Source organism: Desulforapulum autotrophicum HRM2 (genome assembly GCF_000020365.1).
Lineage (GTDB): Bacteria > Desulfobacterota > Desulfobacteria > Desulfobacterales > Desulfobacteraceae > Desulforapulum > Desulforapulum autotrophicum.
This window is the reverse complement of the sequence record NC_012108.1, coordinates 2,306,013-2,363,683: the sequence shown is the minus strand read 5'-3', so window position 1 is coordinate 2,363,683 and position 57,671 is coordinate 2,306,013. Positions and strand designations below refer to the sequence as shown.

The 57,671-nt window shown below is 44.4% G+C and carries 46 protein-coding genes and 1 tRNA gene (2 of these 47 cut by a window edge); 20 read left to right on the top strand and 27 right to left on the bottom strand.

Translation table 11 applies throughout. From position 1 onward, the window contains the following. From ilvD to HRM2_RS10375, 5 genes are all read left to right on the top strand, one after another. Nucleotides 1-514, top strand: the final stretch of a protein-coding gene (ilvD, locus tag HRM2_RS10395) for a dihydroxy-acid dehydratase (protein WP_015903969.1). Its footprint begins 1,157 nt before the window's first position; 514 of the gene's 1,671 nt are visible here — the last part of the coding sequence; the start codon falls outside the window, past its left edge; the stop codon is at nt 512-514. A gap of 25 nt (nt 515-539) precedes the next feature. Beyond that, entirely contained in the window at nt 540-2,231 is a 1,692-nt protein-coding gene (gene ilvB / locus HRM2_RS10390; protein ID WP_041273197.1) for a biosynthetic-type acetolactate synthase large subunit, read from the top strand. Between the two features lie 23 nt (nt 2,232-2,254). Beyond that, nucleotides 2,255-2,755, top strand: a complete 501-nt coding sequence (gene ilvN / locus HRM2_RS10385; protein ID WP_015903967.1) for an acetolactate synthase small subunit — start codon at nt 2,255-2,257, stop codon at nt 2,753-2,755. Between the two features lie 202 nt (nt 2,756-2,957). Continuing rightward, on the top strand, nt 2,958-4,550 hold the full coding sequence (gene cimA / locus HRM2_RS10380; RefSeq protein ID WP_015903966.1) for a citramalate synthase: 1,593 nt from the start codon (nt 2,958-2,960) through the stop codon (nt 4,548-4,550). A gap of 87 nt (nt 4,551-4,637) precedes the next feature. Next, complete coding sequence (locus HRM2_RS10375; protein ID WP_015903965.1) at nt 4,638-6,182, top strand: 2-isopropylmalate synthase; 1,545 nt, start codon at nt 4,638-4,640, stop codon at nt 6,180-6,182. Nucleotides 6,183-6,229: 47 nt separating this feature from the next. Here HRM2_RS10375 and HRM2_RS10370 read toward each other — a convergent pair whose 3' ends face one another. From HRM2_RS10370 to lepA, 4 genes are all read right to left on the bottom strand, one after another. Further along, nucleotides 6,230-6,724: a universal stress protein gene (locus HRM2_RS10370; protein WP_015903964.1), complete on the bottom strand. Its 495-nt coding sequence runs from the start codon at nt 6,722-6,724 to the stop codon at nt 6,230-6,232. After that, the gene (locus HRM2_RS10365) at nt 6,721-8,817 is read right to left on the bottom strand and encodes a TRAP transporter permease (RefSeq protein WP_015903963.1); all 2,097 of its coding nucleotides are present in this window, start codon (nt 8,815-8,817) and stop codon (nt 6,721-6,723) included. The genes HRM2_RS10370 and HRM2_RS10365 overlap by 4 nt, the downstream gene beginning before the upstream one ends. Nucleotides 8,818-8,829: 12 nt before the next feature. After that, a complete protein-coding gene (locus HRM2_RS10360) occupies nt 8,830-9,822 on the bottom strand; it encodes a TAXI family TRAP transporter solute-binding subunit (RefSeq protein WP_015903962.1) in 993 nt (330 codons plus the stop codon). Between the two features lie 237 nt (nt 9,823-10,059). Next, nucleotides 10,060-11,865, bottom strand: a complete 1,806-nt coding sequence (gene lepA / locus HRM2_RS10355) for a translation elongation factor 4 (RefSeq protein ID WP_015903961.1) — start codon at nt 11,863-11,865, stop codon at nt 10,060-10,062. Between the two features lie 148 nt (nt 11,866-12,013). Between lepA and HRM2_RS10350 the strand changes: the two genes are divergently transcribed. Beyond that, nucleotides 12,014-12,931 (top strand): GGDEF domain-containing response regulator, encoded by a 918-nt coding sequence (locus tag HRM2_RS10350; protein ID WP_015903960.1) that lies wholly within the window; start codon nt 12,014-12,016, stop codon nt 12,929-12,931. Nucleotides 12,932-12,964: 33 nt separating this feature from the next. On the opposite strand, the gene HRM2_RS10345 is transcribed toward HRM2_RS10350, so the two are convergent. Together HRM2_RS10345 and HRM2_RS10340 are read right to left on the bottom strand one after the other, a co-directional pair. After that, nucleotides 12,965-15,625, bottom strand: coding sequence for a valine--tRNA ligase (locus HRM2_RS10345; protein ID WP_015903959.1), 2,661 nt, complete (start codon nt 15,623-15,625; stop codon nt 12,965-12,967). A 153-nt stretch (nt 15,626-15,778) separates the two neighbouring features. Then, nucleotides 15,779-16,096 (bottom strand): hypothetical protein, encoded by a 318-nt coding sequence (locus HRM2_RS10340; RefSeq protein WP_015903958.1) that lies wholly within the window; start codon nt 16,094-16,096, stop codon nt 15,779-15,781. Between the two features lie 173 nt (nt 16,097-16,269). Between HRM2_RS10340 and HRM2_RS10335 the strand changes: the two genes are divergently transcribed. Both HRM2_RS10335 and HRM2_RS10330 read left to right on the top strand, forming a co-directional pair. After that, nucleotides 16,270-17,022 carry a 16S rRNA (uracil(1498)-N(3))-methyltransferase gene (locus HRM2_RS10335; protein ID WP_015903957.1) on the top strand — a complete coding sequence of 251 codons (753 nt, stop codon included), beginning with the start codon at nt 16,270-16,272 and terminating at the stop codon, nt 17,020-17,022. Nucleotides 17,023-17,066: 44 nt separating this feature from the next. After that, nucleotides 17,067-17,142 (top strand) — tRNA-Phe (locus tag HRM2_RS10330). A 15-nt stretch (nt 17,143-17,157) separates the two neighbouring features. Here HRM2_RS10330 and HRM2_RS10325 read toward each other — a convergent pair. The 7 genes from HRM2_RS10325 to HRM2_RS10290 all read right to left on the bottom strand — a co-directional run bounded on the left by HRM2_RS10325 (nt 17,158) and on the right by HRM2_RS10290 (nt 26,270). Beyond that, the gene (locus tag HRM2_RS10325; protein WP_015903956.1) at nt 17,158-18,240 is read right to left on the bottom strand and encodes a tyrosine-type recombinase/integrase; all 1,083 of its coding nucleotides are present in this window, start codon (nt 18,238-18,240) and stop codon (nt 17,158-17,160) included. A 170-nt stretch (nt 18,241-18,410) separates the two neighbouring features. Beyond that, nucleotides 18,411-18,731 carry a hypothetical protein gene (locus tag HRM2_RS10320; RefSeq protein ID WP_015903955.1) on the bottom strand — a complete coding sequence of 107 codons (321 nt, stop codon included), beginning with the start codon at nt 18,729-18,731 and terminating at the stop codon, nt 18,411-18,413. Nucleotides 18,732-18,747: 16 nt separating this feature from the next. Beyond that, a complete protein-coding gene (locus HRM2_RS10315; RefSeq protein ID WP_041273196.1) occupies nt 18,748-18,954 on the bottom strand; it encodes a MerR family transcriptional regulator in 207 nt (68 codons plus the stop codon). A gap of 61 nt (nt 18,955-19,015) precedes the next feature. Then, nucleotides 19,016-20,608, bottom strand: coding sequence for a DNA methyltransferase (locus HRM2_RS10310; RefSeq protein ID WP_015903954.1), 1,593 nt, complete (start codon nt 20,606-20,608; stop codon nt 19,016-19,018). 259 nt (nt 20,609-20,867) lie between these two features. Beyond that, on the bottom strand, nt 20,868-23,096 hold the full coding sequence (locus tag HRM2_RS25170) for a sigma 54-interacting transcriptional regulator (protein ID WP_015903953.1): 2,229 nt from the start codon (nt 23,094-23,096) through the stop codon (nt 20,868-20,870). Between the two features lie 790 nt (nt 23,097-23,886). Further along, on the bottom strand, nt 23,887-25,698 hold the full coding sequence (locus HRM2_RS10300) for a hypothetical protein (protein WP_015903952.1): 1,812 nt from the start codon (nt 25,696-25,698) through the stop codon (nt 23,887-23,889). Nucleotides 25,699-26,015: 317 nt separating this feature from the next. Next, nucleotides 26,016-26,270: a MerR family transcriptional regulator gene (locus tag HRM2_RS10290; protein ID WP_015903951.1), complete on the bottom strand. Its 255-nt coding sequence runs from the start codon at nt 26,268-26,270 to the stop codon at nt 26,016-26,018. A 490-nt stretch (nt 26,271-26,760) separates the two neighbouring features. Between HRM2_RS10290 and HRM2_RS10285 the strand changes: the two genes are divergently transcribed. From HRM2_RS10285 to HRM2_RS10270, 3 genes are all read left to right on the top strand, one after another. After that, nucleotides 26,761-28,140, top strand: a complete 1,380-nt coding sequence (locus tag HRM2_RS10285; RefSeq protein ID WP_015903621.1) for an IS4 family transposase — start codon at nt 26,761-26,763, stop codon at nt 28,138-28,140. A 958-nt stretch (nt 28,141-29,098) separates the two neighbouring features. Continuing rightward, entirely contained in the window at nt 29,099-29,935 is an 837-nt protein-coding gene (locus HRM2_RS10275) for a PEP-CTERM sorting domain-containing protein (RefSeq protein ID WP_015903950.1), read from the top strand. Nucleotides 29,936-30,084: 149 nt separating this feature from the next. Beyond that, nucleotides 30,085-32,367, top strand: coding sequence for a tetratricopeptide repeat protein (locus HRM2_RS10270; protein ID WP_015903949.1), 2,283 nt, complete (start codon nt 30,085-30,087; stop codon nt 32,365-32,367). A gap of 1,277 nt (nt 32,368-33,644) precedes the next feature. Here HRM2_RS10270 and HRM2_RS27070 read toward each other — a convergent pair. The 12 genes from HRM2_RS27070 to HRM2_RS25165 all read right to left on the bottom strand — a co-directional run bounded on the left by HRM2_RS27070 (nt 33,645) and on the right by HRM2_RS25165 (nt 42,177). Continuing rightward, entirely contained in the window at nt 33,645-33,788 is a 144-nt protein-coding gene (locus tag HRM2_RS27070; RefSeq protein WP_187149358.1) for a hypothetical protein, read from the bottom strand. A gap of 15 nt (nt 33,789-33,803) precedes the next feature. Beyond that, nucleotides 33,804-34,250 carry a hypothetical protein gene (locus tag HRM2_RS10265; protein ID WP_015903946.1) on the bottom strand — a complete coding sequence of 149 codons (447 nt, stop codon included), beginning with the start codon at nt 34,248-34,250 and terminating at the stop codon, nt 33,804-33,806. A 618-nt stretch (nt 34,251-34,868) separates the two neighbouring features. Further along, nucleotides 34,869-35,537 (bottom strand): ATP-binding protein, encoded by a 669-nt coding sequence (locus tag HRM2_RS10260; RefSeq protein ID WP_041273016.1) that lies wholly within the window; start codon nt 35,535-35,537, stop codon nt 34,869-34,871. Between the two features lies 1 nt (nt 35,538). Continuing rightward, a complete protein-coding gene (locus tag HRM2_RS10255) occupies nt 35,539-37,227 on the bottom strand; it encodes an integrase (RefSeq protein ID WP_012663098.1) in 1,689 nt (562 codons plus the stop codon). After that, complete coding sequence (locus HRM2_RS10250) at nt 37,214-37,795, bottom strand: hypothetical protein (protein ID WP_012663155.1); 582 nt, start codon at nt 37,793-37,795, stop codon at nt 37,214-37,216. The genes HRM2_RS10255 and HRM2_RS10250 overlap by 14 nt, the downstream gene beginning before the upstream one ends. After that, nucleotides 37,795-38,166, bottom strand: a complete 372-nt coding sequence (locus tag HRM2_RS10245; protein ID WP_012663013.1) for a CHC2 zinc finger domain-containing protein — start codon at nt 38,164-38,166, stop codon at nt 37,795-37,797. The genes HRM2_RS10250 and HRM2_RS10245 overlap by 1 nt, the downstream gene beginning before the upstream one ends. A 300-nt stretch (nt 38,167-38,466) precedes the next feature. Beyond that, on the bottom strand, nt 38,467-38,865 hold the full coding sequence (locus HRM2_RS10240; RefSeq protein WP_012663014.1) for a hypothetical protein: 399 nt from the start codon (nt 38,863-38,865) through the stop codon (nt 38,467-38,469). A 328-nt stretch (nt 38,866-39,193) separates the two neighbouring features. After that, entirely contained in the window at nt 39,194-39,547 is a 354-nt protein-coding gene (locus HRM2_RS10235) for a hypothetical protein (RefSeq protein WP_015903822.1), read from the bottom strand. An 84-nt stretch (nt 39,548-39,631) separates the two neighbouring features. Beyond that, complete coding sequence (locus tag HRM2_RS10230; protein ID WP_015903945.1) at nt 39,632-40,195, bottom strand: JAB domain-containing protein; 564 nt, start codon at nt 40,193-40,195, stop codon at nt 39,632-39,634. 137 nt (nt 40,196-40,332) lie between these two features. Beyond that, complete coding sequence (locus HRM2_RS10225) at nt 40,333-40,677, bottom strand: hypothetical protein (RefSeq protein WP_015903944.1); 345 nt, start codon at nt 40,675-40,677, stop codon at nt 40,333-40,335. 179 nt (nt 40,678-40,856) lie between these two features. Further along, nucleotides 40,857-41,243, bottom strand: a complete 387-nt coding sequence (locus HRM2_RS10220) for a DUF2958 domain-containing protein (RefSeq protein WP_015903943.1) — start codon at nt 41,241-41,243, stop codon at nt 40,857-40,859. Nucleotides 41,244-41,283: 40 nt separating this feature from the next. Continuing rightward, nucleotides 41,284-42,177, bottom strand: a complete 894-nt coding sequence (locus HRM2_RS25165) for a hypothetical protein (protein WP_015903942.1) — start codon at nt 42,175-42,177, stop codon at nt 41,284-41,286. A 33-nt stretch (nt 42,178-42,210) separates the two neighbouring features. Between HRM2_RS25165 and HRM2_RS27065 the strand changes: the two genes are divergently transcribed. The 9 genes from HRM2_RS27065 (at nt 42,211) to HRM2_RS10175 (ending at nt 54,700) form a co-directional block, all read left to right on the top strand. After that, a complete protein-coding gene (locus HRM2_RS27065; RefSeq protein ID WP_187149357.1) occupies nt 42,211-42,351 on the top strand; it encodes a hypothetical protein in 141 nt (46 codons plus the stop codon). Nucleotides 42,352-42,981: 630 nt separating this feature from the next. Continuing rightward, the gene (locus HRM2_RS10210; RefSeq protein WP_232364247.1) at nt 42,982-45,678 is read left to right on the top strand and encodes a class I SAM-dependent DNA methyltransferase; all 2,697 of its coding nucleotides are present in this window, start codon (nt 42,982-42,984) and stop codon (nt 45,676-45,678) included. A gap of 11 nt (nt 45,679-45,689) precedes the next feature. Continuing rightward, complete coding sequence (locus HRM2_RS10205; protein WP_015903939.1) at nt 45,690-47,627, top strand: DEAD/DEAH box helicase; 1,938 nt, start codon at nt 45,690-45,692, stop codon at nt 47,625-47,627. Further along, nucleotides 47,627-48,832, top strand: a complete 1,206-nt coding sequence (locus HRM2_RS10200; RefSeq protein ID WP_015903938.1) for a GIY-YIG nuclease family protein — start codon at nt 47,627-47,629, stop codon at nt 48,830-48,832. Before HRM2_RS10205 ends, HRM2_RS10200 begins: the two co-directional genes overlap by 1 nt. 332 nt (nt 48,833-49,164) lie before the next feature. Next, nucleotides 49,165-49,338: a hypothetical protein gene (locus HRM2_RS27060; protein WP_187149375.1), complete on the top strand. Its 174-nt coding sequence runs from the start codon at nt 49,165-49,167 to the stop codon at nt 49,336-49,338. Between the two features lie 624 nt (nt 49,339-49,962). After that, complete coding sequence (locus tag HRM2_RS10190) at nt 49,963-51,420, top strand: HAMP domain-containing sensor histidine kinase (protein WP_015903934.1); 1,458 nt, start codon at nt 49,963-49,965, stop codon at nt 51,418-51,420. Nucleotides 51,421-51,479: 59 nt separating this feature from the next. Continuing rightward, nucleotides 51,480-51,902, top strand: coding sequence for a hypothetical protein (locus tag HRM2_RS10185; protein ID WP_232364246.1), 423 nt, complete (start codon nt 51,480-51,482; stop codon nt 51,900-51,902). A 42-nt stretch (nt 51,903-51,944) separates the two neighbouring features. Then, nucleotides 51,945-53,303 carry a sigma-54-dependent transcriptional regulator gene (locus tag HRM2_RS10180; RefSeq protein WP_015903932.1) on the top strand — a complete coding sequence of 453 codons (1,359 nt, stop codon included), beginning with the start codon at nt 51,945-51,947 and terminating at the stop codon, nt 53,301-53,303. 503 nt (nt 53,304-53,806) lie between these two features. Further along, nucleotides 53,807-54,700, top strand: a complete 894-nt coding sequence (locus HRM2_RS10175) for an N-acyl amino acid synthase FeeM domain-containing protein (protein WP_187149356.1) — start codon at nt 53,807-53,809, stop codon at nt 54,698-54,700. A gap of 12 nt (nt 54,701-54,712) precedes the next feature. Here HRM2_RS10175 and HRM2_RS10170 read toward each other — a convergent pair whose 3' ends face one another. After that, nucleotides 54,713-56,206, bottom strand: coding sequence for an HDOD domain-containing protein (locus HRM2_RS10170; RefSeq protein WP_015903929.1), 1,494 nt, complete (start codon nt 56,204-56,206; stop codon nt 54,713-54,715). Between the two features lie 83 nt (nt 56,207-56,289). After that, nucleotides 56,290-57,671, bottom strand: the 3' portion of a protein-coding gene (locus HRM2_RS10165) for a DEAD/DEAH box helicase (protein WP_015903928.1). It continues 19 nt past the right edge of the window; the window shows 1,382 of its 1,401 coding nt (coding positions 20-1,401); the start codon falls outside the window, past its right edge — the gene reads right to left on this strand; the stop codon is at nt 56,290-56,292.

Genomic DNA, 57,671 nt, shown 5'->3' with positions numbered 1-57,671 from the left:
AGGATGCGTGGTCAAGCAGTCGGCTGTGAAGCCTGAAATGCTCCAGCACCAGGGTCCTGCAAGGGTTTTTCATTCAGAAGAGGCAGCAACGGAAGCCATCATGTCGAACTCCATACAAAAGGGTGATGTCATCGTCATCCTTTACGAGGGACCTGCCGGCGGACCGGGCATGCGGGAAATGCTCACCCCCACCTCTGCCATTGCAGGCATGGGCCTTGATGCACAAGTAGCCCTGATCACAGACGGACGGTTCTCGGGCGGAACCAAAGGCGCATCCATTGGCCACCTCTCACCCGAAGCCATGGAGGGTGGCACCCTTGCCGCCGTCACAGAAGGAGATATAATCAAGATCGATATCCCTGCAAAACAAATCGACCTTATGGTGGATCAAGCAACCATCGACCAGAGGCTGAGCGCTTGGAAACGCCCTGAACCCAAAATAAAAACAGGCTATCTGGCCCGGTATGCAAGACAGGTCACCTCCGCAGGAAACGGCGCTGTTTTTAAAGATTAAAGACCCCAATGCAAGGAGAAAGATGATGAAATTGACAGGCGCTCAAATCCTGATCAAAATGATAAAATCCCAGGGGGTTGATACCATTTTCGGCTATCCCGGAGGGGCGGTCATAGACATCTATGACGAGCTTGCCAGCAACCCGGATTTGCGACATATCCTTGTTCGCCATGAGCAGGGAGCCATCCATGCGGCAGACGCCTATTCCAGGGCAAAGGGCGACATCGGTGTGGCACTTGTCACCTCGGGACCCGGTGCTACAAATGCCGTCACCGGCATTGCATCAGCCTACATGGATTCCATTCCCATTGTGGTGTTCACAGGCCAGGTCAACTCGTCCCTGATCGGCAACGACGCCTTTCAGGAGGTTGACATCGTGGGGATCACCCGGCCCTGCACCAAGCACAACTACCTTGTGAAAAAAATCGAAAACCTTGCCAGGATCATCAAAGAGGCCTTTTTCATTGCCAGGTCAGGACGCCCCGGACCCGTGCTTGTGGATCTGCCCAAGGATGTGATGACCGCTACCATAGAATTTGAAGAACCACCCGAGGTTCATATCAAATCCTACCGACCGACCTACTCGCCCAACAAAAAACAGCTGGCCAAGGTGGTTCAGCTCATCAACAAAGCAAAGCGACCCATCATATTTTCAGGCGGCGGGGTGGTTCTTTCAAAGGCATCCGAAGAGATAACAGACCTTGCAAAAATGGCGAACATCCCGGTAACCGCATCCCTCATGGGACTGGGGACTTTTCCGGCTTCCCATCCGTTGTGGCTTGGGATGCCCGGCATGCACGGAACCTTCCGGGCCAACATGAGCATAGGCGAATGCGATCTTATGATCGCAGCCGGTGTAAGATTTGACGACCGGGTCACAGGTCGCCTGGAAAAATTTGCACCCAAGGCAAAAATCGTTCAGATCGACATAGATCCCACCTCCATCCACAAGAATGTCAGTGTGGACTGTCCCATTGTGGGCGATTGCAAAAAAAGCCTGGCCCTGCTCAACCAGATGATGAAACGACAAATTGATCAAGCCTCGGTTGACGCACGCAGCGAGTGGATTGAAACCATCGAAAACTGGAAATCGACCATGCCCCTGGGGTACAACCAGAACGAAGAAATCATCAAACCCCAGTTTGTCATTGAAACCCTCCACGAACTCACCCAGGGCAAGGCCATCATCACCACTGAGGTAGGCCAGAATCAGATGTGGACGGCCCAGTATTACGGCTTTGACCGACCCAATCATTTCATCACCTCAGGCGGTCTCGGTGTAATGGGGTTCGGGTTGCCTGCCGCCATTGGTGCCAAGGCTGCCTGTCCTGACAAGACGGTCATCGATATTGCAGGCGACGGCAGCATCCAGATGAACATCCAGGAGATGACCACCTCCCTTGAGGCCAGACTGCCGGTAAAGGTGGTGATCCTCAACAACCGCTACCTTGGCATGGTTCGCCAGTGGCAGGATCTTTTCTATGACAAACGTTACGCTTCCACCAACATGGAGTGTGCCCCGGATTTTGTCAAACTTGCCGAAGCCTACGGTGCAACGGGCCTCAGGGCCTCAAAGCCTTCCGAGGTACGAGAGACCCTGAAACAGGGGCTTGCCACGGAGGGTACGGTGGTCATGGATTTTATCGTTGAGCGTGAAGAGATGGTCTACCCCATGGTTCCGGCGGGTAAATCCCTCTCTGAAATGCTGCTGGTCTAAAAAACAAACAAAAGGGACTCACCATGACCATTAAAAAACATATTTTATCCATTCTCGTTGATAACGAGCCCGGTGTCCTTTCAAGGATTGCAGGGCTGTTCAGCGGCAGAGGTTACAACATCGACACCCTTTCCGTTGCCCAGACCATGGAGTCAACGGCATCCAGGGTCACCATGGAGACCAGTGGGGATGAACACATCGTCGAGCAGATCATCAAGCAACTCCACAAACTGATCAATGTCATCACCGTGGTGGATCTTACGGAAAAACGACATGTCAAGAGAGAACTTGCCCTGATCAAGGTCCATGCGAAATCCGAACACAGGGCCGAAATCCTGAGAATTGTGGATATCTTCAGGTGCAGGGTGGTGGATGTTGCCCAGGATTATTACACCATTGAAATCTCAGGCAACGAGGAAAAACTCATGGCCATCATGGATCTTTTGACCCCCATGGGCATCATTGAAACAGCAAGAACAGGATCCATCGCCCTATCAAGGGAGAAGACCACAAAGCGAACCTGAGGGGGACAGCTATCACCCTCAAAACCCACTCTGCCCCTGACTACCAGGAGCGACTGGAAGAGGAACTAAAAGAGATCCACGAATCAGAGATGTTAAGTGCAGGCCGTGCCATTTGATGGCTGCAGTCGCCCAAAATCTGATCGGGATATAGAATGGGATCAGGCGAGCCTTATTGCCTGATCCCGATTAACTGGAGAAAAAGATGAAACAGGTGCTAATTTATGACACCACCTTGAGGGACGGAATGCAGGGGGAAAATATCTGCTTTTCCCCGGAAGAAAAGGTGAAAATAGCCCAGAAACTCGATGATATGGGTATCCACTATATTGAAGGCGGATGGCCCGGTTCCAACCCCAGTGCCGTGCGTTTTTTCGACCTGATCAAGGATGTCAAGTTTAAATGCGCAAAAATTGCAGCCTTTGGTTCAACGCGCAGGGCAAACACCCGGGCCCGGGAGGACCGCAATCTCCAGGCCCTGGTCAAATGCGGTGCACCGGTTGTCACCATATTTGGAAAAAGTTGGAATCTCCATGTGGAAAAGATCATGAACAACACCGCCGAAGAAAACCTTGCCATGATCGAAGAGAGCATTGTTTTCCTCATTGGGGAAAAACGTGAAGTGATCTACGATGCAGAACATTTTTTTGACGGGTTCATTGCTGATCCCGACTATGCGATTGCCACATTAAAGGCTGCGATAAAAGGTGGATGCAAGACATTGGTACTCTGCGACACCAACGGGGGCACCCTGCCCCATGAATTAGAAAAAATCACCCGAACCGTGACTGCCACCATGGAACAGACCTATGATTTTCCCGTTCAGATAGGCATCCACACCCACAACGACATCGGAATGGCCGTTGCCAACGCCATAACCGCCGTCAGGGCCGGGGCCGGCATGGTCCAGGGCACAATCAACGGTTATGGAGAACGATGCGGCAATGCAGATCTCACTTCCATCATCCCAATCCTTGCCCTTAAAATGGATAGTCCCTGTGTTAGTCCGGAAAACCTGAAAAAATTACTGCCCCTGTCCAGGTTTGTCAGTGAAACCGCCAACATGACCCCTTTAAATTCAAGACCCTTTGTGGGAAAGAGCGCATTTACCCACAAGGGGGGAATCCATGTAAGCGCCGTGATGAAACAATCCTGCGCCTACGAGCACATGGACCCCTCCCTTGTGGGCAACAAGCGCAGGGTTCTTGTGTCGGAACAGTCGGGAAAGAGCAACGTCCTGTACAAGGCAAAGGAGATGGGACTTGATCTTGGCCCTGATGACGCCTTCAGCCAGAACATCATCTCAGCCATCAAGGAGCTTGAAGAAGACGGGTATCAGTTTGACGTGGCCGAAGGGTCCCTCAAAATCATCATGGAAAAACTGTCTGAACAGTATGAGTCACACTTTGAACTTGAATCCTTCCGGGTTTCCATTGAAAAAAACAGAGACCAACCCTGCTATGCCCATGCCACCATCAAAATACGTGTGGGTGACACCTTTGAAATCACAGCAGCAGAAGGAGATGGTCCAGTCAGTGCCCTTGACAACGCCCTTCGTAAAGCGCTGACCAAGATTTACCCGACCATCAGCGACATGCACCTCATCGACTTCAAGGTCCGGGTGATCGAGGGCAGCGGGTCCACTGACTCCAAGGTTCGGGTTCTTATTGAGTCAAGGGATGAAAATAATATTTTCAGCACAATTGGCGTAAGCGAGGATATCATCGAGGCAAGCTGGCAGGCCCTGGCCGACAGTTTCCAGTATAAACTTGCCCTTGACAAGGAAAATTCAGTTTAACGACCCTGCCCCAATGGGGGGCAACCAAAATAAAAACGCAATAATAGCGTCTGACAAAAGTTTCATATAATTAAAAAAGAGGATGCCATGGAACAGAAGAACAAAGTAGTCATTTTCGACACCACCCTCCGGGATGGTGAGCAATCACCCGGAGCAAGCATGAACACAGCGGAAAAACTTCGCATTGCCACTCAGCTTGAACTTCTAGGGGTGGATGTGATCGAGGCAGGCTTTCCGGCAGCCTCCAAGGGAGATTTCGTTGCCGTTGAGGCCATTGCACGAAAACTCAAAAAATGCCAGGTGGCAGGCCTCTGCCGGGCCTCAGAGGATGACATTACCCTGGCCTGGGATGCCATCAAGGATGCGGCCTTCCCGAGAATTCACACCTTTATTGCAACCTCTGATATTCATCTTAAGTATAAGCTCAAGATGACTCGGGAGGAGGTGCTGGAAAATGCCGTCAATGCCGTACGCTATGCGGCATCGTTGACGCCCAACGTGGAATTTTCCGCAGAAGACGGCTCCAGGAGCGATCCTGATTTTCTCTGCAAGGTATTTGAGGCAGTCATTGATGCAGGCGCAACAACGGTCAACCTGCCTGATACCGTTGGGTATGCCGTTCCCGAAGAGTTTGCCGCCCTTGTAACCCATGTGTTGAAAAACACACCCAACATTGACCGGGCTGTTTTAAGTGTCCACTGCCACAACGACCTTGGGCTTGCCACGGCAAATACCCTTGCCGCCATAAGGGCAGGTGCCCGCCAGGCAGAGGTGACTGTCAACGGCATTGGTGAAAGGGCTGGCAACACCTCCCTTGAAGAGGTGGTCATGTCCCTGGGCACCCGGCCTAACTTCTTTAACGAGATGACCTCCATTGACACCACAAGGATCTACCCCACAAGCCGGCTTGTGAGCATGATCACCGGCATCATGATTCAACCCAACCGGGCCATTGTGGGGGCCAACGCCTTTGCCCACGAGGCAGGCATCCACCAGGACGGAATGCTCAAAAACCCCATGACCTACGAGATCATGAAGCCTGAAACCGTTGGGGTCAATAAAAACAGCCTGGTCCTTGGCAAACATTCAGGCCGTCACGCCCTTTACGCCCATATTTCAGAAAAGGGGTATAACCTGTCCGAGGAAGAACTCAACATTGTGTTTGAAAAATTCAAGCATTTGGCTGACAGGAAAAAGAGCATCCTTGATGAGGATATTGACGCACTTGTGAACGAAGGGGTTTTAAGGGGATCAGAGGTATTCTGTCTCAAATATCTCCATGTTTCAAGCGGCACCACCGTCTGCCCCCATGCCAGCGTTCATCTAACCATCAACGACCGCCTGGTTAAGGGTGCCACAGAAGGCAACGGACCCATTGACTCTGTGTTCAATACCATCTCCCGACTGACCGGTACCAAATCCGAACTGCTCCGTTTTACCGTGAGCGCACTTACCGAGGGAACAGATTCCCAGGGCGAAGTAACGGTACGCCTTTCAGAGGGTGGTATCGTTGCCCTTGGAAAGGGATCGGACCCTGACATCATCACCGCAAGTGCCCTTGCCTACATCAACGGACTCAACCGGCTGGAGTATCTCAAATCCAATCCCGTGGTGAGACTGGAGGCGCTTTAGTTTACCGGCGAAACAACCCCCGAGTCTTTAGCTCAGGGGTTGTTGACTCAATCCATGTGAATCCGCTTTAGGAGTCTTTTTCTGCACGCTTCTCCCCTGTAGGAGAAAATAGGCACAGGCGAATGCTGAAAAACCTGCTTGGCAACATCCCCGACAATTGTGCTTTTAAGGCTGGATCTCCCCCGGGTACCCATGACCACCAAATCCGGGGATTCCCGAACAATGGTGTGGATGATCTCGTCTGCAGGATGGCCGATCCTGAAAAGAATTTTCACACGTTTTGAAGGAAAACCGTTATTGTCGACAATCTGGTTCATCAGGGCTTTCCGCTCTTGCTTGACCGTTTCGATATATTGATTTTCATCAACGTCATATCCCATGGCTGCAACCCCTGCAATGGATTCTATATCCCTTGAATTGATGACGCTCAGCACTAGAATATCAGAATCGTACTTCAGGGCAACGTCTGCGGCGCAGTCAAAAATCTCCCGGGAAAATTCGGTCATGGCAAGGGGGGTCAATATTTTCTTTATGATTTTCATAATTTATTCCCAAAGGCCTCCTTTGCCGTCATGCTGTTTTGTACCGGCATTCTCGGTCTCTGCATGAGAAAGAGAAGACCAAACAGGGCCATGCCCATGGGGTAGACCCAATACCGCTGATCATGGGGGATACCAAGTAATGGGGCCACGGCGTCGGGCCGCATGAGCATGAAGGTCACCCCAAGAAAAAGCGGCACCTCATAGAAGCGGTTCTTGGCGATAAACCAGCCCTGGGTGGCCGAAGCAAAGGCAAAATTGCCAAAGCAGGCCATGGAAAATATCAGAATTCCCTGGGGCCAGGAGGTGATGTTGTGCAGTATCAGGTCGGCGTTAAAAATAAACATAAAGGGAAGAATAGCGGTTCTGATGTCGTACATGAACCCCTGGATACCCGTGGCAATGGGCGGCGATTTTGCAATGGCCGCAGCGGCATAGGCCGCAAGCCCCACAGGGGGCGTATCATCGGCCAGGATACCAAAGTAGAAGCAGAACAGATGGGCCGACATCAATGGGACGATAAAATCATTGGCCCCACCGATCATAACAATGGCAGGCGCCGTTAACGATGCCATAACAATATAAGTGGCCGTGGTGGGAAGCCCCATGCCGATAATGAGGCTGGCTAAAGCCGTGATTACGAGCATGAGGAAAATATTGCCCATGGACAGCACATCGATCACCTGGGTGATCAGGCCGCCAAGCCCCAGGGCCACAACACCCACAATAATTCCTGCGGCAGCCGTTGCAAGGGCCACGGACACCATGTTCCTGCCCCCCGATGCAAGGGCTGAAAAGATATTGACAATGCTCTGCCTGAAGGCAGGGACCAGGGGTTGTTTGTTTCGCCATGCCTTGAACGGCTCCTGGATGACCATGATCAGGGCCATCACCCAGATGGCGTTAAAGGCAGATAATTCAGGGGAATGCCGCTTGACGATCAACTCATAGAGCAGCATCAACAGGGGAATCAAGAAATGAACCCCGCTTAAAAGGGTTTCCATGAACGGCGGAAGTTCCTTTCTGGGCAACCCCTGGATGCCAAGCTTTGATGCTTCGATGTGGGAAATGTAAAAAAGGGCCGCATAGGAGGCAAAGGCAGGCACTGCAGCAGCCTTGACCACCTCAATATAGGGAACGTTGACATACTCTGCAATGATGAACGCTGCAGCCCCCATAATGGGCGGGGCCAGCTGTCCGTCGGTGCTTGCAGCCACTTCCACGGCTGCGGCCTTTGTGGCGGGGTACCCCACTTTTTTCATCATGGGTATGGTGAATGTGCCGGTGGTAACGATGTTGGCAATACTTGAACCTGACACCATACCCGTAAGGCCGCTACCCATGATGGCGGCCTTTGCAGGGCCACCCTTGAAGCCCCCAAGCAGACTCAAGGACAGCCGGATAAAATATTTACCTCCCCCGGCCTTGTCGAGCATGGCACCAAAGAGCACAAAGAGAAACACAATGGTGGCGGACACGTCCAAAGGGATGCCGTAGATGCCTTCGGAAGACATGGTCATCTGACCGACAAACCGGCTAAGAGAAGTCCCCTTAAAGGCAATGAGATCCGGCATGTAGGGCCCAAGGAACGAGTAACCAATAAAACAGATGGCAATGACGGGAAGGGCCGGACCGATCACCCGTCTTGCTCCCTCAAGAAGAAGAATGGTCAATGTCATGCCAAAGACAATATCCCGTCCGATGGGAAGCCCGTAACGCTGGGTGATGCCTGTATAATCGAGCATGATATAAAGTGCTGAAACACAGGCAACGGTTGCCACCATAAAATCCAACACGGGAATACGGCGCTTGGCCGACAAAAAACCAAGACCAAAATGGCGTTCTTTAAAAAATGGAAAGTTAAGAAACACGATGGTCAGGGCAAAGGCAAGATGGATGGCCCGGATAAAAATCGTATCCAGAATCAGCCAACTGGCAATGGAGAGCTGGAACAGACTCCAGACCACGGCAATTCCGGGAATGAGAAAACGTAAAGGTCCCTTTACCCGTCGACCAATGCCTGCCTCCTCATCGGCAAGTTTCTGGGCCAGATTCTGGCCCGCTTCATCCTGGTGGTATTCCTCAACGGCATTCATGGGATTCACCTTTTACTTTAGTCCCGCCTCCTTGTAGTAGCGCATGGCTCCCGGATGGATGGGGGCAGAAAGACCTTCAAGCATGTTCTGTTTGGTCAGCACCTTGTAGGCAGGATGGAGTTTTTTGAAATCTTCAAAATTTTCAAACACCTCCTTTGTAATGGCGTAGACCACATCATCGGGAACCTTAGCTGAGGTAACCAGGGTGGCTTTAACGCCAAAAGTTTTAATGTCTGAATCATTGACTGCTGCAGGATAATTTTCAACAACCGGAACCATGGCCGTGGCATAGTAGGGAAGTCTTTTAATCAGGGCATCAATGCCCGGGCCTTCGATGGGAACAAAGGTGACTTTTCTGACACCTGCCGTGGCTTCCTTGAACGAGCCATTGGGATGACCCACGGTATAGAAGAACGCATCGATCCGCTCATCCTGGAGAAGACCTGCAGCCTCTGCGGCCTTGATCCCTTCTGCAATAATATCCTTTTCCCAGTCAATGCCCACGGCTGTCAAGGCGTCAATGGCGTTCTGCCTGTGGCCAGAACCGGGATTTCCAATATTGACCCGTTTGCCCTTGAGGTCCTGAATACTCTTGATGTTGGCATCAACGGCTGCAACCAGGGTGCACGATTCAGGATGAATGCTGAAAACGGCCCTTAGGTCGGCCTGGGGTTTCCCGTCCCACTCGGACATTTTTGTTCCATGGACGGCCTGGTATTGACGGTCCGACTGAACCACGCCGAACTCAAGATCGCCTGCCATGACGGCATTGACGTTAAACACAGACCCGCCCGTGGATTCGACGGTGCAGCGAATTCCGTACTCTTTTCTCTTCTTGTTCACGATCTTTGAAATGGCACCGCCTGTTGGGTAATAAACCCCTGTTATACCGCCGGTTCCAATGGTTACAAAGGTTGTTTTTGCCGCAACTTCAGTCACTTGCATTCCAAGAAAAAAGACCAGGGACACGACGATGGAAAGACCAGAAATTAACATTCGTTTCATTCAGAAATCTCCTTTTGAAAATAGTTAGCTGCATTAAACATCTAAAAGCAGTATTACCGTTTTTTTCAACACCTGCCCGGGAAACGGCAGTCAGGGTGGTTCTGATGGCCCCTGAACGGAAAGTTCAGGGGCAGATTGGATTAAAAACCCATAGGAATTGACACTTAATATTTGTAAATGAAAACTATTTTGTCAAGGGTTTTGATGTTTTTCACTTGATAATATAGTTTCAGAAAATCATTTACCTGATTTGAGCACGGAGAGAAAGGCAGACTGGGGGATTTCAACAGATCCAACCATTTTCATGCGCTTTTTTCCTTTTTTCTGTTTTTCAAGCAGCTTTCTTTTTCTGGAGATGTCACCGCCATAACACTTGGCTGTAACATCCTTTCGATAGGCAGACACCGTCTCCCTTGAAATGATCTTACCACCAATGGCCCCCTGGATGGCAATTTTAAACATCTGCCTGGGAATCTCGTCCCTTAATTTTTTGCAGGCATTTTTTGCCCTGTCAACGGCCTTGTCCCGATGTACGAGCTGGGACAGGGCATCCACACGCTCTCCATTGACAAGGAAATCCAGTTTAACAAGGTCTGTCTCCTGATATCCTGCGACTTCGTAATCAAAAGAACCATAGCCCTGGGTGACACTCTTCAGGCGATCATAGAATTCGTACACCACCTCGGCCAAGGGAAGGGTGAACTTCATTTCGATGCGGTTACTGGTCAGATACTGATAATTGGTGCTCACCCCCCTGTGCTCCATGCTCACCTGCATGACGGCACCCATGTAGCGGTCTGGAACAATAATCGAAGCCTTGATAAAGGGCTCCCTTGTCTTTTCTATCTCAGCAGGGTCAGGATAGAGCGAGGGGTTGTCGATAATCTGAATGGTTCCGTCGGTGCGGGTAATTTCATAGCGAACGGATGGGGATGTCAATATCAACGAAAGGTCATACTCTCGTTCCAGGCGTTCCTGAACCACCTCAAGGTGAAGAAGACCCAGAAATCCACACCGGTAACCGAACCCCAGGGCAGCAGAGGAATCCTTTTCATAAACCAGGGAAGCGTCGTTGAGCTTGAGTTTTTCAAGGGCTTCGGTAAGTTCCGGGTACTCGTCAGATGCCACGGGATACATGGATGAAAAGACAACGGGATTGGGGTCCCTGAATCCCTTCATGGCTGCCTTGCACCGGTTGCCCGAATGGGTGAGCGTATCACCGCATTTGACATCACTGATAAGCTTGATGCCTGCGATCATGTAACCCACCTGCCCTGCCCGGATCCGGTCCACCGGCCGCCGTTTGATCTGAAAGATACCGACCTCTTCAACCTTGTAAATCGAGTCCGAAGAGAGAAAGGCAATCTTTTCACCCGGTGCCAGACTGCCCTCAAACACCCTCACGTGGACAATAATTCCCCGGTAGGGATCGTAATGGGAATCAAAGATCAGGGCTTTAAGCGGAGCATTTTCATCCCCCTGGGGCGGCGGAATTTTTGCAACTGCCGCCTCAAAGACGTTTGCAACACCTACCCCTGTCTTTGCCGACACAAGAAGGGCCGTCTCACTGTCAAGCCCAAGGTCCTCGTCGATCTGGTCCTTGACCCACTCAATTTCAGCCGACGGAAGATCGATCTTGTTGATCACCGGAACAATTGCAAGGTCATGCTCCATGGCCAGGTAGATGTTTGCAAGGGTCTGGGCTTCAACTCCCTGGCTTGCATCCACAAGCAGGAAAGCCCCCTCACACGAGGCAAGGGCCCTTGAAACCTCGTAGGAAAAATCCACATGTCCTGGGGTGTCAATGAGATTAAGAAGATACTCCTCACCATCATTACCCGTGTAGGGAAGCGAGACCGTCTGGCTCTTGATGGTAATCCCCCTTTCACGTTCGATGTCCATGGAATCAAGTATCTGGTCCTTGAAGTCACGATCTGAGATAATTCCGGAAAGCTGGATCAATCGGTCGGAAAGGGTTGACTTGCCGTGATCAATATGGGCAATGATACTGAAATTGCGGATGTTCTTCTGCTTTATATTCAAATTTACCTCAAACAAAGAGTTGACATTTTTTACCGATATCGTTAATTATTTTAAACGGTGTGAAGATTATTTTTATCAGTTGGCATCCAAAGTGTCAAGCCGGACACAGACCAGAGATACTCAAACCCTTTGTTTTCAGGATCATTTCATGACAATCTCAATCCTTCTTGTAGACGATGATGTGGCAGTCAAATCCGCTACCCAGGAATTCCTTGAACTCTCAGGGATTGATGTCACCCCAGCGTCCAGTGCAGAAGAGGCCCTTGAGCTTCTCAACACCTTTACGCCGGACATCGTTCTCACCGACATCATGATGCAGGGAATGGATGGTCTTGAACTGACCCGGTTTGTAAGAAAAAATTATGGGGTGGCTGTCCTTGTCATGACAGGTTACAGCGCCAACTACTCCTATGAAGAGGCGGTTAACGCAGGTGCCAGCGACTTTATTTTCAAGCCCTTCAGGTTTGAGGAGCTTGATCTTCGTATCAAACGGGTCCTGCGGGAAGTTCGGCTTAAACGTGAACACGCCAAAATGGTTGACAAACTCGAAGAACTTGCCATCACCGACGGACTTACCGGTCTATACAACTCCCGCCACTTTTTCTGTCAGCTCAAGGCAGAAATAGAACGGTACACCCGTTATCACCATCCCCTGTCTGTTCTGCTCCTGGATATTGATCTGTTCAAAAACTACAACGACACCTGGGGCCATCTTGAGGGTGACAAGGTGCTCATGACCATGGGAGAAATTATCACCTCCTGCCTTCGGTCCAATGACACGGCCTATCGCTATGGGGGTGAAGAGTTCACCGTAGTCCTGCCTGAAACCCGGGTGGAAGAGGCCTGCCTTGTGGGAGAGAGGATCCGTGGCATCCTGTCACAAAGAGTGTTCACCCCGGAAAAGGAAAAAACGGCCAAGGTTACCATCAGCATCGGGGCAACCCAGTTTTCCACAAGTGACACCCTTGAATCCTTTATCAAGCGCGCGGATAAGGCCATGTACGATTCAAAAAAAGCAGGCAGGGATCAATTGACCTGCCTGCCTGCTCCAGAAACAAAAACCTGAAACACCCGGTTCCTCGCCTGAGCCTTTCGGCGCTTATCCTTTCATGGTCTGAATCCGCTTAAGGTTACTCTTAAGCTTGTCGTTTTTTATCTCAAGTTCGGCCTGCTGATCGTTCACCTTCTGAACCACATCCTCGGGGGCCTTTTCAAGAAAACTTTCATTGTTCAGCCGTTTTGATATGGAGAGGAGTTCTTTGGTAATTTTTTCGATCTCCTTATTCAGGCGCTGTTCTTCCTTGTCAAAATCAATGACCCCCTCAAGCAGCACATGAACCGTTGTATTCCCCACCACGGCAGTGGCCGAGGATATTTTGGTTGTCACAGGCAACGACACCTCAAGATGCTCAAGGCGGGAGAGGTTTTCGATCATGGAACGGTTTTCAACAATAAGGGCTGTCTCATTGTCATCCCGGGTCTGCATCAGGACCTGAAGGGTCAAGGATGGTTGAATATTCATCTCTCCACGTATGTTGCGGATACCTGAAACAAGCCCGAACACAAAGTCCATATCCGCCTGGATATTTCGACCGTTAATGCTCGGAACAGATTCACTCACATCTGGAAAGTGTGCCGCCATGATACTGTTTTCAACCGTGGGAAGCATATGCCAGATCTCTTCTGTGACAAAGGGCATGAACGGATGGAGCATGACAACAGTGTCCTGGAGCACCCTTGCAAGAACAGCCCGTGCCGTGTTCCTGCGATCAAGGCCCTCTTTTTCATAGAGGGCCGGTTTTTCAGCCTCAAGAAACCAGTCGCAGAACTCGTGCCATACAAACTGATAGATGGCGCTTGCCGCCTCGTTGAACCGGTATTCTTCGATACCCTCTTTCACGGCCCGGGCCGTTGCGGTCGATCGTTCCATTATCCACGATTCCATGGGCGACAGATTTTCAAGGGGTATGGTTTTGGATTGTTCATCAACGTGCATCAGGGCAAATCGAGAGGCGTTCCATAGCTTATTAACAAAATGGCGGTAGCCCTCAACCCGCTCCTCACTCATTTTTACATCCCTTCCCTGGGCCGCAAAGGCCGCCAGGGTAAACCTGAAAGCATCGGCACCATAGGTGTCAATCACCTTCAAAGGATCAATGACATTCCCCTTGGATTTGCTCATCTTTTTTCCGTGCTCGTCACGGACCAGGGCGTGGATGTAGACATCCTTGAACGGCACCTCACCCATGAAGTGGATACCCATCATCATCATCCTGGCAACCCAGAAAAAAAGAATGTCAAACCCGGTCACAAGGGCGTTGGTGGGATAAAAGGTCTTTAACAAATCGGTATTTTCAGGCCACCCCATGGTGGAAAAAGGCCACAGCGCACTGCTGAACCAGGTGTCAAGAACGTCCGTCTCCTGAATGATATCCTTAGAACCACAAAAGGTGCAGCAATCGGGATCCTGTTCCTCAACGATCACACCGTTGCAGGCAGCACACTTCCACACGGGGATTCTGTGTCCCCACCATATCTGCCGGGAAATACACCAGTCTCTGATATTGTCCAGCCAGTCAAAATAGGTCTTTGACCAGTTTTCAGGAACAATCCGGGTCTGTCCGTTACGAACGGCATCGGCCGCTTCCTTTGCAAGGGGACCGGCCTTTACAAACCACTGCTTTGACAGGGATGGTTCAACCACGGTCCTGCATCGATAACACTGGCCCACACTGTTTTTCAGGGGTTCTTTTTTAACCAGGAGCCCCAGTTCCTCAAGGGCCTTCACTGCCTCCGTTCGGCAGACAAACCGATCAAGACCTGCAAACCTGCCCGCCTCTTCGGTCATTTTACCGTCATCATCGATCACCTTGATGCTTTCAAGGTTGTGGGTTTTACCCAGGTTGAAGTCATTGGGATCATGGGCCGGCGTTATCTTGAGGGCGCCTGTACCAAAGGTTGTATCAACATAATCGTCCCGGACAATGGGTATCTTCCTGTCGGTCAGGGGAAGCATAACAACGGTTTCAGCAAGATCTTTGTAGCGATCGTCATTGGGATTAAGGGCAACCCCGGTGTCACCAAACATGGTTTCAGGCCGGGTGGTTGCAACCACAAGGCCCTCGTTCCCATCCTCAAACGGATATTTAATATAGTATAGAAAACTGTCCTGTTCCTCGTATTCAACTTCGAGATCGGCAAGGGCTGTCTTGCATCTTGGACACCAGTTAGTGATGTAGTTTCCCTCGTAGATGAGTCCTTCCTTGTAGAGCCTTACAAACACCTTTCGGACGGCCTCGGACAGCCCCTCATCCATGGTAAAGCGTTCCCGGTCCCAATCGCAGGAGGCACCGATTCGCTTGAGCTGGTTGATGATGGCTCCACCGGATTCATTACGCCACTTCCACACCTCTTCAATAAAGGTCTCCCGGCCAAGCTGATCCCGGGTAATCCCCTTTTGGGCCAGGTTGCGCTCAACCACATTCTGGGTGGCAATACCGGCATGGTCGGTTCCCGGCATCCAAAGAACATTGTCTCCCATGAGTCTTCTGAAGCGGCACATAATATCCTGCACGGTGATATTCAGGGCATGTCCCATGTGAAGAACCCCTGTGACATTAGGCGGGGGGATTACGATGGAATAGGGTCGTTTTTCACTCGTATCGAGGGCCTTGAAAAAACCCTGTTTCTCCCATTGCTCATACCATTTCTTCTCAATACCGGCAGGATTATATCCTTTCTCAAGAGAATCAGAACTCATAAACTAACTCCTAAAATCACATTAATAAAAAAAAGGGGATCTCAAGTCCCCTGGATATCTTTTTCGACAGATTTTGGAACCGGGGCTCGACCATGCATCCCGTGTAAGGAGCATCTCACACCCGAGTCACAATGGATTCATCATCGAGCACCATCACGAAAGATCCTTGAGCAAGCTTTGCTTGATCGCTGCAATCTCTCGTTCCACTACCCTTTCAACGGCTTCAACAAAAAGCGCATCCAGGCGATGGGCATACTTTTTTTCAACGATCCTCAAAAGAGCCGCTTCAATCGCCTCATCGTCTGGAACGCCATGGCTGAAGGCAGCAGCATCTCGGGCAGCCGCCTTTGTCCCGGAAAGTTCACCCGAGTCGTCCCCATCGTCTGGAAGGTCTTCCAGTATATCGGTCAGCTCAATGATATCGCCATCGTCATCTGAAAAATCTTTGTTTAGATCCATTGTTTCCGTCATAAAAAGATTCCCATTATGCCCCGTTCAGGGCATCTTATAAAATTAGCGTCTTAAAACCGGCTAAAAAAATATCAGAGGCCTAACAATGTGTCAAGCTCTTTAAAAACAGCCGAACATCCCTTAAACCTTGAAAATCATTTGCCAATAAAGAGCCTTTGCTTTATATATAGCCCATGCGTCGATTTTACATTAAAACAGACAGTATCTGTAACGGCAGGGCGGTTATTACCGGACAGGAGGCCAGACACCTGGGAACCGTGCTGCGCCTTGGGCCTGGAGACAGGGTTGAGCTTGTGGACGGCAGGGGAACCATTGCCAGGGCAGAGATCGAGACCCTCTCCCACAACACGGCAGTGTTCACCATTCTTGACAGCTCATCCCCAGGCGCTGAATCACCCGTCCATATTACCCTTGCCCAGGGAATGCTCAAGGACAAGAAAATGGACATGCTTGTGCGCCACCTGACCGAACTTGGCATCTGCCAATGGATCCCCTTTTATTCAAGCCGGTCCATCCCAAAACCCGACGCAAAACGGATCTATTCAAGGATGGAAAGGTGGAACAAAATTGCAAGGGAGGCCTTAAAGCAATGCGGCAGAAGCATGCTGCCCCTTATCGAAGACCCCATCCCCTTTGACCAACTCCTTAAAACATCCACAGATTATGATGGAAAAATAGCCTTCTGGGAAAATGCCACAGCCCCCATCCACACCATCCAGACACCATCCATGGAACCGGCAAAAAAGATCATTGTACTCATCGGACCCGAGGGCGGCTTTTCAAGTTTTGAGATTGATGCGGCAAGAGAAAATGGTTTTTCCTCCTGCTCACTTGGCCCCCGCATACTCAGGGCAGAGACTGCTTCCCTTACGGCCGCTGCCCTTGTCCAGTATCTTTTCGGGGACCTTGGTAAAAATAATCCTTGACAGCCCAGGCTAATTTACATATAAACGCTTTGTTTTTTACGTATGCCCAGGTAGCTCAGTCGGTAGAGCAGGGGACTGAAAATCCCCGTGTCAGCAGTTCGATTCTGTTCCTGGGCACCAGATTTTAAAGGGCTTTCAGCATTTTCGCTGGAAGCCCTTTTTAATGACTGTGCCTGGATTTGTGCCCACCTGAGTTTTTAGGTAAACTTCCTGTTGCTTGGCAGCAATCATCAAGTCCTCCTCGCTTACAATGTTATAGCGTTCAAAAACAGACCTTGTCTTATGCCCTGAGATCATCATGGCCACCCTCTCTGGTATGCCTGACCGAACCATATTCCTGATAGCCGTTCTCCTCAGGTCATGAAAAATCCGATTGGGTATTCCTGCTTGGCGGCAAGCTGTTACCCATGCTCTTCGGAAAACCTTGATTTTGTCATCACCATTGCGGTTGGGGAAGATATAGGGAACAATCTGTTGGCCCCTTTTCTGTATTTCCCGCTGGGCATTGAAAACATCCATCAGCTCGTCATCAAGGTAGATGGTGCGTCCTTCCTTGTTTTTGGTAGTTCCGATTTCCAGCCATACTATCCTCTTTGGAAGATCAACATTGGACCATTGCATGCCGGTGATTTCAGATACACGCCAGCCGGACTTGTATGCAAAGGTGACAAGCCCTTTCAGGTAGGTTGGCAGGGCATCACGCAATGCCAAGAATTCATCATGCTCAAAGAAGCCCTTCCGAACGTTATTTTCTTCCAGCATGGGTATGTGGGGAACCCTGTCCACCATTGGTGGTGTTTGTTGTGCCCCAATGTTCATCATCCTTTTAAGAGCCGCCAGTTCTCTATTTATTGTGGCGTTGGCTGCACCCTCATTGATTCGGCTTTCGATAAAGGCGTTTATCCTCGGTGTGGTAATTTGTGGCACTGCAAGCCTTTCAAACGCAGTGGATAAATGATTGACGCTTCTTGTGGCTTTGGTCAGGGACTTTTTCTGGTTGACCCTATAATCTCTCAGGAAATTCTCTGCCAGGTCTTCAAATGAGATCTTGTCAAACTGAACTCCAGGGGTTTTGCCCTTTGCTATATCTCCCTCCCTTCTGCTTAAAAGTTTTTTGGCTACCATCTTTTTGGTGCTGCCTGAACTTTCCCGGTAATACTTCCCCTGCCTGTAATACTTGATCCACCAGGTGTTACCTCTTTGATATAAACTTCCCATTGTTACCTCCATTAGGTTTGATGGGCGCAGAAATAGCGGGCATGTTGCTGACGTTAGTCAGCCCATGCTGAATATTTTTGTTTTCCCATCTGTTAAGGGTTAATTGTCTTGGAATTAAGAATGCCCCCGGTGTTTAGTATCGGAGGCATTTTTTTAAGGTTTATTAGTTATTATAAAGGAAGTTCAGGAACTTCTTTCGCTTTCACCTGAAGCTCTTGCAGAGCTTTTTGTAAAGACTTTATGCCTCCAGGTTCACCTCTATCGCCAATATTACCTAATGCATTTTCTATTTGTTTCGGTTTGAGCAGTATAGGTGTATACTCGTAACCAGGCACGGTGGATCCTTCATATTTAATTTTTGATCCAGCCATAATTCTCAAGGTTTGAAAAACTTCAAACCGATATTCGGTTTCCGTATAAATTAGGTTTCTCGTACTCAATTTGCAGGTTGTTACCTTGCCTGTTTCGGTATTTTTAAGTTTAATAATCATTTTAGATCTCCTTATTTCAGTTGCTATGTTTATTTTTATTTATAAAGGTTTCAATATCCTGGTAGTCGATGAACTGTTTCCGCCCGACCTGGACATAAGCAAGCTCACCGTCCCAGATTTGACTCCGCCAGAACCATTCGGTTGCGCCGATCAGGGAGACCAACTCTTTGATCGAGTACAATCTCTTTTTGGGCACATCTTGGGCACAGTGCTTTGAAGACACTTGTCAATCCTCCGTTTCAGAAGGAGCAGAGGATTTGGAATCCCCCGCCCCTCGTTATGGTTTAGGCGGCTGTCATTTTTTTTTCTTTTCGCATTTCCGATACTGCTTCCATCATCCCCTTCGATGCCATGATTTCGACCTTGGGTTTGCCAGGCTGGTTGGCCTCAAGCTCCTCAAGTTGACGAGCAGCGAAATCCGATACAGGCTCCTGCCGTTCTTCTACCTCGGCTACCCCGAGTTTCCTCATGATGGCAGCCTTGTAGCGGAGGTCCCTTTCATAACCAACTCCGTCCCGGTCCAGCTCCCTGGCGACCTTGACTGTGGTACCGCTTCCCAGGAAGGGATCAAGAACCGTATCGCCGACGAAGGAGTACATCCTGATAATCCTTCTGGCCAACTCATCGGGGAAGGCATTCGGGTGCCCCTGGTTCCTCGGAGCTGGGCTGATTTGCCAGGCGCTGGGAGCGTAGACCTTCCATTCTTCCTTCGAGATGCGGGACTGAAGGATGATGTTTTCATCCGAAGGTATAGGCCTGTCTCCTTTTTTCTTGAAAATGTAGATAGGCTCATGCCGATCTACGATACGGTACTGGGTGTGAACCGTTTTGTCGGTATAGTTGACTGCATCGTCCTGGGTGAATGAGTTGGAGTCCTTCACCCAGATGATTTCATCCTGGAGGTGGAAGCCATGTTTCCTCAGGCATAAGTTGTAGAAGTGCAGCATCGGCTGAATCCGAGAGCGATTATCTGTGCCATTTTTGCCCTTGAAGTTCGTAATATCCGCCACATTCAGAGCCAGGATGCCACCCTTTACCAGGACTCTGGCACTTTCAGCCAGGACACCTTTAACGTTTTCCAGGTGCTCATCGTAGGTGAATCCCAGTTCATATTCCATTCCGTTGAAGTATGGAGGGCTGGTCAAGACGAGTCCTACAGACTCCTTCGGCAGCTCGGCCATGTCCTTGGCATCCTTAAAGTAGACACCTGGGACACCCTGAGCGGGAACATTTGCTGGGATTTCCTTTTTAGCAGCCTTGTTGGTATTCCTTTTCAGGCGTTCAACAGTGTTTCCCACCTTCTTGGAAGACCAGTCATTTTCGATTGCCAATTTCGCGGTCCTGAGCATCTGTTTGGTATCTTTAATCTTACTTAGCTCAATACAGTGGGCTTTGGTCAATTCTCCGTTTATGAGATTGCCCTGTATCTCTTCAGGCAGATCCAGAAGGCTAAGGAGTTTGGATGTCTGACCCTTAGAGCCATAACCGAGGATTTCAAGCTCATCGTGGCTGTATCCGAATTCATCTTTCATTTTCTTGATATGTAGGGCACGTTCAATGTTGTTCAGCTGATTGCGCTCTACATTCAGGATGTAGGATTTCTGAGCGATTTCTGCTTCGGTCAGCCCCTCGTATACCACACAGGTTAACGATTCATAACCGAGGGCTTTTGCAACTTCTAATCTGCGGTCACCGTCGATGGGCTGGTAGGTATTCTCACCGACTTTGGCGACTACGGGTGGTGTCAAGATGCCTTCATGGCGGATGCTGAGAGTAAGTTTTGTAAGGTCTCCCACTTCCTTTCTCGGGTGATTGGGGTTTCTGGTTAACGAGTTGACGTTAAGCTCTTTAATGGTCTTCACTTTTAGGTCTTTCATTGTTTGTCTCCCTTCTTTAAATAAGTTTTGGGCCGGCCCGTTTTTGTTTGTTTTAGTGCGCACTTGTATATGGACTATTACAAGAGGGGTGCCAAAGGAGGGAAATAAAATAAAATTTATCTTATATCATTGATATTAATCAGTTTTATTGCGTTTGCTTGGAGGGGCTAAAGGTGGGGTTTGCTATTACATTCGAGTTGAATGTAATATTGAATTTAATAGTACAAAGTTGAATGTAATATTGAATGTTAGGGTGGGATTATATGCCGAGTTTTTTGCAGTTACGAAGAACGGTGTGGTAGGTGACCCCTAATTCGGCAGCAGCCTTGGTTTTATTACCATTATTATTCTCCATGGCCTGTTTTACTTCTTCAGGGGTGATTTTTGTATTGCCGGGTAGAGGTTTCTTTTTTTTATTTTCTAATTTGTTGGCACTCGGTTTTGTTGTCACACTTTCATTAATCTCAAATTCTGAAAAATTAATTTTAGATCTATCGTTTGATGCTAAGCGGAGCACAACAACCATTTTACATGAATTTTCAAGTTCTCTTACATTACCAAACCAAGGAAGTCGTTTTAACTCCTGGATACATTCATCATCTATTTCAAGTTGGTCTAATTTCAAGTCATTGCTACGCGCTATATCAAATTTATCAATAAAATACCTTGTCAGTATAGCAATGTCCTCTCTACGCTTTCTAAGAGCTGGAATTCTGATAATCGGAGAGTTTATTCTATGATACAAATCTTCTCTGAATTTGCCTTGATCCACCATTTCTTTTAAATTTCTATTTGTTGCAGAAACTAATAAAAAATCAATTTTTCTGGGAGTGTTTTCACCAACTGGTGTGACTTCTCTTTCTTGAAGGACTCGCAAAAATTTGGGTTGATCTTTTAAGTCTAATTCGCCTATTTCATCTAAAAATATTGTTCCTCCATTAGCTTGTTCAAAAACTCCAATCCTATCTTTATTGGCATTAGTAAAAGAACCCTTCTGGTGTCCGAAAAATTTGCTGTCAAATAATTCAGATGTTGAAGCGCAATTTACGGCAACAAAATTCCCCTTCCTACCACTGATTTGATGAACAGCTTTAGCAAACAATTCCTTTCCTGTCCCTGTATCGCCAATCAGTAAGCATATATCAACCATATTCGTTTTATAATAGTTGATCAACGTTTCTTTGATTTTATTTATTTCATAATCATTAGAAATGATGTCTTTCAGTTTAGAATAATTTTTTTGTATTTTTTCAATTTGTTCTATTTTACGGTTAGTTTGCTCTATTTTAAATTCTGCTCTTTTCCTTTTTGATTGAACGGCATCACACAATTTAATTAGATATTTTTCTTTTAATTCCCATACACATTTAAAAGTACAATCAATCCTCTTCATTAATTGAATGTACTCTTCGATGAAATTTTCAGACATCATGGACAGAAGATCTTGAATATGGTCCTTGTTAAGCTCTTTCCATATGTTATCTGTTATAGATTCAAAATCTGGTTGCTTAATTAGTGTTCCAAAAGGTTTTGGTAAAAAAGAGGCTTTTGCATCCTTCTGGGTAAATTTTCTATTTGAGTGTAAATACATTGGATAGGCCCAAGCTTGATCAGGAATAGTGAGGATATCAAGCAGATCGTAATTTTTTGAGATATTATGTTGAAAAGTATCGGGAAAAATTGGCCTCTCATTTATTCTCTTATACATTTCCTTTAATTCTTTTAACCCTTTGTATTGACGATCATTTCTAACTCTTTTAAAAGTGCGCTCACGGATTTTTCTATTCGTTTCCTTATCATACTTGTGACAATATTTATTTATGTATGCAAATATTGGATCACCAATGATAAATCGATTAAAGACCTTTGACCCAGTTTTATTTTCAATGCGTTGGGATATTTTGATTATATTATCGTGTTCAGTTTCTTTGAAAAAAGATTGATGCTGATCAAGTATCAATTCATCCTTGAAATCCTTCAAAAAAATTTGAATCTCTGCAATGGGTCCGATTGCATAATAGTTGTTGATCAATGAACAATAATCTACATTGGCTTTTCCTACGAATGTTGCCGGTATTGATTTATCTCTACCATATTCATCAACTCTATGAAACGATATATATCCAGGTATACGTTGAAAATTATAATGGAGTCTTTGGTGGAATTTTAGAGCATTGGACAAGTCTAAATTAAAATTTGAAAAGTATCCGAAATGACCAAAAAAATCAAAGTTTGGGTATTTACCTTCCGGACAATATATGAATTCGCCAGATAACATTTTTTTGATTATATAAACATCTGCTTGATGCAAAGTTGTTTTTAAGCAAAGTGGGCATGTGATGCCGAAATAGCCCCCCCCATCTCTTTTCACTAAAGTAACAAGACCATATTCTCTTGCGGCTGAATCCACAGCATTCCAGTCCAGAGCCGTTTTGCATTCAGTACAATTAACATGACCTATTTCGAGATAGTTGTCTTTGGTTATCAATTCCCCTCTCCTGTGTCATGGGTTTCCATGAGGAAACTTTTTTAACGGAATCTATATCACCATAATTTTGCTTCGTTGACAAGGGGATACTGGAATTTGTTTCCACGAGGAAACTTCTTTTCAGCCAGGAGATACACCTTATATAATGATCGTGTTGCGGAAACTGATTGTTCCTGTATCAACATCAGCATCACCAGCTTGAAATTGTGTTAGGGTTTCCACGTGGAAACTTTTTTGAAGTTGAATCTTTATCATCAGCAAGTCGGTATTCTGGCAACGACAGGTGCTTCAGATCATAGCTCCGAGAAATAAAGCAAACAAAGTCTGTCTCCGAGATACCCAAGTGTTTCCACGTGGAAACACCAAACTGGAATGAGTTGAAGAAGGGATAGTCGCTTTTTGGGGTCTTAAGTCCAATATTCGGTAGTTGTGGCCTTATATGGCTAATATTTAATAAATTGCTCTATTTTAGCCCATTATTCTTCGATTTATGGCGTTTTATGATTAGACCAATGTCATTGTCTGCCGTAGAAGGATCGGCCCTTAAAATGGAATTATAGCGCATCTATGGGCTTTACCATGAAGCCCTCAATGTATTGGGCCAGGATGCCGGTCGGTGGTACTGGATGATAAATCCTACGCTGGGAGTTCTCCAGGACCAACACCACAGGATGGGACCTTCTGAAGCAAGACCTATCGAAACTACTGGAAAGATCTTCTGGGATGACCCTGGGGAATTATTCTCCGGTTTGAATTACCACAACTTGTCCCCTTTACCGGGCAGCTCAAGCTATTTTACAACAGGGTCGAATCCCCTCATATGCTCTCGGTATTTTTCTATCATCAATTTTTCCAATAGGTCTGCGTGTTCTTTCTCAACAATTACGCTGTCATGTATGGGTAAGCCAGTAATCCCGCGTTCATGGAGTTCTGTCAAAATGGCATCCATAATTTTGCTGTCTTTGTTCTGAAGGTCGATGCCAACGCCGGAGAACAGGAACTCTTTAATCGGCACGTGGCGGACTTGGAAATCCTTCATCAAGCCCTGGACGGCACCCAAGTCATCTGCGATAGCGAAACCTTCATCTTTCAGAGCGTCTCGGACCGCTACATGGGCTCCCTTCCGTTTGGCGTTAATGCTGATTAGAGCAACTTTTTTGTATTCATCACGAAGGGAATTATCTCCGACAAGGTAAGGGTCTCCGGTAAATTCCAATCCCAACTGGTGGTAGAGCATCCTGATGTGTAGGCCGGAATAATCATATTCAACGGTTTCATGGCCATTGATTAAGATACGCTTTCTCACAGAATCAGGTATCCCCTGGTAAAAACCACCATAGCCTCTACCTCCTTTGTCAAAATCCAGAGAACCACGGTTGAAAACTCGGTGGAGGGATTTCTTTTTGATTTCAAACTCCAGATGGCGTATCCCGAAGTCAGCCAATGGACGAGTCGCCTTGAACAATTTTTTCCGCTTCATATCCCTGATATCCTTGGTCCTTCCCTGAAATTTAAGTAGGTTGAATAACTTTTTCATGTAAAACAGATACAAAAAAAGTGCCGTTTCAGGCTGATAGGTGCGCCATTGCTGGCTGTATAAGGTATGAGTTATGGAAGGAAGAAGTGAATCTATATCATAGAGTTCTACTGTATCATCCTTATCCTGTAGTGTTGGGTAGATGTTGTGTTTATAACCAATACTGGTAATCTGGAGTCCTGGTATATCAGAGAATACTGATAATCCTGGAGTTCTTACTGAATCTGAGATGCTTGAGTTATAAGGTTTCTCTGTGTATAATTTATTCTCAGTGGGATCTTTGAATTGAAGTTCTGACTTTACAACCTGTATCGAACCAGAGACTAAACCTCTCAGAATATTGTCGATTAAAATATTTGGTGACACTAAATCTTGTTCTTGAAGTTTAACTGTGACGCAGTGTTCATTAGCCAGGGTATTGTATTTTGTCAGTCTTTCCTTCATCATCAGTATTGCGTCAGTATCTTCATATTCCACTGGGATAGAATATTTGACGGTTCTTGTTTTGCCTGTTTTTTTGTTCAGAATCTTCCTTGTTTTTTCTTCTCGCAGTTGAACGAGGTTTTCTGGTTCTCTGGTGAAAACATCACCCACGGGCTGAAAATGATAATCTTCAACAAAAAGCCTTATCAACTTCTCTGTGCCCCAGATACGGGTTTCTTTTTTATCCTCTGTCGTAAAATAGCCAATGCTGAGTTGAAGATAGCCTCTCCTCTCCAGTTGGTTTAGAATACGAATGGTTCTATCATAGGTAAAAAAGACCTTGCCAAAGACATCATTCTTGGAATATTTGTTTTTATTGAGGGATATCTGAATAGGACAACCGACGCAGAAGCCGACCCAGAGATTGACCAGGAATACCAAGAGCATGTCCATGTCCTTGGCTTTGGCCCTTGAGTATCGATACTCCTCTCCGATTTCCTTGAATATGTAATCACGTGCTTCAATGACGTGCTTTTTATTGCTCCACCGCCATACACTGAAGGGAATAGCCGTGTTCAGCCAGTCTGTGAATTGTGCTTTGTTGATGCGGTTGGATGGTTTTTTCTTTAAACTTCTTTTCATGTAAATACTCCTTAACTATAAATTATTTTTTGCCATGAAACTCCTTTTGAGTTCAGGTTGAAGTGATGGGCACCCGTTCCTAAATGGATCAGGTGCCCGGCTAAATCCTTTTTAATTCTTGGGCTGGAAAGGGAATCGTTTTGGCCCTGTCTGATCTGTGGGCATTCCCTCAACTAAAGTGCGGTCCAGTTTGTATAAATTGTAAACCACGAGATGTAAGGCACAATTATCAAGCCGTTCATCATAAATGGCGCACATAGATTGAAGGCACTCTTTCTTGTAAAATGGACACTGCTTTCCGTCTAATCTTGACATTTCTATTCTTCCTCCTTTTGTGAATTTTTGTTCGCTTTTTCAGCGGCTACTGACAAGGTAAAGCCCTCATTCAGGTATCCCTTAATGGCCGTAAGTAGTTGAATCTGGTCCTCTGAATAAATCCGGTACGCTCGAGCTCCGCAAACAACACGGTTGATGCCCTGGATGTACCCACGATCCTCCCAGTGTCGTAGCTGTTTCTCTGTGACTCCTGTAATTCTGGCTGTGTCACCGATTGAATAATCTTGTCTTTGCATATGAATGCCTCCTGTGAATAAATTTTTGAGACGAAAAATGTCTCTCTACAAATAAGGGAGGTTAGTTTATTCACCCTGAAAATAATGGGATTCAAATCTGGTAGGAGGGAATACCTCACCATGTATACGGGTTTATACACTGGGTTGGTGAGGCACTTGGCAAACGAAGCCTGTTTATAGGCCCTATCTTGACTGTATCAACGCTGTGTGTGGCACAAGGGTTTGCTTCAGGGAAGGCTACTGGGTAGGGTTTGATTGGAGTGTTGAACAGTCCAAAAATCTATAAATACTACTTAAACAAATACAAGTAATAATACAGCAGTATTTTATTTATTATTATATTATATATCTCAACTTTCGGAGTTTAGTCACTCTAAATTTTAAAAATACAACAATTTGAAATAACTATTAATATTGACGAGATTCACTACCTATGATACGTGTTCTTTACCCCTAAAAAACAACAATCAAAGATAGGAATCTCATCAAAATGCATATTACCTCGACAGAATATCAAAATCAAACCATAAATCCTGAAAAGCTCGGAATTTTTGGTAACTATTTTTCCAAATTAAAAGTTGGAAGCATGCTCAACAATTCAGGTATAGTCAAAACCAAAGGTGCTTCTCCCCTGGAATTGTTCACTATCGTTTTCAATCTGGCGTTTATTGGCAAAAACTTCTTCCAAGGCGTAGTGCGGAATAAAAAAGTGGGAGTCGGAAAAGATGCCGTGTATGACTTTTTAAATTCGCCCACCTATAACTGGAGACGGTTTACAACTCTTCTTAGCAGCCGAATTTATTGTATAATTAAGGGTCTTCTGGATAATTCTTCTGAAGAGGTTCTTATCTTTGATGACTCGCCATACGACAGAAGCCGTTCCAAAAAAGTGGAACTTCTTTCCCGTGTATATGATCATGCAACTCACAAATATCTAAAAGGCTTCAGGCTGCTTACTCTTGGCTGGTCAGATGGTAACAGTTTTCTCGGGATTGATTTTGCCTTGTTATCATCAGCAAACAAAAAGAATCGATACAATGAAATCAATCCAGATATTGATAAAAGAACGTGCGGTTATCAACGCCGCAAAGAAGCGATAACAAAATCCACAATGCATCTGGAACCAATGGTAAAAAAGGCCCTCAAGACTGGTATCAGGGCGAAGTATCTTGTAATGGATAGTTGGTTTTCAATGCCTTCGGTGATTTCGAGCCTTCGCAAGCATATCCACATTATCTGCATGCTTAAGGATCATCCAAAATGGTTTTACGAGTACAATGGAAAGAGACTCAGGTTAAGTGACCTTTATGGAAAATTAAAGAAAAAAAGAGGGAAGGCCAAAGTTAAGGCCAGTGTCCTTGTTCGGTTACCTGACGGGAACAAAGCCAGAGTCATATTTGTCCCCTGTGATAAAAAACGAGGATGGCTCGCCTTTTTATCAACAGATATTACCATAGCAGATGATGAAATAATAAGGCTGTACGGTAAACGCTGGGATATCGAAGTATTTTTTAAAATGTGCAAACAGCATCTAAAACTGGTTAAAGAGATCCAAATCCGGAACTATGATGGTTTGATCGGACACACTTCCCTGGTAATGGCCAGATACAATATTCTGAGTCTGTTCCAAAGGAAAAGCGTTGATCAACGATCATTTGGAGATTTATTCAGAGCCTGCAATGAAGAATTGGCCAACATAACTTTCCTTGATGCACTAACGAGGATAATGCAATTAGCCATGGCTACGTTACGAAAGGTTCATAACTTGTCTGAGAAGATCATAAATTCCATGCTCGACCTGATAATGGGTGAAGCACTTGTATATTTCGGCCTTTCCAATCGGCAAACGCCCCTATTGGAAGGGGAATAGAGATGAATTTACTTCTCAGAAAGTTGAGTTATATATTCTATGGGCGTAATTTTTACCCTAAACCCAGGGTAAAATTTACCCTAAACAGTGTTAAACTCCAATAATCATCGAATAGCGGTAGTTATAGACTATGGAAGGAATTTACTAAAAGTATTCCAGCAGTTCCCATCCTTCAAGAAACGACCAAAGAAAGGGCTTTAGCTATGGCTTAGATGGATTGATATCGAGTCCTATTGATAACGATACTTCTATTTGCTTCAACTATCGGGCAAAAACCTCGTTTTATAGCGATATGTCTCTCGAGGAATAGTTGGACATTAGAAAAAACTATAGCTCTCTCAAATCGATAATTTTGACCTTTCTGATGGGATTTATCACAAGTCTTCTTGGCCCAGGTCATCCTCATACTGTCTTCTTTCCAAATCTTCTTCAGCCAGCTCTTAAGGTACCCCACATTGCTTCTGTCAGTCCGGTCATTTTGACAAATCTTAACAGCAACCTTTGAGACCGCTCTGGAGAAAACCGGATCAAATGATTTTTTTTGCAATATCTGGTTTTTTGATGTAATGATCATTTCAGGAATTTTTGCAGATACCATTTGAATTGTTGAATGTTGGGGCAGTTAACCTTTATGCAAGTATCTTTGATATTTTCGACAACCCTGATACATAAGTCAACTGCACTTTGGGCTAAAACAACCTATTTTTTCAACTGCACCAACCTGATTTTGCATGAACCACTGCTATGGGGCATCATCATCGTTCTTTTCATCTTTTCAATTGTGAAAAAAAAATACACAAAATTATATAATTTTTTACTCAATTGCTCATGTTTTTTTTTCATACCATAAAAAATTGCTTATAATATTAATATGTTGAGTTTTGGCACAGTTTTTGATTGTGAAAATCACAGGTTATGTAGTTGTATATTCATGATATTTTTAAAAAGGAGAATTTTAATGAAACGATTTTTATTGGTTTTAGCAACCCTGATAGCTTTTTCAGGGTTTGCGATGAACGCATCGGCAGCCTATCTGACTGGCGGCGATGCAACAGACAAGGATTCTGCTGATGTTATTCTTGATATTGCTTTTGCTATTGATACAAGCTCCTCAATGAATGACGAAGCATCTGAGATTAGCACGGCCATGAATAATCTGGTTACAAATCTGGCATGCCCTGACTGCGATGTCTGGATCCAGGCAACTTTTTATGGGATCAATGGAAGTTATACTGGTCTTTTTGATCAAGTGCTGAATGGTTCGGCAGTTAACCATGATGAAGACAATGCGCCGGCTGTAAACGATCTTTTAAGTTCTGCTTATGCTTCTTCATGGATGGTTGGTGGTGCAGCAGCTGGGCAGGATTATTATAAAGCGATTGTCACAATTGGTGATGAAGGGACCGAAGATGGATATCCGATAGAACAGAATGATTGGGCTGCCGCTTATTCAGCTAACCAGGCTGCGATTGGTGCCGGTGTCATGATTTTCTCAATGGTTGGAACACCTTGGGCCTCTTATGCTTCGGATGCACCCAATCGTGATGACGTGTTCCAAGCGATGGCCATTGGCGGAACAGGGGGAGGGTATACATTTGGTGCCACCGGTGGGACTTTTGTTTCTACTGCAACTAGCGTATCCGGATCAGCCAGCACCGTTGAAGCTGATCTTGAAGCAATTATCTGTACTGCAGCAGGCGGTGGTACTGGTGCAACCGTTCCGGAACCGGCCACAATGCTTCTTTTCGGGGTTGGCCTGATCGGCCTTGCCGGATTCAGCAGAAAAAAAGTATAATTTCGATTCGTAAACGGATATTTAAAAAGGACAGGATGTAACATCCTGCCCTTTTTTTATTGGCAGAATTTTCTAAATATCAAAAGACCATTGAAAAAGTAGGCTGTTGCAAGTTAGAATGATGAACCGATTATTTTCAGGAGGGAAACATGGATCGTCAGATTTTTAAATTGGGCATCATGGTCTTTTTGATTTTTTTTGTGTTTTCAGGCTGTACATCTGATTCTCAAAAGATAGAAAATTACCTTTCAGAGGGAAATGCCTATTTCCAGGAAGGCGAATATGGAAAGGCAAAAATTCAATATCTGAACGCTATCCAGCTGGATCCAAAATCTGTGAAGGCGCACAGACTTTTAGGAAAAGCTGTTTCAAGAATAGGTGATCCAAAAGAAATTTTCAGAACGTATTTAAGGCTTGAAGAAGTTGACCCGGAAAATATTGAAGCCAAGCTTCGCCTTGCATCCATAACCCTTCTGGCAGGGCAGGTCACTGAAACTCAGAAACGGGTGGATTTTGTACTTGAAACGGATACTGATAACATTGAAGCGTTATATCTGCAGGCCGGGATACTTGCCAGGCAAAATAAAGGCATTGAGCACACAAAATTATTGTATGAAAAAATTTTAGACATCGACTCCAGACAAATCCCGGCTCTTCTAGTTCTGTCTAAAATTTATATTGCAGAAAAAAAATGGGATGCTGCCCAAAAGGCATTAAAGACAGCCATTGACTTTGATCCAGATAACATGGCGCTGCAAAAATCCTTATATCTTTTGTATGTTGACAAAAACGACCTTGAATCTGCGGAAGGCATGCTGAAAATCATCCGGGATAAAAATCCGGAAGACCCTGAGGCCTATCTTATGCTGGGCAAATTCTATTCGGGCAGGAAAGAAAATCGCAAGGCAGAACAGGCATTTCTTTCGGCCATTGAAAAAGATCCTGAAAATTTGAACGCCCATCTGATGCTTGCCAGGTTTTATACGCATATCGGAAAAAATTCCCAGGCTGAAAAGTTTATCCGGAAGGCCCTCTTGATCGATCCTGAAAATTTTGAAGCAAAAATGGCTTATTCTGAATTTCTGTTCGCCCATAACAAGAACGAACAGGCAGAAAAAATTATTGATGAGGTGTTGAAAGATCGGCCGAAATTCCTAACGGCCCTGACGGTCAAGGGCAAAATACTGATATCGAAAAAAGAATTTAAACCGGCCATTGAAATTTTCCAGAGCCTTTTGAACGAAGAGCCTGATTCATCGGATATAAATTTTCTTTTGGGAACGGCAATGTTTGAAACCGGAAAGATAGAAAGAGCACTGCCCTATTTGTCAAAAGCGCTTGAACGGAAACCTTCTTTTCATCAGGCCAGGTTTTTAAGAGCGCAGATTTATTTTCGCGATATGGATTTTTTCAGCGCCAAGACTGAAACGGAAAAAATTATCAACGCCCTGCCGAACCATTATCCGGCACATCTGCTGCTGGGAAATATCCACATGGCGCAAAAGCATGAGCCGGAAGCCGAAACCATTTTTACAAAATTGATAACACTTGCACCGGACAATCCCTCTGCATACTATCGCATGGGTGTTTTAAGAAAGCTACAAAAGGAAAAAATTGAAGCGCTTCAATATTTTAATACAATTCTTGAGATCAATCCAGGCCGGATGGATGCGTTTGGTCAGATTATCTCGATTTATGTTACAGATCAACAAGACGCCATTGCAATTAAAACGTGTCTATCCCATCTGAAGAAATTAGATGCGGCCATACATAAATCAATTGTTCATACTATCCTGGGGCAACTCTATCAATCAAACAACAAAACCGACCTCGCTGAGGAAGCCTATAAGAAAGCTATAAAAGAAAATCCAGCATACATCCCATCTTACACAGCACTGGCTGCCATGTACAAGGCCCAGGGAAAGATAAATGATTCAATCGAGCAATATGAGGCATTGATCGGGGAAAATCCCGGTCATGCATCCAGTCATAACCTTCTGGGACAGCTTTATGAAGGTAGGCAGCAATATGATTTGGCTGAAAATCATTATAAAAAAGCGTTGGAAATTAATCATCAGTTTCTTCCGGCCATGAACAATCTTGCTTTTTATTACGCAGAGCATGATAAAAACCTTAATACGGCCCTCCAACTTGCCCGTAATGCAAAAGAAAAGGCTAACGATTCAACGGCAATAATGGATACTTTGGGCTGGGTATACTATAAAAAAAGGATTTATGATAGTGCACTTGCAGAATTTAAAGTCTGTGTTGAACAATCACCGGACAACCCTGTTTATCAATATCATTTTGGCCTTGCATCCTATAAAAAGGGAGACTATCTGAAGGCTGAAGCCGCTTTGAAAAAAGCCCTGGAACTCCAGGCAGATTTTGATGGGGCTGAAAATGCCAGAAATGTGCTGTCACTGCTATGATAGAAAAGCTGCTTCCAGTCAGAATGTTGATTTTCCCCAAATACCAGCAGTCTTAAAAAAAGCCGTGACGTCTCTGGCCCAAACCCTAAAACGATCAAATAATGAGTGATCAAGAGAAACACAGGCGGTATTCCGATATGAAAAATCCCCTGATTGTAATTCAATATAGGATTACTTCAGAGCTATCACCAAGGGGCTGACTGGAATTTGGAACTCATAGGGAGACCAAAACCAATCCCTTCTCCTGCTGATTGGAGTCAATGATAATTATCCTATCCTGAATCTTTAATAGATCGTAATTTTTCAATGATATCAATCGTAAATTTGACCCTTGTTGATGTGAACAGGTTCTATTGAGCCACCGAAAAACACTGCCACCTCCCGGCCTACTAATTTCAGGCCGGGGGCTAAAGGCAATATTCCCCTGTCAAATGGCCATGTAGCATAGCATAAAGTAGTATTGTAAATGTAGAACCCATCCCTCACAGACCCAACACGATTGAACCAGCAATAGTCATGAGAAGTGCCGGAGCATACAGGTACACAAAGAGGCAGTACTGGGATTCCATTGAACAGCAGTGTGGTGCTGCTGAGGTGGATACTACGGGATAATACTACTCTACTGCTATGCCCCTGTTTCATGATTCAGTTTAATGGCCCCCGGCCAGTGAATTTCGTGGGGCAAAGAATCCTGCCATGGCTATACCAATGCTGCTCCTCCCGCAGTCCGCGTGGAAAATTCCCCCGGCGGCTGAAATGTCTGTTCCTGATGCAAAAATAGATGCCCCATAAACCACCCCAATAGAATAAACAATTGCATAAGCAAAGGATATAAGACGAACCCTTACCTGACTGGTGTCTATAAAATAAAACCACAGGGATGAGATGCTATGAGGACGATTGCTGACTTTACATTTGGGACTACGGGGATACCGGACTGCTGGATTTGAACTGCGTTGGAGTAATGCTGCCACGAAGGGTCTGGTGTTTTATGGGTACTGGAATTGACGGGTGCTACGAGATGGGCAATAGGCTTGATGGTTGCTACGGGTGTTGGTGCTACGGGATAGACACTGCTTGGGATGAGAACCACGGGTGTTGGTGCTATTGGATAGATACTGCTGGGATGAGGACTACGGGTGTTGGTGCTATGGGACAGGTGCTACTGGGTTGAAGACTACGGGTGTTGGTGCTACGGGATAGACACTACTCTATCACTTTTATTACCATATACCACTACCACTACCACTACACTACCACTACCATTACCATTACTACTACCACGGCTCTTCATCATCCAGGTCCAGGTCATCTTCCCTTTGCTGTCGCCGTCGTTCCTGCTCTTCCTCTTCCAACTCTTCTGACAGTGGGCCAATAATTATCCAGTCTTCCACATCAAAACCGTCAAAATCAGGGAACATAATTTTACCTCCTCGTTAAAATGGTATCTCAAAATCATCAAAGGTTATCGGCTCAGGCTTTTCAACCGGTACAAACTTGGCATTATCCGGAATCAATCCCCTGAACTCTTCCGGTATTTCTCCTTGTTCCCATAGGTTCATGGTCCTCACCTCTCTACCGTCATTAAACAAGATGTGGAATTCTTTTCCTCCATTCCCCCTGAAAAGATATCCTTCGCCCCCTATCATGTAATGCTTGCCATCGATGATAGCTTTCCTGGCCTCATCTGCTGGTTTTAAGCATGTCTTTTTCAGCCAGAAGGAACAATCAAAGCAGTTGTCCCCCAGATAAGCGTCAGGTGTGAGATTCTTTTTGTAAGTCTTGCCACAAAATTCACAGATTTCAATCATTTTTTTTATCTCCTTTATCCTTGGACTTGCTTCCAGGATTGAATCAAGTACCTGCTGGATATTCTTGTTCATGGCTTTCTCCTTTGCCCTGCGTATGGCTTTCAGGGCTGTTTTTCGTTGATTTAAGATGGATTTGTTGATGGGAAGGGTTTGTTTCTAATAGCCGCACTGGGAGCAGATTATGGTGGGATTTGTGCCGTTTCTGATGGTGATGTCATTCCCGAGAAAGTGGCCGAATGTAATGTGATGCCCACAGTCGAGTTTGAATTTGCGACCCTTGAGTTGTTTGATTATTGATAAGATGCAAATACTCTAACGCTTTTTATCTGCCCTGTTTTTATAAAAAAGGCCTCAATAACATTTATAATCAGCTACTTGCATAGCATTGGCCCTAATCGTGTTTTCGCAAAATACTCTAACGCTTCAAATAAACATCATTTTTTACAGTAGGTTAATGCTATTTTATAGCAGTGTTGCACGGAATGTGTATTTCAAAAATCAGTCAATGAAGTTTGAGAAGTTGTAAACAAAAATAGACCATTCGCTAAAAAAGCGTAATGGTCTATCCTGATTTAATTATCTTGTCCGAGGTATCTAATCTGGACGATCTAAAGTTTTAGAACAGCAAAATCAGTCCTTTCTGGCCTCACATTATTTCTTGGTGAAATTTTTCCATGTGCCTTATGTTCGTTATTGAGGAGGAAGATCAGAGAGAAATTCCAAGGCAAGATTGATGTCAACAAAGGTGTATTTCAACTCCTTTGCTCTGTCCCTGCAGTCTGTACAAATTTCTCTGAATTTTCTCATATCGCCTTTGGTCGTCATATAAATCTGTTCAATGGCCTCCTGTTCAATATCCTTGTACTCGACAATGAAATCTTCTACCACAATCGGGTATAGAATAAGCGTTTTCAAGCGGCTGAGGATGTCTGGATGCTCGCGGGTTAAAAAGGTCCTCACCTTTGGTAATCCTGCAAATACAATGGGAACACCGGCATCGATAACCCTTTTGAGGTAGGGCCAGACCCGGGGATCAAGATCGTTTGCCTCGTCGATTAAAATAAAGCAGTTGGACAGACTGCATATCATTTCCAAATATTGAGGGGTTCGCCGGTAGGTGGCGATTGTGTCGTAATTTAGCTTCTTTAAAATCGATGCCAGGGTTTCATGTATGTTGAACAGTGACTCCACCCAGACGGCATGAAGTTTTTTCGGTTGCAGCAATTTCAAGAAACGGGTTTTACCCACGCCATAATCACCCTCGATCAAGACGCTCTGCCTACGATAGATTCGGTTATATGTGGCCCCCAGATAAGAAATGCGGCGTTTGTCATTTATAAAATCTTCTTTTCGTTTCATGTCATATTTCTCCAGAAAACGCATACGGTGCCACATGGATTCTTCGATAATGGCTTTCACAATCGAGAATAAAAGCATTGAACAGCACTGCCCCTTTTATATTCGTGGGTTGCTGCATCTTTTTTATATAGGTGGTGTATCTTTTCTGGTTATGCTGAAGGATTTGCTTTGCCATGGGCATGGAAAGACCTTTTTTATAATTTTTAATCAGGAGGGGCCGATCGACGACCATGCTGTTGTGCTCCAAAAAGGCGATGATCTGATCCAGCTCATTTTTGTCCGGCAATATGGTCAATACTTTTAACGGCTTTTCAAAGGGCTTTCGGGCAAGGGCTTCTCCCCAAAAAATACCATCCTCCCTGGGCTCAAAAAGGAAAAGCTTGTCATTGTATCTGGATATCTGAACGGGTGTACTTTTATGGGAGCTGAACTTGTCTACACCCATGGTCACATAGTAATCCTGATTTTCAAATCTGATGGTCTTCTGCTTTGATACCGTGGCTTTTGTTTTTCTAAATCCATATTTCATGTGCTCCTTGACCTGATCAGTACAAAAGGTCAGTGTGCTGGTAAATGTTTTAAAAAAGTCTGTGAGCTTTTTATCCGGCACCCAGGCACTGACTTTTCCTTTTTCAGAGAAATAGTGGCGTGTACAGTTGTGTTCATGGCGATATTTCTCCATAAGTGAGCTTGTTTTTAACTCATCCAAATTTATATCAAGGAGGGTAACGGTGATTTTTTCTTGTTTTCCTTTTTTGAAGATGTACCCGGGCTCTGTCTTTACGATCCTTTTTTCAAACGCCTTGATGATTCGGATTTCAAAATTATGAAGGCTGCGGTGGGATGATTCCAGGTGAGCCTTATCCTTGGGAGCATGGATCCTTGAGAAATCAGGTTCCATATAAAACCCGTTCGGGGTGGAATGTTTCAAATTCAAGTCGTTGATGGGGCGCTTAAGATTTAAAAAGCCCTTGGCATTATCCGGCCGGATACGAATCTTTTTTTGGGGAAATGGCCTATCCAGTAAAAATTTGGTGAACAGGTTCACGGAGTTCCAACTGCTTTCGGAAAAATACGCATCCAGGACAAACATATAACGAGAGCCCGTATCATAAAATTCTATGACCTGGGGCTTTTGCCAATGACCCTTGTCGTTTCTGATCTTAAAATATCTAAAAATACAGCCATCCATCTGGATCAGATCAAACACCGGTTCTGGTTTAAAACTATTTTTGACCGGAATATCGTCCTCGAAATCTGGTTTATTCAAATATGATTTGAGGTTTTCACGGTAAACACAGTGCCTGAGGGCATGGATGGAGATCCTCTTTTTGAACTCTTTCTCAAGCCAGTGGTGATAATTTTTAATGGTTCTTGCCTTATGGGTAATAAAGATGAACCGTTGGCTTGACGGATCACACGACTCTTTTACCATTTCTATAAAACGTCTGCGGACCTGTTCGGAGAAAGAACGGGGACGTCCACTGCACTTGCGGCCCTCCATGACCTTCTTTTCCACAAGTAGGAGTGGCCCCGGAATAATGCCGGTTTTTTGATATTGATCTTTGTAATATTTTTTACTTGCTCGTTTGGCCGAGCCTTTTTTGTTCATGATCTTTTTATGGAGCAAAAGATTGAAACGGTCATCAAGCGTCAGAGTAGGTATGACCTTCAGGTTATCCGTGTCCATTGCCGTTCTCCCTTGTCAATATTTTTTCCCGAATGACCCGGTTCCACAATAGCCCAGCCTGGCGAGATGTCTTTTGCCAGTGATCCTGTTGGGCCAGTCGAACCTGGTCAAGCATTGCCTGGACAGCATCCATATAGGCTTTGCTGACCTGATCGGTTAAATCCACAGGTTCGTCTTTACTGCCGGTGTCGTTTTCTTTTGCGGAATCAATGAACTGTTTGATGTTTGGTGCGGTTATCTCCATGGCGGTTTTTAAAAATGCCTTCCATATTTTACGCTGTTCGATGGGATCCAATGGGGCCAGGGGGCGCACCTGGGATTCATTGTTGGGAAGAATGTCTCCAATTGGAGACAGATTGTTGATAACCTTATAGGATTCTATCAGGCGATAAGCTTGGGCTCTGCCCATATCCCAGCGCACTCTGGCATAAGTTTCAAAACTACTGAAAAGATTGAGTTTATACAGCCGGGTATCTTTTATCTCTTTCAGAGCTTTGCCTATTTCATGGAAATGACTCTGATTACGGGCAATAAGATTCTCCAGACGGGTCAACCGATCCTGTTCCATTATCCTAATCCTCCCGGCATGGTCTGGCCGATGCCTCCGATAAAATTTTGCAACCCCTGTCTGGCATCTTTGTTCTGATTCGGAACTTTGACCATCAGGCGTTTTAAGAACAGAACGCTCTCTTTAAACCCGATTCTCTGAACAGTCATCACAAGATCGATGGTGTTGAAGTTTTTTTCACATCGAAAGCACCGGGCCAGGTTGGTGGCTGGGTTTATGGCTGTCTGGAATTCATTACAGATCGGGCACAGAAAACGGAAAAAGCCTTCACTGATTTTTGATGGCATTTCCAGTTGCTCCCTTATCAACATCTCCACAGGGATAAAATTTCTTAATTCAAACAACTCTTGGGATGAAAATTTTTTTGGCATGAGTCCTCACATTTGTCGGGGTTATCAAGGCACTTTGCCTTAAGCTCAAGGCAAGGTGTAAAAATCCTATTTTTAAACTACTATAATAGCCCCATCCTTGTCTGTTGTGTCTTAAACACCCTTATGTATTAGTCTGTTCGTATCTCCTTTATTTACAGAGGTTTAGGTTAATGATGCGTCTTAAAACCCTAAGTCGATTACTTTGTTGGGATATCAATGAATTACAGTTGGTTAAGTCTATGATGCGTCTTGAAACTCCGATTCGATTAGTCGAGGTTTTTATCCATAAACACCCCCCCCCTATCTGAACGCAGTTTTTGAATCGTATGACTGATTCAGAATCTGCCAAGCTACATATTGGATGACGATCATATTTCTTGTTCCATACTCGTTTTCTAAAATTTCATATGGCAATACGGGCTTTGCCAGGCAGTTGGGCGGGGGGTGTTCATGGGGAGGTATGCTGGATTTAAATTCCTTAGAAGATTCTTCCTCAATCTTTTCTAATTTTTTACCCAGATAGTTATTTTTAAAATATTCACCGTTTTTTTTGTTCCATTTTTGACAGTTTCTTCGGTGCTGTTCAGTTTTGCAGGCAGACCTTCCACATGTTGTCTGTCGTCCTTTTTGGCGGACATCCGGCTTAAACCATTTGCGGCAAATACAGCAGGGGCGTTTTCCACTTGAACTTTTTGCCATTATATTTTCTCCAAATTTAAATCTGGATGAAAATATAGCCCTAAAAATTGATTTTGTCGTAAAAGCGGCGGGGTAAGCGGGGTATGATTTATTTTCTATTTGGCGGGGTATTCGCGGCGGGCTGCCCTAATCATAGCGTTATAGTATTTTGCGAACGATTTTGGGGGTAGGCGTTAGAGTATTCGCATCTTAACAGATTATCTCCCTGAGTTCGTCTGCGTCCTGATATGTTTCCTTCTGTTCCTTTGTCATGTGGGACCTCCAAAAGCAGAAAAAGCCACCCAGGGTTGAAATTCCCCAGATGGCTTCCTGAATGTCGTTAAAATTTTTATGCGTAGATGACCTTGACGGTGTCAAAACTGATTGCCCAGCCGTCCAACCTGTCGTTGCTACTGAAACCGTTGTTGAGCCAGATGCCTCCGTGGAATACGTTCGGGTGATGCTGGCGGTCAAATTCGATGAACAGGTTGCAGATATACTTCCACATTTCTCGCCCAACCTCTGGGAACCCTTCAATTTGTTTGATGCGGTCCCAGTCTGGAAAGACCAGTTTGTAGACCCCAACCAGGGCAGAGTTTTGGCTATCCACAATCTCAAATATATCGAGCAAACGTTGTTGAAGGTCTTCTTTTGTTGTAATTCCCTGGTTTGCCAATGCGTTGTTTCTGTAAATCTTTTTCATTTCTGTCTCCTTGTGTTTTGGGCATAAAAAAACCACTTGCCGGGCTGACAAATGGTTGAAGGTCAATGAATTGTGCCGGTAGGTTCAGATTGATTCGTTGTACATATCCTGAATCAACCCATTTTCTGAAAAGCTATAGAAGGAATCATCGTCCATATTTATGATGAGATGTTCGTGGACAGTTATTCCCATAATATCGGAAGCCTGGATGATCCTTTTTGTGATGGCTATGTCTTCAGGGGATGGAGTAAGGGTGCCACTGGGGTGGTTATGACAGAGAATCATGGCTGAGGAATTAGCCAGAATTGCTGGTTTTAATACCTCCCTTGGATGAACAGTGGCAGAAGAGAGGCTTCCTGTAGAAACGATATTTAAGCCTATAATTTTGTTCTTAGCATTTAGCATCAAGATACAGAACTGCTCCCGATCTGGCTGCCCCTGCATCTCAATTAGAGATTTCATTATCTTCTGAGCCTGCTTAGGCCCACTCAATGATTCCCGACCAAACTTTATGCCTTTATCTCGAACCAGGGAGACCCGGTAAACAGAGATAAACTTCTTGCTGGGTTTTGTGTTCGTCTTAGGTTCGCCAAATAAATTTATCTGCTTGTATTCCGGTGGCTGTTCCATGACCCTTGCCTTTTTCATGTTGACTACTCCTTAAAATAAAAAAAGCCTTCCTGGAGAATCCAGAAAAGCCTATGGTATTGATGATACGGGTTTTTGGGGTTGTGTGGTTGTTAGCGCCTGGTTAACAGAAAATGTATTCTATCCGGCTGTGTATCTCATATAAATTCCCTCAGCTTTTTGATGATTGTGGAAGGGGGCAATCCTTCACGCCCCAGGGTCTCTTTAATCTCATGGTCTTCTACGAACATTTCCCCTACGATTTCAGAGCCCTCAAAGATCTGTAGGCCAACATATCCGAGGCTCTTATTGTGGCTAAGGACATAGGTCTGAAGGCCCTCACGATACACATCCAAGCCATCACCATAACCGGCAGAAAGTTTATGAGTATGCTGGCCGGATATGTCCCTGAATGTGATTACAAGGCACGGGCTGTGTCGTTTGGCATGCAGCATCTCCCAGAAATCTTCTTTGTTGATTCGGTAATTATGGATTTTTCTCATTCGTTCCTCCTATCTGTTGAATGGACATGAAGCACATTTTGTTTTATCCCGGCAGGCCTGGCATATTTTATCCTTGTCCAGTGTGGCCCCAAGATAATCAAAAATTTCATTCATTGCCTTTGTCATTGGCATCCGCAATTTCCAGGCAATACGCCGTAAGGTGGCACTGTGCAGTTGTGTTAATTCGGGAGTGTATGCCATTGGTTTTCCCCTTTCTGAGAGTTGTTCATGGTGGTAAATGGCCATCCCTGGGCCTTACAGATGAGTTCCACTTGCCAGGCAGGTCTGGGCTTCCAGTAGAAATCGCAATCAATCTCAAGATACCCCTTTGCCTTGATGGATTTCAGTTCATTGAGACTGGCATAGCCCCATTCCGCATTACGCAAATCTCCATGGAGAATGGCAAAGCCAAAGAAGGTATCTACCCCATCGAACTCAACAACAAACCAGTCGCAGCCGCCGATGAAGAAATGGAAATGAACGATTTTGTCCTTCATGGGTATGTGTTCTGTCTCATAGAGTCTCGGGATAGTTGCCAATTGTTCAGGTGTTGGTGTGTTCCACATTGTTGTCGTCTCCTTTTGTGTTGGTGATTATGGCTGGATTTCAGCCGTTTTTATTGATGAGATGCTTTATGAACCGTGAGGCTTCAACCCTGTTAAGATCATTCAGGTGCTTCCCGAATAAATCCTGGCACTGGCTATTCAAGCTGTCTGTGTTGTAGCCTCGTTTTCCAGTGATATGCTGAATCAACTTCTGTTGCTTCGGGGTCATTGGCTTCTCTGTACGAAAATTACAATCTGACCGTCCATGGAAGTTGTCCCGATTACAACCTGACATGACAGGCATAGTGCTTTGATGACAATCTCCCAGCCTGGTTAGGGTGTGCTGATGGGTCTTGATGAACACCCCGGACAGAGCCGAAACACGGATTACGGCATCCACCAGAGCGGACTTGACAGCCATCTTGATGCTGGTATTTAGACTCCAGTTGTCCTGCCGGATGTGGCGACCACCAGTCCCTTCAGAAACAACAGCGCCATTTTGCGTGTGAAGTTCACATTTGATGATTATTTGGCTGACTTCTTGACGAAAGACACAGGCCTTTTCATACTGTTCCAGATTGGGGAATCGAGCTGTAAGTCCCAGTACAGCGATAATACGTTCAGCACCGGCCTTGTAGAGCATCGGGCGGGAATAATGGCTGATGTCTCGACACAGGGCAGGATTTCCGGCTCTCGCGTATCGGCACCGCTCATCCAGATGGATTCTCCCGAACTCAATGCCCTCTCTGAAATTCTCCCGCATCCACCGGAGCAGTGCCTTCCTGTTCTCTTCACGTTTGTTCAAGGCCTTGGTGAAGGTCTCGGTGGGCATGTCCAAGGGAGCATTGGGGAATAGAGTTATGCCGCCGGATTTCGTTTTGTCTGCCCCCGGGGATGGTTCTCCTGGAGGCTTGAAACGTTTGATAATCTCTGTCTGGTTGATGGGGGTAAGCATAAAAACCTCCTTTTGCTGATGGTGAAAATGAAAATGGCCCTCCCGATTAAAGGAAAGCCAATTGTTGATTCTGGTGCTGTGTTTGTTGTTTTACAGACCCATGCCAGCCCGAATGAAACCCTGGAAAGAATGGACCCTGGCGCAGCAATCTGTTTTTCCGCAGATGAAACATAACCCTGTGCTGACTTCAAACTGCTCTGATGACAGCCACAGGCTATGACCGCAGGTGCAGGTGAAAAGCCTCGTTTGCTGGATGATAGACTTCCGTGCTGCCTTCATGGGCTGCTGGCAGGATGGACATGGAATTTGTGCTGGGAACTGGATGGGTTTCCCGGCGCTGATGATCAATGAACTGTTGTTCATGATGCTGCTCCTTTCTTGATTAATGGCGATGGGGGGGGGTAATAAATGTACGTTCAGACAGCGATGATGCCGTCTTGTTGGCTGCTTTGGGGTTGGGAATGGAGGTGTAGGATGTGGATCATGAGGAGACCCTACACCCCTATAATAGACCAATATGTTGAACAAATGCCACTCTCAACACTGTGTCCCACAGGCGATAAATCTGGGTGAATTTTATCTGAGACGACCAGGATGTTAATCCAAGATCAGGATATGGCCTAAAAGAGGGTCCCTTGTAATAAAGGTGAGGCAGGTTTAAAACGGAATGACCATGATACGTTTAAGATAGACCCAACAGCCATACCTGGGACCATTTAGATCAACTGGAATTAACAAGCGGATGCCAGCCCTTATGTTTACTGCAATAGGGACTCTTTACACCATTTTATAATACTGATACATATGATCGGGAAATATGAATTAGAGTTGGATATCATCCAAAATAGAAGGTTGGACCCATTTATGAATATTGAGAAATTAGAAGAAAATGTTCAAATGCTTGTAGCGAATCTTGTCGAAGAAACATTTATCTATGACCTGTTGCTCGCATACAATCAGCCTAAAGCCTCTATCACCCGATTACAAAAAGGTGATTATAATCTTTCGAAAAACCCTGGGGAAATTATCTGGAAGAAGAAGCTCTTTTTTAAAAAAGAAACCGATAGTGATCTACATGACCTGATTGACAGGTTAAAGAAAGACCCTGGCATTACCAAACATCATCCTCGTTTCATCATTGTTACCGATTTCAAGACCCTATTATCGGTAGACACTAAAACTGAAGATACTTTAGATGTACCTATTATGGATTTATCGAAATTTTATGATTTCTTCCTGCCCTGGTCGGGAATGGAGAAGTCACAGTTTCAGAGTGAAAATCCTGCGGACATTAAGGCCGCTGAACGTATGGGCAAACTCTATGATCTCATACTGGAAGATAACCCAACCGAAAATGAGAGAGATAGGCATTCTCTAAACATCTTTCTATCTCGCCTACTGTTCTGTTTCTTTGCTGAAGATACCGGTATTTTTGCTGATGACCAGTTCACCAATGCGTTGGCTTCCCATACTGGTCAGGATGGTAGGGATTTGCAAACTTATTTTCAAAAATTCTTCAAGGTGCTCAATTTACCTGAACGTTCGGACTATCCAAAATTTTTACAAGATTTTCCCTATGTCAATGGCGGTTTGTTTGCAGATGATTACCCAGTTCCGACATTCAGTACAAAATCGAGAAAGATCATTATCGAATGTGGAGCTCTTAACTGGAAAGCAATCAATCCTGATATTTTTGGTTCCATGATTCAGGCCGTCGTGCATAATGACCAGCGTAGCGGTTTAGGGATGCATTATACTTCGGTAGTCAACATTATGAAGGTGATTGAACCGCTGTTTCTGAATGATCTTTATTCTGATCTGGAGCGGGCAGGGGATAATAAGAAAAAGTTGTTGAAATTGTTGGATAGACTTTGCCACTTACGCATATTTGATCCAGCCTGTGGGTCAGGAAATTTTTTGATTATTGCATACAAGGAGCTCTGCAAAATTGAAATTGAGATTTTTAAGCAGTTGGAAGGAAAACAGCTTACATTATTTAGCAATATCAAGCTCACCCAGTTTTACGGGATCGAGCTTGATGACTTTGCCCATGAGACTGCCAAACTCTCGCTGTGGCTAGCAGAGCATCAGATGAACCTTGCTTTTAAAGAGGTCTTTGGCCAGATTCGCCCAACATTACCATTAAAGGATGGGGGAAATATTGTTTGTGGCAATGCAACGCGGCTAAATTGGGAGGAGGTGTGTCCAAAAGGAAATGAAATATATATTTTAGGGAACCCGCCGTATTTAGGCTATAGTCTTCAATCAAAAGAACAAAAGGAAGACTTATCTAAAGTGTTTCTGAATATGAAAAAGTATAAAGTCTTAGACTATATCGCTTGCTGGTTTTTTCTTGCTGCAAGATACATTCAAAAATCAAAGGCTCAGTTTGCTTTTGTTTCTACTAATTCAATATGCCAAGGAGAACAAGCGGCAATTCTATGGCCTTATCTTTTTAACTTGAAATGTGAAATTAACTTTGCTCACCAGTCGTTCAAATGGACAAATAATGCTAAAGGCAATGCAGGTGTAATATGTATTATTGTGGGGATGAGAAATCTAAATACAAATCCCAAATTGATATTTAATGGAGCAATCTGCCGTAACGTAAAAAATATCAATCCATATTTAAAAAATGCTAAAAATATTACTATTTCAAAAAGGCATTCACCTCTTTCATCAATTCCTGAGATGTTACGTGGGAACGGGGCTGTTGATGGGGGGCATTTATCGTTAACGGCATTAGAATATAATAACCTATTGGAAAACAAACCAGAAGCTGGGTGCTTTTTAAAAAAGATGATGGGTTCTGCAGAATTTATAAATGATAAACTGCGATATTGTTTGTGGATAGAAAATGATGATTTAACGGAAGCGCAATCATTTACAGAAATTAGGTCAAGGATAGAAAAGGTTAAACTGTTTCGATTGAACAGTAAAAAAAAAGCAACAATAAAAAATGCATTAACTTCGCACCGTTTTGCAGAAGCAAGATATAGTCAACAAAATTCTATCATTATTCCAAGAGTTTCATCTGAAAGAAGGCACTATATTCCAATAGGTTTTCTTAAAAGTGATACCATCATTCTGGATTCTGCTTTTGCAATATACGATCCACCGCTTTACATTTTTGCCATAATCTCTTCTCGTATACACATGGCATGGGTCCGAACTGTGGCTGGTCGTCTTAAAACTGATTATCGCTACTCTTCAGCTCTCTGTTACAACACTTTTCCCTTTCCGAAAATAACTGAAGCAGTGAAAACAAGACTCGAAGATCATGTTTTCAAGGTACTGGACGAACGGGAACAACACCCTGAAAAGACATTGGCACAACTCTATGACCCCGACAAAATGCCCGATGGTTTACGTCAAGCTCACCATGAAATGGATTTGGCAGTAGAAAGTTGTTATCGAAGCCATCCATTTAAAAGTGATGAAGAACGTTTGGAGTTTCTTTTTAAACTTTATGAAGAAATGATCGAAGCTGAAAAAAGCTAAGGAGATTATTAATGCCCAATCTTGTTGATGTTACCTATGCTCAAACGGGAAAAAGCCTCTCCATTAATAATATGGGAATGCGTGAGATGCAAGCACGTGCCTTTGAAGCGAGAAACGCACAATATCTATTATTAAAAGCCCCACCCGCCTCAGGGAAATCTCGGGCTTTAATGTTCCTAGGCCTGGATAAGCTTTTTAACCAGGGAATCAAAAAAGTCATTGTTGCAGTTCCAGAACGTTCTATCGGTAGTTCCTTTGATAATACCGATCTCACCACTTATGGTTTTTTTGCAGATTGGGATTTCAATTCAGATTATAACCTTTGTACCCCAGGCGGAGACTCCAGTAAGGTTACTGCATTTAAAAATTTTCTTAGCGATTCCAGTGAGACCATTTTAATCTGTACTCATGCAACCTTGCGTTTTGCCTACGATGCTGTTGAGGAGTCGGTCTTTAATAATATTCTACTGGCTATAGATGAGTTTCATCATGTCTCTGCCGATGGTGAAAATCGACTGGGTGAGGTGTTACGCTCCATTATGAATAACACTGCAGCTCATATCATTGCTATGACGGGCTCTTATTTTCGGGGTGACAGTGTGCCGGTTTTGTTGCCAGAAGATGAGGCAAGGTTTTCTAAAGTCACCTACAACTATTATGAACAACTTAATGGTTATACTAATCTAAAAACGTTGGGAATAGGTTACCACTTCTATCAAGGCCGGTATCTAAGCGCCATTAATGAGGTGTTGGATACTGACAAAAAAACCATTTTACACATTCCCAACGTAAACGCCGGTGAATCCACTAAAGACAAACATAATGAGGTGGATTCCATACTCGATATTATTGGTACAGTGACCCGTCAAGATACTGAGACTGGTGTAATTTATGTAAAACGTCATAGTGACAGCAAGACGATTACGGTAGCTGATCTAGTCAACGATAATCCTAAAGACCGTGATAAAATTGTTGCTTATCTACGCCAAATGAAGAATGTCGATGATATGGATTTAATCATTGCTTTAGGTATGGCGAAGGAAGGCTTTGATTGGCCATTTTGTGAACATGCTCTCACTGTTGGATATAGGGGCTCATTGACTGAGATTATACAGATTATTGGACGAGCCACCCGCGATAGCAATAATAAAACCCATGCTCAATTTACCAACCTGATTGCCCAGCCAGATGCAGCCGATGATCAGGTGAAACTCTCTGTCAATAATATGCTCAAGGCTATTACTGCTTCTCTGTTAATGGAGCAGGTCCTTGCCCCGAATTTTAAATTCAAAACAAGACGCTTTGACGATGATGAAAATGAAGAGGGAACTATAAAGATTCGGGGATTCAAAGAACCCAGCTCGCAACGGGTGAAGGATATTGTGGAGTCAGACTTAAATGATCTTAAAGCTGCTATCCTGCAGGACAGTAAAATACTTCAAGCATTGCCAGGGGAATTTATTGACCCTGAAGTAATCAACAAGGTTATGATCCCCAAGGTAATACAGACTAAATATCCAGGGTTAAGCGCTAAAGAGGTAGAGGAAGTTCGCCAACATGTGGTTGCAGATTCTGCCATCAAGAATGGCGAAATCAAGGAGGTTGGTGATAAACGCTTTGTTCGGATGGCAGGGAAATTTGTTAATATTGAAGAGCTTCATATTGATCTAATTGACCAGATTAATCCATTCCAGAAGGCATTTGAAGTTCTATCTAAATCAGTAACTGCGAAACTATTAAAGGTGATTCAGGAAACAATTGATGCCGGTCGTATCCTGATGACAGATGAAGAGGCCGTGATTCTTTATCGAGACAAAATTGGACCTTTTATCAAGGTCCATGGGCGGGAACCTAATATGAATTCAACGGACCCACTGGAAAGAAGACAGGCCGAGGCCTTAGTCTATCTTAGAAACAAGAAACGACAAATGGCAAGCGAGAATGGTTAATGATTGACTTCGATAAAGAACTGGAGACAATTTTAGAAACTGATCCTCTGGGTTTGTTAGAGATTAAACCAAAGGCATCTTCAGTGATTAGCGCAGATGAACGGCTACTTGCCTCGTTTGAAGAAATTAATGCGTTTGTGGAAGAACACAATCATGAGCCTGCAGTTAGTCGAGATATCAGTGAACGAAAGCTTTATAGCCGATTGAAGAGTCTGCGGGATAGCCCTGAGAAGGCTGCAACATTGGTGAAGTTTGATATATTTGATTTATTAGGTGACGTAAAAATCCCTGAATCAAAAGAGATTAAAACAATCGAGGATATATTAAAAGATGATATGCTTGGATTGCTTGGAGGTGAAAATTCATTGGGTGAATCTGATCCAGATGATATTTTCAGGCTTAAAAATGTTCCGAAATCTGTTGATATGCCGGATTATATTGCCAAACGAAAACCATGTAAAGATTTTGAAAAGTTTGAACATTTATTTAAACAAAATCATGCTGAACTTGCTTCAAAGAAAAAAAAGATGCGACCATTTACCAGTGAACTACAAATCAAGCCTGGTGCATTTTTCGTTTTGCAAGGGATGATGGTTTATGTTGCAAATGTGGGTCAAAAAGAACTGAAAAATTTCGGTAATGTAAATGCCAGACTCTACTGTGTGTTTGAAAATGGGACTGAGTCTAATATGCTATTGCGCTCTCTAGCTGCAGCACTTTGGAAAGAAGAAAATAGCCGTCAAATAGTGAATGCTGATCAAAAAGAAATGTTCAATGAAGATGGAACAATATCAGAGGAAGACGAGCCAACTGGTTACATATACATTCTACGCTCCTTAAGCGAAGATCCTAAAATAAAAGATATAAAAGATTTATATAAAATTGGTTTCTCCAGCCAGCCAGTTAAACAGCGAATCCAGAATGCTGAACAAGAACCCACATATTTAATGGCAGATGTGATGATCATCACTGAGTTTAAGACGTTCAACTTGAATCCACAAAAGCTGGAAAAATTGTTACACAGATTTTTTGCTAAAAGTTGTCTTAACCTTGATGTGTTTGATAATGAGGGGAAACGTTATACGCCACGTGAATGGTTCATTCTCCCACTGCATATCATTGAAACTGCTATTAATCTTCTGATCAACGGGGAAATTGTTAATTACAGCTATGATTATCAGAAACAGGAAATTGTGGATAAATGAACATGAGTCTCCGTCTTATATCTGGTTGTTTCTATTTTTAAAACGATTCAACGTGGATTTAACCGGATTTAAATAGCAGGGAAAAACCTTCAAACTCTACCACCATTGGTACTTTGTCACAGCTTAGGATTACACTCATATGATCCATAAACACCTGTAATAAATCTACTATTATATATTTTTAGCACTATTTCTGTTACTATTACAAACTTTTCATTACAAGCGTTACAAGCCTGTAACAGATTACAGGCACCCTGTGACACACACTTTCATTGTTCTTGCATCGGGGCAACAGGTGTGTAAAAATCTGGCAACAATAAACCGGAAGGAACATGATGACAGAAGAGTCGACCACAAACGAATGTGCAGATCCAACCCAGAGCCTAAACATAAAGATTCCCTGTGTCCTTGCTGAGAGGATTGAACGGTATGCAAAAGAAAATGGATCAACCGTGACCGGGGTGATGATAGAGGCACTGGATAAATTTTTGAGGACGACTGATTAAGATGCCGACCAGCCAGGATAAAAATGAATTGATTTGCCACTGCTTCGGTTATTCCGTCAATGACATTGAGGCTGATTCAATTACAAATGGCCGGTCATTGATTCTGGAAAAGATTACATCCGAAAAGAGGGTAGGGGGATGCAATTGCGCTGACAAGAATCCCAAAGGCCGGTGATGCATTTCGGATGTTCGCCAGGTGGTGAATGAGGTGTTTGGGAAGGGCAAAAATTTCATTGTGAGATAGGCCAGGGGATTGTTTCTCCCCTGACCATTATCTGTGCCTACTGTGCCCAAATTGTGCCCGTCAAGGTCAAAAATTTCCTAAAGAAACCAACCGAAACCAAAAGTAAGGCTCTGAGAGCCGCGTCAGTTAAGGGTTTGAAAATACAATTGGTTTTAATGGCAGTGCGCGGAGAACTGAAAATCCCCGTGTCAGCAGTTCGATTCTGTTCCTGGGCACCAGACAATTCAAGGGTTCAGCCTTTCGGGCTGAGCCCTTTTTTTGTTACAACATAGATGGGATTCGGGACAACACCCCATGAGTTCACCAATTAAAATATACCCATTAATGCAACGCAAAAGACAGCATGAAAGACAAGCCATGGGGGAGGTTTTATTTTGATCATGGGCCTTACCCTGTTCAAACGCCTGGTGATTGGTAATATCATTATTCTTTTATTTATTTTTGCACTTGGAAGCTTTGTTGTTTTCAGGCTGAATGTCGTTCAAAAAATGACCCAGGAAATTGTTGCCAAAAATCAGCAAAGTATTCTATTTGGGGATCGTCTCTTGGACTCTTTATCCTCCCTTGCCAAGTTCGGTGAAAAATATTTTGTATCCAGGGATATTAATTATTACAATCGGTTCACCTCTGTGAAAACAGAACTGGAAACAGAGTTCCAAGCCGTTATTAATCTAATGGAAACAGATGAACAAAAAGAGCTTAGTATCGAAGCGTTTGACTCTTTTACAGGCTACCTGAAGCGGTTTGAAGAAAAGGCTGACCTGAGTATCGTCGGGGAGACAATCGATATCGATCTTTTTTTAGAAGAGGCAGGCCCCCTCCTTAAAGTCACCGTCATGAATCTGAAGAAAATGACTGCAATCACCCGGAGTATTATTGCCGACAAATTAAATCGGTCCAGCCAGATGAGCTCTCAGATTCGTTTGGTTACTGGGATAACGACTGTGTTTGCCCTTTTTTTGGGAATGCTCATCACCACTTTCAACACGCGGTCAATTACAAAATCAGTGACCCGTCTTCAACAAAAGACCAAAGAAATTGCCCGGGGACATTTCGAAGAAATCCAAACGATCAAGGGACCAAAAGAGATCCAGGATTTATCTGTCCATTTTAATACCATGTGCCGTCGGTTAAAAGAACTGGACAGCCTGAAGGCTGATTTTGTAAGCCATGTATCCCATGAATTGAGGACACCGGTTACATCCATAAAGGGAGCTTCAACCATTTTATCCAAGGGTTTTTATGCTGATAATCCTGAGAAACAAAGGGAATTGTTCCTCCTGATCCATGGAGAATGCGATCGGTTGTTATACTCGGTCATGAGAATTCTTGACTATTCCAAAATGGAAGCCAAACAAATGGAATACCGTTATATCCGACGCAGTCTACCGGTTGTGATACGAAAATCTATTCTGAAGTTGGCCCCATTGTCCGGGGAAAAACAGATTGATCTTGAATTTTCTCCTCCCCAGGAGGATCTTCCAGACGTTTGCATTGATGAAGACAGGATCTTGGAAGTCCTGAATAATTTAATCGGCAATGCCTTGAAATTTACACCGAAAAAAGGGAAGGTTGTCGTCAGTTGTTTTTCCGTTGATTCCGGCAAAAAGCTGATAATGACGGTGGTGGATAACGGACCGGGAATCAAACCTGAACATCTTGAAAAGATTTTTTATAAATTCAAACAAATTGATGATAGTCTTGGCACTAGAATGGGGACCGGACTGGGGTTATCAATTTCAAAACATATCATCAAGGCGCATGGGGGAAGTATATGGGCGGAAAGTCAATATTCAAAAGGTACAAAAATTTTGGTTACTTTACCTGCGGCAGTATAATCTGCCTGTTTTTATGCAGTTGCCAACATTTCTCCGTATCCCATCCCCCTCCAACTTCGGTGGATATCAAAGAGAATAAATACCTGGAAACCATCCAGGAGTTCGTGGAGAATAAGGATTTTAAATCAGCCTCCCGGGAAAATCAGCGCCTCTTGAGATATCTCAGCGAAAATGCTGATATGACGGAAATGGTGTCTTTAAATTCAATCAAAAGCGCCCGAACCACCTCCCATCTGCTGACCCGGATTATGGCTGATGCTAAAAACAAACAGACGCTTTCCGCAAAAATTCAGTCAGATGAAAAACAGATAAAATCACTGAACCTGATGATTGATGTGTTAAAACAGACAACAGCGGCACAACAAAAAAAAATCGTCGCAATGAACAGGTTGCTTGAACGAATCAAAATCCTTGAAAGTGAAAAAGAATTACTCCAGCAACAGATGGATCGGTTAAAGGAAATAGACCTGACCCAGAATTAGATTATTGGGAATCCCAACCCCAACCATTTAGGGAGTAGTTAAATGGAACACATATTGATCGTTGATGATGATATCTCTTTGCTGAGAATGCTTAAAATGAGGCTTGAAGCGGAAAACTATCAAATCACAGATGTGACAACCGGGTCTGAGGCACAGGCTGCAGTTACCGCTGTTTTTTTTGACTTGGCAATCATTGATTATCAGCTGAGTGATGAAACAGGTATTGAGTTGATGGGATTGCTCAATAAAATAGACCCTGAACTGCCAGTGATTATTCTAACGGCCTATGGCACCATTGAAAAGGCTGTATTGGCCATCAAAAAAGGGGCTTATAGTTATCTTACAAAGCCTTTTGATGATTCCGAATTGATTCAGCAGGTCAAACAATGCCTTGAAAAAAATAAATTAACAAAAGAAATAAAAGCGCTGCGAGGCATGGTGTCTGAAAAATTTGGGTTTGAAAATATTATTGCCAAAGATGAAAAAATGAAAGCCGTTCTTAGAACAAGCGCCCAGGCCGCTGAAACGGATTCAAGTATTTTGATTGAAGGTGAAAGTGGCACGGGAAAAGAGCTGATTGCCAAATCCATCCATGTGTCCAGCCCACGGAGAAACGGCCCATTTATTGCCATCAATTGTGCTGCCATCCCTGAATCGTTGTTTGAAAGTGAACTTTTTGGTTATAAAAAAGGCGCATTTACCGGTGCTGCAAAAAACAAAAAAGGATTTTTGGAACAGGCCCAGAATGGGACCTTTTTCTTTGATGAAATATCTGAAATTCCGATTTCCATCCAGGCCAAGTTACTCAGGGTATTGCAGGAAAACGAGTTTTATCCCCTGGGAGGAAGTGAAAAAATTAAATTTGAAGCTCGGATTATTTCTGCCACCAATAAAAAACTTGCCGAGGAGGTATCCAAAGGAAACTTCAGGCAAGACCTCTATTATCGAATTCATGTCATCCCCATAACGTTGCCGCCCCTGAGGGAACGGCGCGACTGCATTCCTATCCTTGCCCATTGTTTTTTAAATGACTTCAGTCAGCAGATGGGAAAAAATGTCAGTCAGTTTTCGCCAGGCGCTATGAAAAAGTTGATGACTGCCCTCTGGCCTGGGAATGTAAGGGAGTTGAAAAATATTGTTGAGTATTGCGTTGCCATGTCCAGTGAATCGGTGATTTCCCAGGACATGATCCTGTTGGAACCAGACAAGACCAGCAATGAATTAAAACCGTTCAAACAGGCAAAACTGGAGTTTGAAAAAAAATATATCATTCAGTTGCTTGAACTGACCAAGGGAAATGTGAGCCGCGCTGCAAAGCTGGCTGGCAAATACAGGGCTGATTTTTATGACCTGATGAACAAATGCGGACTTAAAGCCGAAGACTTCAGGGATGCCCTGTAGTGATTTTCATACACTTCCCGGGTCCATGTTCAGACCCTTGTTTTTCAAAGAATCCTGACTTGCTCTATTCTTTTGCGTATGGTTTTCCATACAGCATATTAACGCTAAATTCTTATTTGTTTTCAGATAGTTATTCAATACATTGACTTCAATGCAGGGTTTTTCATACAACTTTAAAAGAATGATTGGCTTTTTTTTTGAGGAACACCATCTCTCATTTGACGAGCAAAGAAATTATTTGCACATACAACCATCTGAAATCAATATACTTTTTCGACAAAACCGACCTTCTCCTTAAACTTTACGTATCAAATTTATATTCCGGCCCCCTTTTTGCTTTACTTTGGTCCTGTTGTCACGACAACGGGATTTGAAAACCAATCCGTTTTAAAAATGAGAAGTTTGCACCAACCAAAGAGGAACAAGAACTTATGCATGAAGCTAAAATAAAACCCATCAAAAATGAGACATTGAGACAGTTGGTCACAATAGATGAAAAAAAAATGAGCCAGTATAATTTCAAACCTGCGGACTGTATTCAAGACTTTTTTACCGCATTAAAGCTTGTCCAGGATGTCTATATTGAGGAAGGGTATGTCAATGCACAGGAGATTTCATGTCCGTGCAGGATTCTTAAAAATCATTTGTTTGATAAAACCGCTGTGTTCATCGGTAAAAAGAATAAAAAACTCATATTTACTGCCAGCCTGTTCCCGGACTCACCAGACAAGTTGCCAATGGACACCATCTTTGGCAAAGAACTGGATCTTCTGAGGGCCCAGGGACGAAGGATCGGTGAGGTCGGTTGCCTTGCCACACACCCGGATATCAGGGATGGATCCCAGAACACGCTCATGCAAGGTAACAAGATTTTATTCAAATATGCCAAGGAACATCTCCATCTCGACGACCTGGTTATAACGGTTAATCCTAAACATGCACCGGTTTATAAGCAACTCCTGCTGTTTGACGATCTGGGCAACGGAAAAGTCAAAGCATACCCCAAAGTCAATAAAAATCCTGCCGTTGCCCTGAGAGTAAACCTACGGAAAGTAGAAGAAGCTTTCATGCAGCGTTATGGGAACAATACCCCGGAAACAAATCTTCATCATTTTTTCTTCGTCAAAAAAAGCCCCTTGATTCAGCTTCCGGCCAACAACACGCTTGTGGCCAACCCCTTTGTTCGCTTTTTTACCCCGCCCATCAGAACTGACCAGCACAAGCCTCTTTCCATTCAGCCCGATGTCGTGGGAGAATATATTGTTCCGCAGCATTCCGTTCAACAATACCCTATGCCATTCCACACAAACCCAGACGATTCTTTAGATATTAAATGGTTGTCTGAAGACATGTTTAACAGGAAGTTTATGCCCCTTCATGGGGGAATGAACGTTTAATTTTTTAGAAACTCACCCTGTGGCGGCGATTTTGGCAAGTTCGCGCTTTGTAATGGAAATTTTCTGCTTTTTTGAGAAAGCCTTGGTATCATTCCAGGCTTTCTCAAGAAGGCTGGAAAGTTCCCTGGAAAACAGGTTCAAGCTGTTGACAAGTTCCCTTAGCCTCATGGTCTGTCTTTTATCCAACCCACCCCCCAGAAAAGCACATAACTCGCCGGAACAGAAGGGAAGATTAATAATAAGGTTATCACGGGTTTTACCAATACGGTTAAAATAACAGACCCTTAGACTTTCAATGGTGGTAAATGGCAAATGCCACTCTGTGGCAAAATAGATACCGATATTATCGTAAGTCGTCCCAAGAACCTCCCTTGCGGCCCTTCTCTTGTTGTTATGTTGTAAGGTTATTTTTTTTATTTGATTATAGGCTTCGGGATAATAATAAAGAACAATCATCTGCCCCAGGTTATGAATCATCGAGCAGATACACATCTGCTCAATATCCTTTATCTCGGATTTCATGGCATAGTGCCGGGTTATACTGTTGCTCATATATGAAGTAACAAAAAAATGTTCAAATTCTTTTCTAAGATCGGCATCATCAATATCATCCAGGGAGGTAAAAGCCTCTATTGTTTTATGCAGTTCATCATTGCCAAGAAGCATGATGGCGTGGGAAATCGTTGCAATGGCCTTTTTTTTTCCACCTTGGTTGGCTTTTTTCAAAATATTGATGATCATGGCCACATCACTCAGGATGATATCTGAAATATCCGAGGTGGAATAAAGGTGTTGCGCCATCTGCTGCTTCATGGATCGGCCATTCAGGGGAAGTACGGGAAGATCACCCTTTTTTTTCATGCTGTTTTCAAGATAGACAATCACACGTTTTCGTTTACGGGCTCTTTCCCTGAAAATTGTGGCAAACGAAGAAGGCCTTATCTCTCCATTTCCAATGGCTACATGGGGATGAAAAACAATTTTATTCAGAACAGGCCCGTATCCCTGGGGCATTTTTTCCATGCCCACAGATACCCCCTGGCTCCTTAATGTCTGATCCACCTGGGTAAGGGTTTTCTTAATGTTATTTCCAATAGACTTGACAGATTTTGCAGTCTCAACCAAATAGGCAATCAGCAGCATTCCCTCCATGGTTGGGTAAACAAGGCTGAAAACATGGGTCAAAATAATTGATAATTTCCCGGAAGAATACCGGTCCTCACTGTCAATGAAGATATACTTCTCATCCTGTATCCTGCGGATAATTTCATCATAGTCACAATCAACAGCAACGCCCATGTCCATGAGTTCGTCCAAAAGGGTTTCACTGGTATAGCTTGACAGGGATGAATCTTCAGATATGGAGATATCCTTTTGCCGTTTTTGGATGAGAAGAATACAGGATAATGCCGCAATGCCGACATTAAAACCGGGTACATCCTGGGCAAACCCCAAATGGTAAAGGGTATTTTTTTTAAGAATTTTGTCTAACTGTTTTTCAACCATGGGAAGCATCCTGTTTATGAGCGATAAATTAAAACAACATAATACTATCCTGATTGGATTGTAAAATCAAAGAATAACGAACCTCATTCAATGGAATGCTGTTCAACAATTCCCTGCTGCCGATAGGTATAAAACCTTGACGTGGCCGATGCCTTGAACACCGGATTATTAACGTCAACAAAATCAACAATGGTTGCCTTGGTTTTTTCCTTTGACGGACGAAGTATTCTGCCCACATACTGAATAACCCGACCAGGGAACTTGACAGGCGTTGTCAGATAAAGGGTGGTCAGCCCGGGAAGATCAAACCCCTCACCAATGAGCTGACCTGTGGCGATAAGAACCGTAATCTTGCCCTGGTAAAGGGCCCTCATGATTTGGGTCCTTTGCTTTGAAGTCTTATCCCCGGTCAGGACGGCAGATCTGATCTGTCCTGTGGTTTCAAGCAGTTGTCCCAACATCTCACAATGTTCCCTGCGATCGGACAGTACAAGATCAATCCCATTACCCGTCCGGCTTAGCACAGTATCACAGATGAGTCTGTTTCTATGGGGATCCCTTGTCAGGGCAGAAAGGGCCTGGGAATAGTTGCTTGATGCGTCAATGTCTGTATTGAACCCGGTCTTCACCCAGACCACTTCGGCCTCACAAAGACTTTTATCTTCAAGAAGATCCTTTTTATCTATCTGCCCTGTAATCTCTCCAATATGCCAGAAAATAGCCTTTGAAAGCCTGTCCCGCCGCCATGGGGTTGCCGTAAGACCGAGCATGTACCTGCAGTCAAACTGCTTTATGGTCTCAATATACTGCATGGCCGGAACCCTGTGGCATTCATCCAGGATAAGAAAGCCCGTCCGGGGCACCAGGTCATCCGTTCGCCGTACAAGGCTCTGGATCGTTGCAATGGTGACCTCGTTGCCGATCATGAATTTACCATTGCCGATGATACCGATCCTGGCCCGTGGAATGTGCAGAAAAGTTTCAATCCTGTCAAGCCACTGGTTGAGCAACTCCCGGGTGTGTACAACAATCAGGGCAGGCTGTTTACGATGGGCAATCAGCCAGAGGGCCACCACGGTTTTTCCGCCTCCGGTCGGGATGTGAGAGACCCCGAAATCCCTTTCCAAAAGATCTTTAACAGCTGAAAGCTGATGAAAGCGCAGCTTGCCGTAAAAGGAAATCTCCCGGGAAGGCAGTGTTCTTCTTTTGTCCTTAATATCAAGGCTTAACCCGGCATCCCTGACAAGGGCCTCTAACTCGTATAGAAACCCCCTTGGCATTGCTACGCTCCCATCGTCATTTTCCCTGTAAAAAAAAAGATCCCGGGCAATGTGAGCAGTGTTTCTACCCTGTTTGTCAGCATCGGCATATTTGGGATTGGGCATGGTCAGGAGGGCGGTCACCCGGTCTCTAAACCCCGTATCCATGCCGCACAGGGTCAAGGCGCTATTTACAATCAACTCCA

Bases quoted from the DNA above. Each gene is read 5' to 3' on its own strand.
- ilvB (WP_041273197.1), top strand. From the start codon at position 540: ATGAAATTGACAGGCGCTCAAATCCTGATCAAAATGATAAAATCCCAG.
- ilvN (WP_015903967.1), top strand. From the start codon at position 2,255: ATGACCATTAAAAAACATATTTTATCCATTCTCGTTGATAACGAGCCC.
- cimA (WP_015903966.1), top strand. From the start codon at position 2,958: ATGAAACAGGTGCTAATTTATGACACCACCTTGAGGGACGGAATGCAG.
- HRM2_RS10375 (WP_015903965.1), top strand. From the start codon at position 4,638: ATGGAACAGAAGAACAAAGTAGTCATTTTCGACACCACCCTCCGGGAT.
- HRM2_RS10370 (WP_015903964.1), bottom strand. From the start codon at position 6,724: ATGAAAATCATAAAGAAAATATTGACCCCCCTTGCCATGACCGAATTT.
- HRM2_RS10365 (WP_015903963.1), bottom strand. From the start codon at position 8,817: ATGAATGCCGTTGAGGAATACCACCAGGATGAAGCGGGCCAGAATCTG.
- HRM2_RS10360 (WP_015903962.1), bottom strand. From the start codon at position 9,822: ATGAAACGAATGTTAATTTCTGGTCTTTCCATCGTCGTGTCCCTGGTC.
- HRM2_RS10350 (WP_015903960.1), top strand. From the start codon at position 12,014: ATGACAATCTCAATCCTTCTTGTAGACGATGATGTGGCAGTCAAATCC.
- HRM2_RS10345 (WP_015903959.1), bottom strand. From the start codon at position 15,625: ATGAGTTCTGATTCTCTTGAGAAAGGATATAATCCTGCCGGTATTGAG.
- HRM2_RS10340 (WP_015903958.1), bottom strand. From the start codon at position 16,096: ATGACGGAAACAATGGATCTAAACAAAGATTTTTCAGATGACGATGGC.
- HRM2_RS10335 (WP_015903957.1), top strand. From the start codon at position 16,270: ATGCGTCGATTTTACATTAAAACAGACAGTATCTGTAACGGCAGGGCG.
- HRM2_RS10325 (WP_015903956.1), bottom strand. From the start codon at position 18,240: ATGGGAAGTTTATATCAAAGAGGTAACACCTGGTGGATCAAGTATTAC.
- HRM2_RS10320 (WP_015903955.1), bottom strand. From the start codon at position 18,731: ATGATTATTAAACTTAAAAATACCGAAACAGGCAAGGTAACAACCTGC.
- HRM2_RS10310 (WP_015903954.1), bottom strand. From the start codon at position 20,608: ATGAAAGACCTAAAAGTGAAGACCATTAAAGAGCTTAACGTCAACTCG.
- HRM2_RS10300 (WP_015903952.1), bottom strand. From the start codon at position 25,698: ATGAAAAGAAGTTTAAAGAAAAAACCATCCAACCGCATCAACAAAGCA.
- HRM2_RS10290 (WP_015903951.1), bottom strand. From the start codon at position 26,270: ATGCAAAGACAAGATTATTCAATCGGTGACACAGCCAGAATTACAGGA.
- HRM2_RS10285 (WP_015903621.1), top strand. From the start codon at position 26,761: ATGCATATTACCTCGACAGAATATCAAAATCAAACCATAAATCCTGAA.
- HRM2_RS10275 (WP_015903950.1), top strand. From the start codon at position 29,099: ATGAAACGATTTTTATTGGTTTTAGCAACCCTGATAGCTTTTTCAGGG.
- HRM2_RS10270 (WP_015903949.1), top strand. From the start codon at position 30,085: ATGGATCGTCAGATTTTTAAATTGGGCATCATGGTCTTTTTGATTTTT.
- HRM2_RS27070 (WP_187149358.1), bottom strand. From the start codon at position 33,788: ATGTTCCCTGATTTTGACGGTTTTGATGTGGAAGACTGGATAATTATT.
- HRM2_RS10265 (WP_015903946.1), bottom strand. From the start codon at position 34,250: ATGAACAAGAATATCCAGCAGGTACTTGATTCAATCCTGGAAGCAAGT.
- HRM2_RS10260 (WP_041273016.1), bottom strand. From the start codon at position 35,537: ATGAAACGAAAAGAAGATTTTATAAATGACAAACGCCGCATTTCTTAT.
- HRM2_RS10255 (WP_012663098.1), bottom strand. From the start codon at position 37,227: ATGGACACGGATAACCTGAAGGTCATACCTACTCTGACGCTTGATGAC.
- HRM2_RS10250 (WP_012663155.1), bottom strand. From the start codon at position 37,795: ATGGAACAGGATCGGTTGACCCGTCTGGAGAATCTTATTGCCCGTAAT.
- HRM2_RS10245 (WP_012663013.1), bottom strand. From the start codon at position 38,166: ATGCCAAAAAAATTTTCATCCCAAGAGTTGTTTGAATTAAGAAATTTT.
- HRM2_RS10240 (WP_012663014.1), bottom strand. From the start codon at position 38,865: ATGGCAAAAAGTTCAAGTGGAAAACGCCCCTGCTGTATTTGCCGCAAA.
- HRM2_RS10235 (WP_015903822.1), bottom strand. From the start codon at position 39,547: ATGAAAAAGATTTACAGAAACAACGCATTGGCAAACCAGGGAATTACA.
- HRM2_RS10230 (WP_015903945.1), bottom strand. From the start codon at position 40,195: ATGAAAAAGGCAAGGGTCATGGAACAGCCACCGGAATACAAGCAGATA.
- HRM2_RS10225 (WP_015903944.1), bottom strand. From the start codon at position 40,677: ATGAGAAAAATCCATAATTACCGAATCAACAAAGAAGATTTCTGGGAG.
- HRM2_RS10220 (WP_015903943.1), bottom strand. From the start codon at position 41,243: ATGTGGAACACACCAACACCTGAACAATTGGCAACTATCCCGAGACTC.
- HRM2_RS25165 (WP_015903942.1), bottom strand. From the start codon at position 42,177: ATGCTTACCCCCATCAACCAGACAGAGATTATCAAACGTTTCAAGCCT.
- HRM2_RS27065 (WP_187149357.1), top strand. From the start codon at position 42,211: ATGGCCCTCCCGATTAAAGGAAAGCCAATTGTTGATTCTGGTGCTGTG.
- HRM2_RS10210 (WP_232364247.1), top strand. From the start codon at position 42,982: ATGATCGGGAAATATGAATTAGAGTTGGATATCATCCAAAATAGAAGG.
- HRM2_RS10205 (WP_015903939.1), top strand. From the start codon at position 45,690: ATGCCCAATCTTGTTGATGTTACCTATGCTCAAACGGGAAAAAGCCTC.
- HRM2_RS10200 (WP_015903938.1), top strand. From the start codon at position 47,627: ATGATTGACTTCGATAAAGAACTGGAGACAATTTTAGAAACTGATCCT.
- HRM2_RS27060 (WP_187149375.1), top strand. From the start codon at position 49,165: ATGATGACAGAAGAGTCGACCACAAACGAATGTGCAGATCCAACCCAG.
- HRM2_RS10190 (WP_015903934.1), top strand. From the start codon at position 49,963: ATGGGCCTTACCCTGTTCAAACGCCTGGTGATTGGTAATATCATTATT.
- HRM2_RS10180 (WP_015903932.1), top strand. From the start codon at position 51,945: ATGGAACACATATTGATCGTTGATGATGATATCTCTTTGCTGAGAATG.
- HRM2_RS10175 (WP_187149356.1), top strand. From the start codon at position 53,807: ATGAGCCAGTATAATTTCAAACCTGCGGACTGTATTCAAGACTTTTTT.
- HRM2_RS10170 (WP_015903929.1), bottom strand. From the start codon at position 56,206: ATGGTTGAAAAACAGTTAGACAAAATTCTTAAAAAAAATACCCTTTAC.